Origin of the sequence: Halonatronum saccharophilum DSM 13868 (genome assembly GCF_000517025.1) — a bacterium.
Taxonomy (GTDB): Bacteria; Bacillota; Halanaerobiia; order Halobacteroidales; family Halobacteroidaceae; genus Halonatronum; species Halonatronum saccharophilum.
The window spans coordinates 290,888-348,558 of record NZ_KI912095.1; the positions used below are offsets into that span (position 1 = coordinate 290,888).

Here is a 57,671-nt window from a genome sequence, read left to right on the forward strand (position 1 = left end):
TTATCTCACTCATGCTCACTTATTCTTAGAAATTTATTTTCTTATAAAAAAGTAATATGGATTTAATTATTAAAACCAATTAATATTTGGAATTGCAAGGATAAAGTAATCTAAAAACTTAACTATTATTTTTAAAAAATATGGTCGCTTATTGGAACTCCACATTTCCATGGTAGTTTAACCTCCCATATCTCTCAGGATCTATGTCCCTACATTCCTTCGTTCTACCTATCCATGGGTGGAGGCTGGATATGCTCCTCGACAGGGTCTATGCCCATATTGAAATAATTAATTCCAGCTCTTCCAGTCTTCCTTTTTCAAAGTACTTAATCTAAGAAAAACAAACATAAATAATTGATCTATATTATAAAATTTACATTCCAATAATTCATTTTAAATATCTTTAAGCAGCTCCCTGTAAATTTGAACGTTTGATATTTCTAAATAATTTTTCACCATCATACTTTTCTTTTTTCTTCCATAAAGCAAACAATATTCTAATCAATTTGCAACATAGAGCTACTAGGGATTGTTTTTTCTTTAAGGGGTTTTTAGAGCGTGTTGTGTAGTATTGATGTAGCTCTTTAAATTCATTATTCTTTGCTACCAGAGGCAGCATCACCCTATACAATAAAGATCTCAATTTCGCTCTTCCCCTCTTAGTAATACAAGTTCTTCCCTTATGTTTCCCTGAACTATTTTCCATCAAATTTAGTCCTGCTAACTTCTGAATTTGCCGAGGATGTTCATAGTTATTTATATCTCCAACTTCTGATACAAATCCTGCTACTGTCTTTATTCCAACCCCTTTAATACTTAACATTGCTTCAGTACCCGGCACTTTCTTTAGTAAGTTTTCTAGCTTGATAGTTAATTGCTTTATCTGACTCGTTATGATTTCATATTGATTCAAGAAATAATTTAATTCAAACTTTGCTATTTCAATTCCTTCAGTCAGCCCTATTGAATTTTCAGCAGCTTTTATAAGCTTTTTGGCTCGTTTTATTCCAACTGCTCTTTTAACTTCTGTCTTCCAAGTTAAAACTATTTCTTCTGGTTTCATTTCTATTATTTCAGACGGTAAAGGAAATGTCTTTAGTGTAACTAAAGACGCCTTTCCATCCCAACCTTTAAACACTGTTAAATATTCAGGAAAATACTTATCTATAAACTGGTGTATCTTTCCTATTACTCGTTGTAAATCTTTATTTAATCTCTCCATATGAGTCATTGCTACACGAATATTAGCATAAACACCAACTGGTATATTAGGCTCTGAATAACGTCCATCTTTAACCAGTTGAGCTATTACTTTAGCGTCTTTCTTATCATTCTTGGTTGGGGAATTATCATCTAATTCTTTACTTTTTTTCGTGTGACTTGGATTTACTAATACTATTTTTATTTTCTTTTCTCTCAAAAGTTGAGCTAAGTTCAACCAATAATGTCCTGTTGGTTCCATTCCAACTATTATATCTTCTTTTTCATGCTTATCTTTAATTTTAACATCCATTTTAAAAATTCATTAAACCCTTCTTCTGAATTTTGAAAAAGCTAAAGCTTTTCCATATTCAATACCACGATAATCTTGAGCTCTTACAACATGTTTTTTCTTAGCAATATCAACTCCTATTACTAAAGTTGACTCTTTTGACTTGCATTATTTTACGATTTTCGATTTATAATTCATGTTATGAGTGCCTCCTTTTTATTTAGGGATCTTTATTAGATACCCCGTATTATATCAAGGAGGTGCTCTTTTTGTCTATCTAGATATTTATTTATTACAGGAATGCTCCTCGTTGAATTTTATAGTAATATAGTTGCACTTTGTGCAACTAGTAATCAGTGATGAGTGAAGAATAATCAGCAAGGTCAAAACCTAAGGATAAAGGGTTTCTAGACTTTTAAGGTTTTACTCATTACCCATTACTGATTACTCTTCACTAGTAATAAAGCTCCGCTTTATTACTATCCCCCCTCTAAAGAACACAAATAAGGTTATGTGCATAAAATGTAGTAAATTTAACCAAGAGGAGGGGGTATTATGTTAAAAGAGCTATTCTCTCAAAATGACTACTGCTCTTGTAGAGCAAAGTCAAACTTTAATGGAGACCCTTATATATTATTTTTAATCTTAATTTTACTAATATTATCTGATATAAGTATACATCTGCTCAGTTTAAAATTAAAAAAATAACTAAGACAAATTAAAAAGATAATTAGGCACCTATTAATAGGTGCCTTACTTTATTAAATAATCACTTTCTAAACACTAGCTAAGTCAATCCCCAATAAATAAAAACTTCTCTGAAACTAAACTCTTAATTTATTGAAAGAATAAAGCTACAGTTCCAGGGCCAGCATGACTTCCTATAGCAGCACCTAATTGAGTAATTAAGATATCCTCTAGACCAAATTCTTTCTTTATTCTCTCAGCAAGCTTTTGGGCCAATTGAAGGTTATTACCATGGCTTATACCTATTGCTTCTTCCTTTAATAGATCTCCTCTTTCTTTCATAACATCTATCATATATTTAATAAATCTCTTCTCCCCTCTAACCTTACTTAAAGGAACAATCTTTCCCTCTTGGGTAACCTCTAAGATAGGAGTTATATTCAAGAGAGAACCTACTAAAGCTTTAGTAGATGATATTCTGCCTCCCTTTTTAAGCATATCAAGAGAGCCCACAGCAAAGATATGTTCAATCCTTTCTATCATATCTTCTACCTCTTTGATTATAACATCCTTATCATTTCCTTCTTTAAGTAATTTAGCAGCCTTTAAGACTATTAATCCCAAGCCTAAAGTAGCAGCTTTAGAATCAATAACATATATTCTTTCTTGGTCAACAATCTTTGCAGCAATTCTAGCTGAATTACATATTCCACTCAACTGAGATGAAAAACTAATATATATAATCTGGTCATAATCCTCTAGTACCGACTTAAACTTCTCTTCAAAGGTGTAAGGCGTTATCATAGAAGTAACTGGTAAAGAATCACTTTCCTCTAGCTTTTGATAGAACTCCTCTGGTGTAATATCTTCTCCATCTTTATAATTAGATTCCCCTAACTTTACAGGAATAGGAAGAACAGATATATCATAATCCTCTATTAACTCTTTAGTTAAGTCAGAACCACTATCAGTTATGATCTTAATCGACCCCATACTATCTCCTCCTTTATATACTATATTATATAAAGAAATCTTAATATTAACAAATAGTATTTAAAATTTAATTATCCTAATAGCATTTAAGATAGCAATAAGAGCAACTCCAACATCTGCAAAAACTGCCTCCCACATACCAGCTAAACCAAAGGCTCCTAAGATCATTACTATCCCCTTTACTCCTAAAGATAGTATTATGTTTTGCCAAACAACCCTATTAGTCTTTTGAGCAATTTGAACTGCTTGGGCCAACTTCTCCAACTTATCATCCATTAAGACCATATCTGAAGCTTCGACTGCAGCATCTGATCCTAAGCCACCCATTGCTACCCCTATATCAGCTCTAGCTAGAACTGGAGCATCATTAATACCATCCCCAACAAAAACAACCTTCTCCTTACCCTTTGACCTCTTGTTTATAATTTCTTCTACCTTCATTACCTTATCCTTAGGTAATAGATCTCCATAATATTCATCTAGATCTAAACTTCTGCTAACCTCCCCACCTACATCTTCTTTATCTCCTGTTAGCATAATTAAATTATCAACGCCTAAAGATCTTAACCTATTAATTACTCTTTTTGATTCTTCTCTAATCTTATCTGCTATTAGAATCTGACCTAGATATTCTCCATCATAGCTAATATTCACAAGAGTTAAAGGTGAATTATTAGCCTGATAATCTATACCTTCTCTATCCATAAGTTTGGAATTTCCTATCAGCAACTCTTTTCCTTCTAACTTCATCTTTACTCCCATACCTCTTAGTTCTTTGTAATCTCTTATATCGATCTTCTCATCTAACTCTCTTCCAAATCTTCTTATAATAGATTTAGCAATTGGGTGATTAGAGTTATTCTCCCCGTAAGCAGCAAACCTTAGCAAATCTTCTTTAGACCATCCCTTTACAGGGCTAATCTCAATTACCTCAAAGACACCTTCTGTCAAGGTTCCTGTCTTATCAAAAACTACTGTCTTTACATTATTTAAGGCTTCTAAATAATTGCCGCCTTTAATTAAGATTCCATTACGAGAAGCTGAACCTATACCTCCAAAGAAACTAAGAGGGATGGAGACAACCAAAGCACAAGGACAGGAAATTACTAGAAATACCAAAGCCCTATAGACCCATTCTCCAAAGCTAGCACCTTCTAATAAAATTGGCGGAATTATAGCCAACAATAAAGCTATACCAACTACCAAGGGTGTATAATAACTAGCAAATTTAGTTATAAAATTCTCAGTCTTTGCCTTCTTATTAGCAGATTCTTCAACTAACTTTAATATCCTTGTCAAAGTAGACTCTGAATAAACCTTAATAACCTCTAATGTTAGTAATCCTTCTAAGTTAATTGTTCCACTTAGTACCTCTTCTCCTACCCTTATTCTTTTAGGTACAGATTCACCAGTGAGTGCAGATGTATCGAGCATAGAATCACCTTCGATAACCTCCGCATCTACAGGAATTCTTTCTCCTGCTTTAACTAAGATTATATCTCCCACCTCTAACTCTTTAGGATCTACCTCTATTATTTCATCTTCTTTCTTCAATCTAGCCTTATCTACCTTCATCTCTAAAAGGGACTTGATCGAACGGCGTGAATTATCGACAGCCTTATCTTGAAAGTATTCACCAACTCGATAAAATACCATTACCGCAACACCCTCTGCAAACTCACCAATAGCAAAGGCTCCTATTGTAGCAATCGACATTAAGAAGTTTTCATCAAACACCTGCCCTCTTAATATATTCTTAAAGGCTTTTTTTAGAACTTTAAAGCCAACTAATAGATATGCAGTAGCATTTAATATCAACTCAGTTCCAAAACTGAAATCAAAGAAGAAGGGAAGTGAAAACAAAAGAAGAGATATAAAGATTAGAACCAAAGTGTTGGCCCCAGTTAAATCTCCATCTTCAGCTTGTAACTCTTCTTCCTCCACCTCCTTTACGACCACTTCTGGTTCTATAATACTTATTATCTCTTTGGCCCTTGCTATTATTTTTTGACCTAAAGAGGGCTTAGATATTAATATCTCTAACTTTTCTGTCACAAAGTTTATCTGTGCTCTATCAACACCTTCTAATTTATTAATCTCTCTTTCCATCTTAGCCGCACAGTCAGCACAACCTAAACCATCTAAGACAAAGCCCTTTTTCATCAAATCAACCTCTTTTCTTCTAAATTGAGTTCTTTCCATAAAAACACCCCTTTCAACTAAAGACATATAACCAAAGCTTTCCTCCTTATATATGAGCATATAATCATATGTTGGGTATAATAAAAGTATGAACGTCTGCTCATACTTTTATTATATGTTTTAAAGTTATTTATGTCAATAAATTTAAACAAGTTTGCTATTGTTTTATTACTTACCTAACTTTAATTCTCCTTCACTCGAAAACAACACTCTCCCTAAGTAATTGTAGTCTAAGTATAAGACTAGACCAGTCAATAGTACTAAGAATATAGCTATACTCCCATAACCAAATTTAATACCTAATATATCATTAATAAAACCTATCCCTAGATTACCTAAGATTATAGTTCCAAGACTAGAAGCCGTTAAAGTAAGTCCTAAGATAGTTGGAATATTATCATCAAAGACCTCAAAAATTGTTGCTTGCATCGTAGGAAAGTTACTTGCAATAAATAAGCCAGTTAAAGGAAAAAATATAGCAAAAGATTCAGGGCCAACAACACCTAAAGTAATAGAAACTATTGCACCTAGAGAAGATATTATAACCATCCTTAGATAACCCACCTTCTCTACTATAATACTTGCTATTAGCCTCCCTGCTGTAAAGAATAAAAAGAATAAGAAGAAATAGAAGCTTACCTCTCCATCACTTCTACCCTGAACATTAATTAAATATACACCCAACCAAATTTTAGAGCTTATCTCAGCACCGCTATGAAATAAAAACATTAATGAAAAGATAAGGACTCTAGGATCCTTTAATACTTTTAGAAAAGATTCTTTGGCCCCTTTACCCTTCTTAGTACCCTTTGCTTTTGGAATCTTTGAGACTAAGACAAATATAGCTATACCTACTAAGAATATTGAAGAAAAAGAGTAAATAGCTTCCCATTTGAAATTTGCAGATAGTACATAACTAGCATAAACTGGAGAGATTATACCACCTAAACCAAAGAAGAGATGGAGAAGATTCATCATCCTACCCTTATTCTCCACAAAGACCTCTGAGGCTAAAGAATTAATCGATAAATTAAAGATACCAAGACCCGCTCCAATAATAAATATAACTATAATAAGTATATAATACTTACTAACATAACTTATCCAGATAACCCCAAAGATAGATATAAACATTGCCAATAAAGATACTTTCTTTAAACCTAAAGCATCAACCAAAGGCCCTCCAAAGAAGGAAGCAATAATTCCTCCTACTGAAAAGAAAGCCAATGCAAAGCCTAATTGAGAGTTGTTCAACCCATATCCTCTTTGAAGCAAAGGGCTAATTTGCCCCTGTAAGCTTCCTATAATACCCAATACCACCATCATTGTAAAAACTAATACAGTTAAAGATCTTCTATTACTTTTATTCATTTAATATTCACTCCCACTCAATTGTTTGTGGAAAGGCTTCCAAAGTTAACAAAAGAAGAACCTCTATTAGAAGTTTTCTTCTACATAATCCTTAAACTCTAACATACTACCTTTCCAGTCTGTATCAAATTCTTCTTTTTCTTCTCTATCAATTAAAAAATCTGTTACTAAGAATGTACTAATACCTAAATCTCCTGCTACCATATCCTCTTGTAGATCATTTCCTACCATAATTGCTTGATCTGCTGTAATACCTAAGTTATCTAAAACTTCCTGGTAATAATTTATGTTAGGTTTCGAATAATGCATTATTTCATAAGTAGTTATTAGATCGAAGTCTTCCTCTTTTAAGCCAGCCCATTTCATTCTCTCTAAAATGGCTTCCTTAGGAAATAAAGGGTTGGTTGTCAAAGCAAGATTATAACCTAACTCCTTTAAATAAGCTATTAATTCAACTACATTATCATCAGCTTCTATACCTTGGCCCAATTTCTTAAACCCTACCCTATAAAAATGATCGAATCTAGCCTTCATTCCTTCCTTATCTTCAACATCAACCATAGAAAAGAAGGTCTTCATAAATACTTCTTGATTTGTCACTTTGCCATTATTTTTAGCCATATCATCTGTACCTTTTAATAGAGCATTCATAAAAATTTGAGGATCTAGGATATCCTTAATCTCATTGGTCAGCCCCTTAAAATAATCTTTTAAAAAATGATCAAAATTAACCCTTAATAAAGTTCCATCCAAATCAAATAATATAGTATCCCTTTCTTCTAAATTAATTGTAATCACCCCTATTTAAAATATTCTCTATTTAAAATATTCTCCACTTAAAATACTTCTAGACCTATAGCCAATAACCTTGTTTTATCCATAAAATATTATTCTCATTTATCAGGTTCAAAAAGCGAATCCTTAGCTAATAAAACGATAATATCACTATATCAAAGGAATGATTATTCTCCCGATCTTCTCTTTAATTTTTACTAAAACCGAAGAGGATTTATACTCTTCTAATGTTAGTTTGCTACTCTTTTCCTTTAATTCTTCTAAAAATTCATCTATATGCTTAGATAAATCCTTATCAAAAACTATAACATTGACCTCATAATCTAAAAATTGACTCCTGCTATTAAAGTTTGTTGAACCTATTGAAGAGATACTATCATCAATAACCAGAGCTTTTGCATGTAAGAGACCATTTTCATATTTATAAATATCAACTCCTGCCTCTAGTAACGGGCCAAAGTTTGATCTATTAGACCAATCAAAGAGAAATAGATCTGTATTTTTAGATACAATAAGGTTAACCTCTATCCCCCTTAAAGATGCCAACCTTAAAGATTGTATTATCCCATCCTTTAAGATTAGATAGGGAGTTGTAATATATATTCTCTCTTGGGCTTCATTGATTAAGGAGAAGTAGGTTTCATTCATAATATTCCCATCTCTTTGATAACCACTAGGCACAATTTGAACCTTCGCCTCTCCTAGCTCTTCTCCACTATAAAAGTACTTCTTATCATCAAGCTTCTCTCCTGTAATAAAATACCAATCCATTAAGAATACCTTCTGCATCCAATTTACAGCCAAGCCTTCTATCTTTAATTGCAAACTCTTTTTAAAAGGAATATTTTCTAAGGACTCCACAAACTCATCACCAATATTAGCATCTCCAATAAAAGCTGTCTCTCCATCTACAATTACTAGCTTACGGTGATTTCTATAATTTAGGCTTCCTTTTAATAAGGCTTTTAAAGGGGGATTAAAGGCTTTAAGTTGTACACCAGCTGCTTTTAATTTCTTCTTATATTCACTCTTGAGGTTATGACTACCTAAGCTATCATAGATTACCCTAACTTCAACCCCCTCATTGACCTTATCTATTAATAATGACTTTAGCCTTTTTCCTATTCTATCATCTCTAATTATATAAAATTCTAAATGAATACTATCCTTTGCATTGGAGATTGCTTCAAAGATATCATCAAAAACATTTTCTTCTTCCTCAATTAAAGTCACTTTATTTCCATAGGTGGGATAGAAGTTGGCCCGTTTTTGAATTAACTTAGATACCCCTTTCTTTCCACCTTCAAATTCTTCTAAATCTATCCCACTAACCTTTATTAGTTGATCTAAATATTCTCTAGATTCTTGACTATTTCCCCATAGTCTATCCTTGTTTGTAATTATGTTATAAGTATTAAATATAAAGAATAAAATTAAAAACAATGCCAACCCTTTAAAGAGGTAGGCAACAAAAATACTCTTAGTCAAAGCAATTACCCCTAATAAAATTAAAAAAGCTAGTGCGAAGAAAATCAAATAAGGATAGATATCTAATAAAAGAATATTATTTGTCATTGAAAATATATTAAAGAATATTATCAAGGTGAGAAAAAAAATAAAAGAAATTTGAATTAGCATTAACATATTTAACACCACCAAGATTTAGAGTTATATTAATTTAACACAATTAGAATACTATTTTTAAGTAATGTCTATAACTATATGTTAACCAAAAAAAGAATCCATACTCTAAGTATGGATTCTTTTTTACCTGGCAAAAAGACCTTCTAATACTTTAATATTAACTTCATCTATGGAATCAACAATAATATCTGCTGGTGAAAGATCTTGCTTGCCTGAATTTAAATTCTGAAACCCTATACACTTCATCTTTGCAGTTTTGGCAGCCCTTACTCCATTTGCCGAATCTTCTATAATAATAGAATTAGTTGGCTTAACTCTTAATTTATCTGCTGTATATAAAAATATATCTGGACTTGGCTTTCCATGCATAACCTCTTCTCCACTTATAAGAAGGTCAAAAGATTTATCCAGTTTCAGTTTGTCTAAGATGATCTCTATCAACCTTTTAGGTGATGAGGAAGCTACTGCCATCTTTAAACCTTCCTTAGAGATCTCTTCTATTAACTTATTTATACCTACAACCAAAGGCAATTTTTCAGCATTTGACATATAGCTAAAGATTTCATCCTTGTGAATTTGAGATAGCTCTTTGATTGAATGATTTATAGGGTATTTCTTTTTGATTTCCTTCCATAACCCTTTTATTGTCATTCCAACAAAAGATTGATGCTCTTTTTGACTTAGATCAAGATTTAAAGCATTAAATAACCTTCTCTCTATTTCAAAGTATATCGGCTCACTATCAATTATTACACCATCCATATCAAAGATAACTGCCTCTAACTTTTCCATATAAAACCTCCTCTTTATTACTAGTAGCACAATAATAATATACCTCAAAATTAAAGTTAATTTCTTTAATCTATTACTCCTATTTATTTTAGATATCCCCTTTCACTACATCTATATTCTAAAGCTTTTACATTAATAGCAAGTTATAGTATAATTAAATTAAATTTAATTTAATTTAATTATCAAATATTGAAGTCATTATTTTAAATGGTTTAATAACTAAAAAGGAAGTAATATTTTATGAAAGTAAAAGCTAGTAGACTTATAAGTAGAGGTTTTACATCAACATTAATACCTGATACTCTATCAATTCAAGATAATAAAGTTATAGTCGAAAAGAAGACTTGGTTAGGTTTAAAAAATCAACAAAAAAGAGTAACTAAGGATCAATTAGCTTCTGTAAGAATTAATAATGGATTCTTCTACTCTACTATTTATTTAGAAACTACTGGAGGAGCTACTGAAGACATCTCTGTTGATGGGATCCCTAAAAGAAAAGCTAAAAAAGCAGTAATAGCAATTGAGGATATGTTGGAGAGTTAGGCTTACTAACTACACCTACTGTAGGATATGAAAAGCTCTACCCTATATAGTGTTGGCCTGGCTTGAGAATATTATAGATCAATTTGAAGTTTAAGACGATAGTGATACATTATTGCTACTACTGACCTGGAACTGGTTTTGAGATTCTTGTGAGATCTTAAAAAAGGGGAGCAAAAAGGTTAGTAAGATCATTGTTGATCTTACTAAGAATACGGTTTATAATGCTGCTAAAGAGAAACAGATTAGCAGTTGGCTGGAGATAACTGATGATTGTTCTGTGAATGATGTTGGGTATGATTGTGGGAGTTGATTATTTGTAGTTTGGCCCTTCTATCGCTCTGCTCTGTTTTAATCTAAAACGGGTATTAACGACATATGTCGTAAACCCCTGAAACGTTATACGAAAGTCACTTAGTCTTTATTGAAAAAGTTTAAAATAAGTTATTTATAGTTGTTAATTTTAAAATCAATAAAAATATAGAAAGGAGATAATAATGAACTATTTAATCCAATTAGTTATTTTTATGGGTGTTTTTGTAGTTACATTTATTTTTAGATCTAATTTACTTTTATTTTTTATAGGAGGTAGTATACTTATAATTTTATTTAGCCTTCAAGTTAATAAATCAAAAAAATCAACAGATTATTTTGATTTATTGATTCAATATTTAAAGTCTAGTAATAATGAGTATCAAATTTTAGAGAAAAGTTTAGAGATAAGTGAGGAGCTAAGAAAAAAAATAAAAAAGATAAAAGAAACAGAAAAAAGTAGAGAAGATGTTTTTACTTTTTTAAAAGAAAAAATGGATAAATTAAATTTAAATCATCCATTTGTTTTGGGGATTTGGACAATTTGGGAGCCCAATGCTTTTGATGGAAAAGATAAATTTTATAAAAATAAAGAAAAACATGATTATACAGGACGATTAAGTATTTATTATCATAATAGTGGTAAAACTGAGGCATCTGTTTTAGAGAATGTAGAAGAGGAACATTTTTATCATATGCCTCGTGATAATGGAAAAACAGCTATATTAGAACCATTTTATTTTAAGATTGATGGTGAGAATGTGTTGATGACTACAGTTGCTCTTCCAATTTTTGAAGGAAGTAAAGTTGTTGGGGTAACGGGTGTAGATATAAAAATGAATATGAAAAATATTGTATCAGATGTTGTTTTATATGAAACTGATTATAATTCTTATAATAAAGAAGAGTTATTAGCTAAGATTAATAAAAATTTTAGCAATAAAGATAATGTTAAATTTATTTTAAGTAAGGCTATTGAAGCTAATATTAAAAATAAAGAATTTATTTTAAACACGATGATTGATTATGTAGAAGATCTATCAGCTTATAGTGAACAATTAGCAGCATCAGCAGAAGAAGGTAATGCAAGTATAGAAACTTCTAGTGGATTAATTGAAAATATGTCGGCAGGTATTCAAGAAATTTCTGCTAGTGCTCAAGAAGTAGCAAGTTTTTCTCAAGAAGCTAACTCAAAAACTAATAAAGGTAGTCAAAACATTGAAAATACATTAAAAAGTATTAAAAAAATCAATAAAACAATAAATGAAACTGTAGAAGTAATTAATAAACTAGATAAAAATTCAGATGAAATAGGACATATTGTTGGATTGATTACTAATATAGCAGAACAAACTAATTTATTAGCTTTAAATGCAGCTATTGAAGCAGCTAGAGCGGGAGAAGCAGGTCAAGGTTTTGCAGTTGTAGCAGAAGAGATAAGACAGTTAGCAAATGAAACTGCTAAGGCAACAGATGAAATTTCTAATTTAATTAATCAAACTCAAAAACAATCTAAAAAAGCAATAGAAAAAGTTAAAGAGGTAGAGGAAAAAGCTAAAGATGGACAAGAAATAGCAAGAAAAACTGGAAGTATTTTTGAAGAAATTGAGGTTTCAGTTCAAGAAACTTCGGTTCAAATAGAGCAAACTGCTAGTGCAACTAATGATTTAGCACAAAATAGTGATGAAATAATAACTGCAACACAAGATATAAAAAGTATGTCTAATGAGGTTGCTACTTCATCAGAATCATTAGCAGAAATGACTCAAAAATTACAGAAATTAGTTGAACAATTTAAGGTATAAAACAATTTAATTAAATCATTTTAAAAACATTAATAATATTTTAAAGGAGAATAAAAGAACGACGCGACCTTCGTATAACCTGCGATTAGCGACACCCAATCTGATTGCATAAATGGAAGTCGAGCTGACTTATGAAATTTATATTGCATTGATGAGGTTGTATTACAGTAATGGGACGTCGCGAATCTGCGAGACGTTATAAAAACAAATCCAATTTAACAATAAAAAAGCTGCTAATAGCAGCTTTTTTATTCCACTCACAGACTCAACTTCCTATCTAAGGAACGATACTGTATCGCCTCACCGATCTCTTGACTCCCTATTATATCTTTACCTGCCAAATCTCCAATCGTTCTTGCCAACTTCAAAATCCTATCATAGGCTCTTGCACTTAAATTTAGAGTCGATATAGCCTTCTCCAAGAGCTCTCTGGCTTCCTTATCCAAGAGAATATACTTCTCAATCAAAGAAGGGGTCATTTGACTATTTTGACTGATACCCTCACCTTCAAACCTCTTCTTCTGTATCTCCCTTGCCCTTTCTACCCTCTTTCTTATCTGACTAGATTTCTCACCCTGCTTATAGTTATTCAACTCTTCAACCTCTAAACGGGGCACCTCTAGATGTATATCTATCCTATCCAATAAAGGCCCTGATATCTTATTTAGATACCTCTTTACCTCATAATCACTACAGCTACACTCTTTTTTACTATCTCCATAGTACCCACAAGGGCATCCATTCAAAACAATAATGCAAATACTATATCAATAAATACTGAAATGCCTAAACCTCTCCCTCCAGAAAGATTACCTGAGGATACTATTGGCCAGAGAATTAAAAAAGCAAGATTAATTAAAGAATGGGATATTAAAACTTTATCTATAGAATCAAAAGCAGCTGAAACTAGTATCAGCAGATATGAAAGAGATTTAATGAAACCTACCATATCTACTTTCAGAAAATTAACTTCTGCTCTTGGAGTTAATATAGGTTGGTTGGCGGGATATGAAAATCTTCCAGAGGATAATATGCCTCAAAAGATTAAAAAGTATAGGTTGTTAAATGGTTGGAGCAGATATGACTTAGCCGATCAAGCTAACCTTGATTATTCTACAATTAAGAAATATGAAAACGGAGAAGTAGTTTATCCAACTGAAGAAACCGTTAATAAACTTGAGAAAGCTTTAAATATTAAGATTAAATCTTTAAAATAATTAATTTCAAAAATCCTCCTGACAACTCCCAAAAGGGTTAATTGTTTAATTAGTAAAAGATAAAAAGACTTCCTGGGCTGTTGGCCTAGGAAGTCTTTTTATCTAAATATATTTTATTATCAATTTTTTTAATACTGTTAAACTAATTAAAAAAAGATTCATTTTTGATTAAAAATCTCCTCGTTATATCTACAGCATTCATACAATATTCAATATGTGAATCTACATTTGATGAATTCATATTTGCTAAACTAAACTTATTATTCTTATCTGGATATATCCTAATATCATAGCGATACCCATTCCAATAACACCTATATTCCTTCAACAACAAACGTAACTCGTCTCTAAATTGATCTTTTAATATTTTTAATAAATCAGGACTTAAATCAAAACTAAATTTTAAAATAATACCACATTCTAGTTTAACATTTTCAAAAGGAAAATCATAAACAATTAAATCTATTCCTTCGTTAGTATGCATTATATTGCTTACTGAATATTTTTCACAAAAATAACTCTTGAATTTTTCATTAAAAATTCTTATTTTATCATAATTACTTAAATCACTACCTGATTTTATACCTACTTCTTTCTTATTCCTGTTTATTTCTCTTATTATGTCTGAATTATTTTTTATGGATTCAATTTCATTTGAAATCTCTTTATATAATTTTCTTTCCTTAAATCTATTTATTAAAATGCTCATCTCTCTATTGTTCCTTTCAGAAAACTCATATAAATTCATAGAACTAATTATCGCTTTATTTTCATTGCAATAACATTTAGCATGAAGATTACTAATATAATGAAGATTTAAATTACAAATTTTTTTCAACTTTTCTTTTTCGCTATTGGATATTTCTTTCTTTCCGTATATAAGAGTTATAATAACACCTCTTTTATCAGCATCCAATAATCTTTCGTACAATGTGTTATTTATTTTTAAATAAGGACTAATTAATATCAAGCACTCCTCTGCATCTTTAATTATATTTTCTATTTGATATGATGTAGCAACAGTAGTTAAAAATTCAGCCATTTTCCTACCTCCCTATCAATAATTTCAAAAAGAAATGAATCAAATCTAGTAAAATAAAAGCTTTTAGAGATAAGGTTTCAGATGAAGAAATAATATTTCCATGAGCAATATAATGTCTGTTAATTTTAGAGTTGAAAATTGATTCATCAATAATTTTATGAGTTCCCTTAACAACAAATTGTAAATTTTCTTTAAAGGATTTAGTTAATACCTCAGCAATACCATTAACTTCATAATTAAATTCATTTATCACATAAGTTAAAAAGCTTGTACACAACGGACCAAAACCTTTCTTAGTGCGATTATGAAAAGAAATTTGTTTATTAGCTTCTTTTAAGACCCCCTCAATTTGCAAAGCTAATGTTGAGGAAGATAATATAAAAAACCCCTCTAAATGCCCACTTAAACATTCCTCCCAAATTTGATCTCGTAAATTATATAGTCCCAAATCCCAACTTTTTATAAGTTTTTTTAATCTCATGAAATCATCTTTCCTAAACATATAACAGATATAATCATCCACCCCTTTATTTAAACTCATTTCTTTCCCATTCTTATTTCTATATTCAACCCCTTCTCCACCCCCTAAAAACGCTAACCAAAAAGGGTCTAAATTAGGACTTATAGCCCATCCGTTTTTGTAAATTAAGTTAGCCCCTTTAATAACTTCTTTTTTTAATATTTTATTCAATTCTTCTGAACTTTGATGATCACTCACTACTGTATCCTCCTTTTTAACTAAAAAAATAATTAATCAAAAACAATTTATAATTTCAACTTTTCTTATTTCAATGATTATCTTTTTAACAAATAAAATGTCCTAGAGTGTTGGCTCTAGGACATTTTAATAAATATAATTTTGGTTATTTTTTCTTAAACCTCATAAATTTAGTCACTTTCATCCAATAAGTTTTGCACATTAATTAAAGGTAAAATCAAAGGAGTTACATTAGCTACCTTAGTTATGTCAGTTATAGCAGATCTCAAAAAAGGTAATAATATTGCACTTCCATTATATCTACACATTTCATGAAATTGATTTTCTTCCATAGCACAATCAGCAGAAAACTGTCCTATGATACTAATTTTTAACCTAAAAGGATAATTTTCTTTATTAGCATTATCCCAAATTAAAATAGTTATTTTAACTAACCCCTTATTTTCATCTTCCTTCTTTGATACTTCAACTTCAGTATCAGCCTTAACCTGTATTCCTTCATTTTCAAAATCATGATTTAAATTAAATTCTATATCATCTATAGAATAATCATCAAAATAAAAATTACTTAAAAATTCCTTATTCATTAATTATGCAACTCCTAATATTGATTTATCCAAAACTTTATTTCCACTTTTAAAATCTTTGTAATCAATCTTTTTATCATTAATTTTTCCTCTATCAAACATACTAGTTGTTTTAGAAGAACCTAAAAAAATAAATGATTCTTTTTTTAATTTCTTTTCAAATTTATAAAATTTATTTGTATTTCCTCCAGTTTTATTTTCTTCAAATTTATAAATTGTATGACTATTGTGCTTAAGAGAACAACCCTCTATCCCAGCCTCTTCTAATACAGATAAAAATTCTTCAGCAGACATATTATCAATTTTTTCTTTAGTTTCATCGAAATATTTATTAATATTCACCTTTATCAACCTCCTCAAAACAAATTATACAGTCATGATTCCTGACACAAAGTTGCACATGGACTCTCTTAATATGAGAAGCAACTTTTTTCCCTATACAGCCTCCCTTTGGAACTTTAAAGTAACTTCTTATTCCATCATATTGATTTATACTGTAAAGTATATCAAATAACTCTTTGCGAGTAAGTTTTTTAGATCTATTTATATCATTTTCAAATTTATCTTCTAAAATTTCAAAAAGTTTATCAACTTTGTCATAATGTTCTGTTAAAGTTAAATCAATTAAATTTTCAACATCAATTAATGCTTCTATTACAGACCAATTATTATACTGTCTTGCTCTAGCACACCAATTTATTGCTTGATAAATGTCTCTTTCAAAAAATAAACACCTTTTCCTAACCACTCATTATCATGGTCTGAAAGTCGAAATTTACCACACCTTAATATTTCTTTTATATTATTTTGTTTGCTTCCATGATAGCCAATTACTTGATGTTCAAAACAATTCATACTTTGCAATTCCATAATACTTTGCTTCATTGCTATCCTACCCTCTTAATTATAATTTTATTCATAATTATTCCAAAAATTACTTATAATTATAAAATATATAACTATATACCGATTGTTTTAATCTCTCACCACAAAAAACTTATATTAACAATTTATACTCTCTTAACTTGAGTACTTAAACAAAAAAAAGAAAACTCCTTCTTTATTTTTATTTTTTCTATAAATAAACAAAAAATCTCCCAGGGCCAACGCCCCAGGAGATCCCATTTTAATTTATAAAAGCAAACCTATCTGCTATATTGTTCTCTAAGGCCTCTACATAATCAACCCAGTTTTGGCCCATGGTCTCATTCAACTCATCGATTATTGCATCAACCACTCTGCTTATAAATAAACTGACCAGCCTTCTCTTAATCCAGTTTAACTCTGCTTTTTCCTCAACATACTCCATTACATGCTCAAGCACCCATTGCTTCTTCTTCTCTCCTCGACCACTTTCTTCCCATTTATCTTCAGCATAAGCTACAGCTAAAACTATCTGATCCCAGGTCTCATCCCATAAATTTTGTGCTATGCCTTCTAATATTCCTTTTACCAAACTAGCTAAAACTTCAATCACAAACTTCCTCATTAATAGTCACTCCATTCTTATTATTTTATTTTCACAATAATCTTATTGCAACCTTTGACCTTATCCATCAGCTCATCCATAGCTGCTTTACTCTGCCAAACAACATTATCCCCTTTGGTCTTTCCAATCAAGATACACCCTTTAGTATGAGAAATTTTGTTCCCTCTGTGAATTTGAATGGCATTGCGATTAGGTACATTTCTTAGTTGAATAACATTGTAATTCCACCTACTTGTAGATTTATCCCTGATAAAGGCTTTATATTGGCCCGCTAGAATACAGCTCTTTCTTCTTTTATTATCCTCCCAGGGCAGCTCTAAGGTATAACCTACTAAATCACCATCAACCTTCAACATACCCATAGTGCTTTCGTTAGTCATCTCTGTTCTGTCAATCTCTATTATTACTTCTTCAGAAGAAAACAAAGCTTTATAAGTTTGCGGGCCAACTATCCCATCTACTATCAATCCTTTTTTTCTTTGAAAACCCACTACTGCTTTATGAGTCTGTTTTCCAAACCAACCATCAACCTTTATCCCAAGAGCTTGCTGCACCTTCTTGACTTTATCGCTATATATCATCTGATCAGAATTATACTTTAACAAAATATCACCCCCTTCCAAAAAATAAAAAAGACACCTTTTAGGTGCTTTTGCTAGAATCTTTTTTCAATTGTATCAGTGCTTTTTTTAGAAATGGAGGAATATCTACACCAGCTTCAGCTAGGTTCTCTAACGCACTCAAACTCTCATTTGAAATATAAAACATTATTGTGACTGTTCTTAAGATAGGCTGATCTATATTAATTGCTCCATCAACTAAATGCGCGATCGATACAGCAGTAAATATTCCAACCTTTCTCAATATCCCAATCCATCCCACTTCGCTACTAACTTCTTGATTAATGAATGCAGCTATTAGCCCAGTAATATAATCAATAACTACAAAAGTTGCTAAAGCAATAACCGTCCCGTCCCATCCGCCTAAAAAATAAGCCAGAATTGTCCCTACTGCACTAACTAATCCTCTTAAATATCTTAACAATAACTCCTCATTCATAAGTCACCTCCCTCCAATTGCAATTCGGACAAATATCATTTTCTAATTTCCTTCCACAATTTTTGCACCTACTCGGATAACTCTTCATAAAGCTTACTCAACTCCTTTCTGATCTCAGTTATCTCTTCTTTAACCTCTGCCATTTCTTCTGCTTCATTATCTATCATTAAAGATACATAATTTTGCTTCCTTTGTTCTAGTAACTCCTCTAGATGATTTATTGAAGATTTAATCTCTTGTTTCTTTTTTTCCTTCTCTTCACTATCAATTAAAAACTGTGGTTTACTAGAATACCAGCCTTCTTCTATTTCCGTACCCAAATCTGTAATCGTTATTTTATTGCCATCTTTATCCCAAAAACGTTGGCCCCTATAATCGACCTTGATTTCCCATTGATTCTCCTCTTGATTAAAAATTACTACTTCTCCCTTCTCGCAGTCAGGAGGAGGAACATCAGTAGCATTAGCTGGGATTAGGAATTTAGAAGGGTTAGCAGGAGAAATGTTGGCTTCTCCTATACCTGTTAATTCCTTGGTTGCCTTGTCAAAATAATATACTTTCATAATATCACCTCTTTAATATTTGATTAACGGGATTATAGCAATATTTTGAGGTCTGGTTTCCGAATATCCATCCATAGAAGTGTAACCTTCTGAAACATCAGAATTGTCAGTAGAGTATCTCGCTCTGTTACTACGACCAACATGTGTTCTCCCTTGAGATGTATAAGCTTCTATATCCCTAGAGTACGACCTCGAGATCCTAACCCCTGTTAGATGTCTATGTTCTTGAAATCCATCTAGCTGCCTATCTCCAACATTTCTTGGTGAGAATGCACCAATCAATCCATCCTCAGGATCAATGCCTCTTCCCATATCCAAACCTCTAAAGAATTGGCCTCTTAGATCTGGAATAGGAAAATGAGTAGAAGAATTATAATTTCCTACGTGATTAGCATAAGTATGGTTATAAACATTATAAAGTTCTGGATAATCATTTTGTGGTAATGGCCCTCCATTTGCTACTAGCCACCCCTTAGGAATGTAATAAGTTAAATTATTTTTAGTGTGGTAAGGATAAAATTTATCTGAATCATTTGGATTATACATTCCTGCTGTGTATTGTATCATTCCTCCTACTGGAACCATTGCACTTGGGCCATCAACCTCAAAACTACCCGATTTAATAATTTTTTTAGAATTATTATAGGATAACTCATTTAAATATCCAAGGTTTCCGTAATGATTCAAAACTTCTGATTCATTATCAGAAACAATGTATCCCGTAAAGAACATCTGTGAAGATAGATTAGAATCTGTAGTTTGATACCACAATCCAATGTGAGGTTCTCCTCCTACATTAATTTCAACTAATCTCCAGTCAATACTCCTTCGAGTTCCTTGAGTAATCTCTAAACTAGCATTATAACCACTATTACCAGAAGATGAAGATGAATAGCAAATATCCACCTTGTGAAACACAAAATAACCACTACTTCTCTGTCCATAAATCGTACCAATAACTTCATTATTTCCTCCACCTGCCTTGCAGAGAATATAAACCCCACTTCCATTGCTTTCATTCATGTTGCTTATTCGTTTAGCAAAGAAATGTCTTTTATTACCTCTTTCAACACTAAATACCCCTGGAACCACAACCTTATGATTAGAATTACCTAACACAAATTCATCACGATTTTCTGCTTTTGCTCCCTTACCGATAACTACTGCATTTTGGTTGAAATCAGTATCTGCTCCAACTCCAATAGCAATACTGTTAATACTCGAAGCTTTAGAGTTAATTCCTAGAGCAATACTATCCAAGCCTCCTTCGCTCCAATTACCCACTGCGATAGACCTATGGGCCAACGCTCTCGCACCTTCACCCAGGGCAATGCTATCGGCTGCTGACATAGAGTCCCAGCCTATCGCTATAGCATCATCTCCTATACAATTTCCCATTAAAGCTATACCTGCTATATTGTTGGCCCTAGCTCCAGAACCTAAGCCAAGAGAAAAAATTCCTAAAGCTTGAGCATTATATCCAACAGCAACAGAACCAGCACCAGTTGTAGTCTCAATATAATCTCCATCTTCTGTAACGCTTCCCCCTATGGCTACTGAATCACTACCCTCTGCCTTGGAGTGTCTACCTAAAGCCAAAGAATTTCTTCCTGTAGCTTTAGCCTCTCTACCAATAGCCATTGAATCATCTGAATGGGCTTCTGCACCTTCGCCAATAGTATCTATTAATACTTCTCCTGATATTTTAGCATTCTTAAACTCTACCTCCATAGCTTCAATACTCTCTGCCCTTAATTTATCAGACGTAATACTTCCATCTGCAATTAGATCTGCAAGAAGATAAAGCTTATTACTTTGAGTATCAAGAGCAAAAACTGCTTGGCCTTCTCCATCATCCTCTGTGCCAAATATTCTAAATCTATCTGCTAATACTCCAAACTCACTAATTCCATCCTCTAGTGCTAGTCCAAAACCTGATGCTACTTTTTTACCATTTGACTGTTCTTGGATTTTAACAGTATATTCGTTGGCTAATTGCTTAATTTGAGTGGCTTGTAATTCTGACTGCTCTGAGTCATAAAATGGTGCTTGAGACTCATACCATTGTTTAATAGTATCTTCACCAACTGCGTAAGGCAAAATAAGGAGTTCATCAAATAAGGCATTCCCTATGTTTCCACTATCTCGACCTAATTGAAATCTATCAAATGATATTAAAGGATTGTCAATACCCCTCTCGTGATACTCCCCATCTATAAAAACACAAAATTTATCTTGACTGTAAGTGATAACTATGAAATTAAAATCATCCTTTTTGAATGTATCATATATATTTATACTTTCTGTAGAACTTCCATTAGGCGCTTCAAACCTCAACCTGTCATCTCGCTCTCTTCTATAACATCTAAAAGTTGCAGAGCCAGTGCTGAGGGTATTTGCTTGATAAACCCTATCCCAACTTCTACCTGAATAGGTATGAGGTTTATAATAAAAAGCAAAAGTCAATTCCCTAGGGTTAAATAATTGAGCAGGTAATATAAACCTACCATTATCCCTACTCCCATCTACAAAACTAGTTGCGAAAGGTTTCTTTTCTAGTTGAGGATTAAGTATAAATACTTTAGGTCTTAAATCACTCCCACTAGTATATAACCTCCCAGGTTCAAATCTAAAACTATTATAATATCCCTTAGTTCCTCCACTATCATTGTTTACTGTCAATTTAACTTTAGTCCATTTTCCCCTAGGATAATGTTCTCTTGCTATTATTGTCCCATTACTACCACCACCCCAAGCATAAATAGAAAGTCTGTTCTGAACACAGTCTTCTTCAAAATAAGCCCAACAACTTAAGGTGAAACTTTCACCATCTTTTAAAATCAAATCAGGTAAATTTAATAAATTGCCCCAATTAGATGTAGTGTAAATCGCATCTTTTATATCATCAACCATCAAAGGTAACCCGGCTGGTAATATATCATAGTCCTTTTCATCCACAATAGCACCATTAGTAGATAATCCCTCTGTGTAAATTAAATTTTCTGTACCTTCTTCTACTGCTACTGCTCCACCAAATCTACCTTCATTTGGTCTTATAGTTGCTACAGGAGCGCCTACGGGTTCAACACCATCAGTACTATTCAAATGCTTATCAAAATGAAATAAAGTACCCCCTTCTGGCTTTACTATACTTGATTGATTAGCCCTTTGATTAACCTTTTGAACAGTAGAGGTGATTTCATCTGCTCTTTGATTGATTTGACTGATATCGCTATCGTGACCATCTAATCTCTGTACAGTTGTGGATATATTATTAGCATTTTGATTTATATCAGAGGTATTAGTAGAAACGTTCCCACTTATTGTGTCCACTTCTGATTGCTCTGCTTTCGATTCAATACTAGTCTCAGTTTGAGCTATCCTAGTCCCTTGACTAGACACTGTACCTTCTAAGGTATCAAAGTCCTCTTGTTCTACTTTACTTTCTATAAGACTTGCTTGTTGAGTTATAGTAGTCTCAGCTTTGCTAACCCTACCTTCTACGGCATCTAATTCAGTTTGAGATACCTTAGATTTAATCTCTCCATCCAACTTCTCTATACTAGTAGAATTTTCAGATACGGTTTCTTCTACTCCTTCTAATCTCTCTTTGGCATCAGATAAATCATTCTCAGCACTTTCAATTCTTTGCTCTATATTCTCAGGAATTTCTCCTATACTTTCTAAGTCTGATTCAATACCTGGTATCTTAGCAATCTCACCTCTTAACGATTCAGTTAACTTTGATTCATTTATCGCCTCATCTGGTATATGAAGGCTGTCTACAGTAATTGATACAGGATCAGACTTCTCACCTTCTCCCAAGACATCATAAGCTGATACTCTTATTTGATATTCTTCCTCAGGAACAGCTGCAAACTCGTATTTATCTAACTTTTCTATATTATATCTTTTCTCTTCCTCGCCCTCTTTTTTAAGATAGAGATAGTAACCATTAATTGTTGGATCATTTAAGGGATTAACCTCTACTATTATTTTTTCAAAGAAGGTTGAGGCATCTGGGGCCAACGGTTGACCAGGTACAGGGTTCTCTAATGTAATTATTCCAGTCTCTTCTGAATAACCAACTGCACTAAAAGATTTAATATAAAAAGTATATTCCCTGTTCCTTATGTCATTAAAGGTGCAACTCTTGGAGCTGCCAAGATAAACTAAACCTTCTTCTTCTCCGAAATTATCATCTAATCTTACCTCATATACCTTATTGCCCTCCTCTTGCGGAGAACTCCACCTTAAAAAAATGTTATTTCTAAATCTACAGGCACTTTCTATGAAATCAGCCTTTTGAGGAAGTGGATAAATAACTGTAATAGAATCAGACTTTTGACTTTCTATATCATTAAAGGTTACAGCTGATACCTGTATTGAATACTCCAACCCACCCTTCACATTAAACTCTGCCAAGTTAGCTGGTACAAACTTCTTAGATCCACCAACCTCCGACTCTATATAAATATAATAACCTTTTATATCTTCACGCTTGACCTCATCCCAAGTAACTTCTACCTTACCCTCACTTAAATTATATTCTAAATTCTCTGGGGCCAACGGCGGAGTATTATACTTAGTAACTGCATTTCTGCGAATCTGGTCTAGCCTTACTATAGCATCTAAATCTGACCCATCAGCCTGCACCGTATCAACTAAAGAATTATCGAATTGATAAGGAAGGTACTTAATCAACTCCAAGGAAGTCTTCTTCCCCTTAAAATTATGGCTAAACCTGTTTACTACACCACTATCTTTTATATCTATAGTATCTAGCTCAACTATATTATTTAACTGAATAAAGGTGCTTAGATAGGTATCAAATTTATACTTAACCCTATCCCTACAATTAAAATGATATGAATATTGGGCATTTAATCCTGCTAATTGAAGAGTTTGAATATACTTATTGTCTATAGTCAATTCATTATCAACGTAATCCCTTTCCGTATAACTTACTTGATTGCCATCTATCTTAGCCAAAGGCTTCCCATACATCTTAAACCTTCTTATATAGATAAAATCATCTTTTGCAGGTTTAAATCTTATCTTTCCTCCAGTACGATCATACTCAAGCTGATATTCTACCTCTATCTGCTTACCATCCTTATCTTCAAATAACTTTTCTACCTCATCTATAATATCGATACAGATTGGTGTAACATAAGAAAACTTAAGCCAGTTAGTCCATTCTTCATCACTTGGTACTATTTCAAAGTTAGCTAAATCTAAATCCTCCTGGTAGTGTTGGCCCATTAGTTGCCAGATTACCTGCTCTTCTTCAATTCTAAACTGAGAATAATTAACTACCACCTTATCATATTGAGCTTCCATTGGCTCTGCTTGAATCTGCTTTTTAACATTCTGGTCAATCTTATATTCTATATCTTCCTCTATCTCATTATGAAAAGGGGTCATAAAAGTCAGCTTACCTTGATGATCTACAAACAACTTACCACAGACTGCATCCACCAACTCGGTAAACTCTGCTAATATCTTTTTATCTTTTTCCCAGTAGATATAATGAGTAATTAAATGATTTCCTTCTGCTCCTTTAACATCATCAAAGTTAAGTTCTTCATCACCAAAACCCATCTTGTAGGCTAAAATATGGGCCAACGAATTACTTTTATCATCACCATTACATACATACTTAGCCACCAATACTTCATCTTCATTAAACTTCCCTCTTATTCCATTAAAGAGCTTATCATAGACCTTAATATCAAAAGAATGCTCAATATTCTTGTGAGTAGCTTTCGCCCCTTTTACAAAGCCAGTAAAAAGAGTAATCTCTTCTCCAGCAAAAGAATCTATAAGTTGAATCAAATCTCCCTCTTCTATTACCTCCTCTATCTCCAAACTCTCATATCGATCTAGATCTACCTTAAACTCAAGGGTATTGGTTGAACTTTTTCCTTGTTTAGACTTCTCTTCATTGCTTTGATTAATGGTATCAGAACTAATATAATCAGTAATATCTTTATTCTTAGTAATGTTAATAATCGATACTCTATGGTCATTTATATATTTGAAATCCTTACTATTATCCTTAAACTTATTGCTAACCTCTATAAAAGGCATAATCCACAATCCACCTCCTCAATTAAAAAGAGAAGCAGACCTTAAGCCTGCTTCTCTTCCTGCTCTTCCTTCCACTCTAAAAATCTATCAAATAATTCTGTTTGATTCTCTCCATATAAATTATCGATATTTGGAGCAAAAATAAACTTTTGATTGATAATAGTAGCTTCTTCCCCACTTACACTGGCTCCGCTATAATAATCAGATCCACCATTGTTCGAAGACTCTTCCCCTTGTGGAACCCTATCTTGATCAATAGCATAGCCCCAAGATTTAATTTGTTCTCGTAAGTCTTTATCTCTCTCCATCATAAGTTCAAATACTTCTTGGTCATTCATACCTTCTATCTCTTTTTGGAACTCTTCTGAATCAAAGTCAAAATAATCACTAAACATTTCTTGATATACTTGAGAATCTGCAAAAGCATTAAACATACTATTGGTAATTTCATCATAAATTGATTGGCCCATTGACCTAGTAAAATCATAATAAGAACCTGATTCAAATCCCGTTCTCATAGCACTAGATAATGAATTAGATACAGTATCAGCTAACTCCCTTGCTTGTCTCTCTGCTTCAGTTAATGGAATCACTAAATCAATCTCATCAGATGTATATCCTATTTCCTCCATATCTTCTCTTATTGAATCCCAAAGAATATCCATTGTTTCAGTTTCTTCTCTCAGAGTCTCCATATCTTTCAATAGTGAGTCATATTCATTACTATCAGCAAAAAAGTCATCAATATGGGTTACTGGATTATCACCACCATATTTTGCTAAAGAATCAGCTGCTTCTCCAAATAAAACATTAAATCTATCATCTAGCCCATCCTCTTCCCCAATTACGTTGTCATACATAATTTGAGAAATATCCCTGGAGAGCGTAGTAAATGATTGACCTATGCCTATTGCGAAAGATTCAAATAAACTACTTCCATCTGCAAAAGAATCTACAAAACTGCTTCTTACATCTTGCATTGCAACAACTATTCTCTTTCCTCCATCTTCAAAATCTTCTGCATATTGTTCAATTTTACTTTCAATATCCTCAGCATAGTCATTAGGATCTCTGCCTGCTGTAACATATAACTGCTCTAACTGTTCTCGGTATTGCTCTAATGCTGCTGATTCTTCCACCCATTCAACACTTTCAAAGGACTCATATCTTACTGACTGTTGGAATGTTTGGCTTGCTTCTTCTAAATCTTTAACCATCTGCACGTATTCATCTAACTGCTCTTGAAACTCATCAAAATTATGGTCTGTATGTCTGTCTCTCAACCGACTACTCGTACCTGCCACATCAACTGCTACTTTTCTAATTTCTTCGTCTGTTACATCTTGGACTACTTTATTAAACTCTTTTAATTCGTCAAAAGACATAGAATCTACATCAGACCAACGGCTCATATCATATCCAGCGGTTTCTAAGAAATCATGTATTCCATAGTGACCAGTTTCAGATTTAGAAGACCAGTAGTCTCTGCTTCTGTTAGTATAAACAGATATTTCGTCTATAAAATCTGGTCTATTTTCTTTAACTAATTTAAGATGTCCTTCTAAAAAATCTTCACCTGTTCTAATGTTGGACATAGTTGAATGACTAGCTGTCATCTTTATTATATTGTTAGCAGTTTGAGCTGTATTTTGGCTAATTCTCTTCATTATCTCTACTTGCTCTCTAGCTAATTCATTAGCTTCATCAAACTTATCCCTTTCTGCTTGGTTTCTCCTATCACTCCAAGATGAAATAGCATTATAAGCCATAACTCCTGCTCCTGCTACACCTAAAGCACCACTTGCCATACCCAAAGCACTACTAGCGCCTTTTGCCGCTTGAAAACCTTGATATCCTTGTTGAGCTGAGCCTAATAAGTTATTAGCTAATCCCCAACTTTCATTACCTGTAGCTTGTTGCATTTGACTAGCAAAGCCAGAGAAGTTACTTGCCAAATTAGATAATTCTTGGGCCAACGTCTGGGTCTGATTATCCTGACCATTTTTTATTTCATCTAACAAATTAAGATGTTCTTCTTCAATTTCTTTAGCTTCAGATTGAATTTTGTTAATCTGCTCTTCAAATCCAACTTTAAGATCATTAACAGAAGCTATAACATTGACTATCTCTGCAAACTCTTCTGTATCATGGGCTATCTTGGCGAGATTTTCTAATATTCCATATAAAGCAGTATTATCAAGACCTGAATCTTGTAGTGTAGATAAGTTAGAACCTACATAACCACCATCTTTAAACCCTTGCCTCTTTCTTTCTAGTTCTTGAATTATAGAACCATATCCAGAATCTTGCACCATCCATGCAGGAGCAACCCATTCACCACCATGCACCACACCTGCAACTTCATTAATTGGAATATCATCACCTGTATATCCTCCAACTTCATATTCTCTATAGCGCCAAGGCATCACTTCTCTCATAGTATTATTATAATGTTGCATTTCCATTCTAAAACCTGATGTTTCTATATTTCTTGCCATATTATCTCTTATCTCATTTATCTTGTCATCTATTCTTTCACCAATCCTTAAATTAAGTACAACAGTAAATGCCAATGCACCTGCATGAGGACTTCCAGTAAACATACCTATTCCTAAACCTGCCGCTAATGCAACAGCCATATTAGCACCAAAGGCTCTAAAATCTTCTTCTCCTTGCGCTTCCCTTAAATGAACCGCCAAAGATACTGCAGCTAAAGTATAAGGAGATACAGCTTTTCCAAACAATGCACTCGCACCTATCAAAGCACTTTTAAACCCTGCTATTGCACCCGAAGTTAACTTTAATCCTATCGCCAATTTAGTTGCTTGTTGTAATATTGTGGTTAAATCGCCTTCTTGAATCGCTTCCCAGGTCTCTCCTACAAACTCTATTACTAACTGTGCTATATTGCTTTCTTTAAAAGACTCCCATATCGCTTTTATATCATCTATTACTTCCTGAGTTATTTCTCTCATTCCAAAGAGATTTAATCTCCAAGATGCATACAAAATAGCTATTCCTGTGCCAACTAACCCTAGGGGGGTTAACAACATCATTATAGCGCTAGCAACAGTAGCTATAACTGCAACAGTTCCAGCCAATCTAGCAGCAAACAAGATTACCGTCTTTATCGCTTCTTGATTCTCTTGTACCAATTGTCCTGTAGCGTTGGCCCATTCCTTTAATCTATCAATTATCATTAATACCTCTTCTTCAAAGGCTGAACCAAAAGCTCTAGCATTATTGATTACAATCTGCCTTAATTGATTAGCTTGATGATAAATATTATCTACTGCTCTTTGATGTGCTTCATCCATAGATCCTGTAGAGTCTGCAACATCATTAATTATCTCTTCAAATTGTTCATAGTTTTGGATAGCAGGTGTTATTGCTCTTGCTGCCTGTTCGCCAAAACCTATTGCTTGCAATCTTGCTTGTTGTTCTTCTGTAGAATAATCTCTTAGAGCTTCGCTCATCTCTTCCATAACTGCAGGAAGTCCCCTAAATTCTCCAACTTCATCAAAAACATTTATCCCTAACTCATCTGATATATCACTTGCTCTTGAAGATAATTCATCAAAAGCCCTAGCAAGTGATGTGCTAGCTTGATCAGCACTTTGGCCTTGTTGGGTCAAGAAAGCAAGAGATCCATATACGTTAGCCAACTCTTCATCTAACCTAGCAGCAGATGGAATCAACTTACCCATATTACTAGCCAACTGCTCATAAGTGATAATACCATTCTTAACAGTATTAAATTGAATATCATAAACATCATTTAACTCTGTTATAGACATTCCATAAGCATTAATAGTCGATATACCAGCTCTAACTGCAGTATTAACTTGGGTTTGGCCCGCTTGGGCTGCCTTGGTAGCCTGTTCTAATACACCTAAAGAATTACCAGCTGATACACCTGCACTTACTACATCATATAACCCTTGGCTTAACTCTACAGCTGATTTACCCGTTTGATTAGATAAGGACATTAAACCTTCTTCATATTGCTTTAGCTCTTCTCTAGATAGATTAAGTAGAGTATTAACATTAGATAATTCCCTCTCCAAATCAGCATAAAGCTTTATTGGGATTGAATTCTTAGCTACTATAATGCTAAATAGGGCCAATGCTGAATTACGAACAGTCTTTAAAGCATTATTAACCTTCATCCAAGACTTACGCATCTTCTCAATAGAAGCCATCATCTTACGGCTTTGGGCTTCGACAGATCTAGCTAAACCCCTCATTTCTCTATCAAGACCTCTTACAGATCTAACTGTAGCATCAAATCCCTTTAGATCCTCTCTAGCCCTGATAAGCATATCTAAAACAGCTGCTCTATTCATTATCTCCACCTCCTACTTATTATTTTTAGGTTTGTTCTCCTCTATAGCTTGGTTCATACACCCTATAATCAAATTAATCCTATCCATCATAAGGGCAGGGTGATTATCATAGCCAAGAGAATCCCCATAAGGCAAAAATTTAAGCTCCCACTTCCCATTGAAGGTAGTAGTACACTTATAACCAACCTCTTGGATCTCTTCAATTAACAGTTGGCCCTTTCTATCACGCCTCCCCTGCCCTTTTATAAATGCTCTGCAAACTTCAAGAACTTCTTTTCTCTCTAGTTTTTTTCTTCCTCGTCCTCTTTTTCAGGCTTAAGGTTATTAATCTCAATAACTTCCTCCACAAATTCCTCAATCAAATCAGCTAACTCATAATTCTCTTTAATAGTATGGAAGTTAATATCTTCTCCTGCTGACCAATCGGTGATTAACTTGTTGGCAAGCCATAGAACTTCATCCGTCTGCTCACTTTGATTCATCTTTAGCCTAGTCTCTTTATTCTTACCTAATACGATTTCATCATCTAATCGTAAGCTTTTAAACCTTCTTCTTTGGCCAAGATTAAGCCATCTTCTCCCTTCAACAAACCTTCCATCTTCTCTTTCTACTCTAATCTTTTCATCAATCCTTGCCATATAAATCATCTCCTCTATAATTTTTATAATTAAAAATAAAAAGACGACCATTTTAAAGCCGCCTTTATCACCACTAATATTTATCTTCCTTATCACTTATAATTTCCACCTTAACAGGTGTTCCTTCTACCCTGTCATATAAAACATTAGCATCTAAAGATACTGTGATGTCATCTGGTCCACTTATTGGAGCGTCAATATCATTTATCTTAATCTTTGGATAATAAAAAGTTATCTCATCAGTAAGATTAAGTTTTAAGTCTAAGTACTCCCCATCCTTTAATCTAGCTTTATTGACCAAGAACTCATCCTTATTAAAGTCTGTACTAGTCTGTAGGCTAGAGCTACTAGATTGAGCTCTTAAATTCCTTCTATACCTACTATTAATCGGGAAATCATCAGCTTTAATGTTATTATTGTGATCATAACTAAACTCATTAAGATCTCCTGTTATATCAATATCCTCTAACTTAACAGTAGTATCTAAAGCAATAAGCCTATCATCCATCACCTCACTTAAACCGCCCAACTCCAGCTCCCCATCCACTTCATTACCTTTAATTCCTAAAATAGAAGCTGTAGCAGTAATATAAGCCTTGCTAGTAACAGATAAAGACAACTGATTAATCCTACACCCACTGTAAACTTCATAATAATCTTCATCAGCTAGTTCTTTGATTATAGTTGCCCACCTTTTTAACTGCTTGGCAACTGTAAAGGTATGTCTATACCCTTCGCCTTCAACAACTGGCTCTTCCTTCTCTTCAAAACCTGCTAACAAAAGAAGATAAGGTAGTGTATCCTTAGTTAGCTCTAAACTAATATCTCCACCTACATCTTCACTTACTACTGCCTCATCCTCTGTGAATCTATTACCAGTCAACGCATCACTGGTTATAGAATCCACGTTGGTCTTTAAATTATTTGAAGTAGCAAGTAATTTGACCAGCTGAGCAGCTTCTGTATCTTTATCAGTCTGAAGACCGATATAAGTACTACTATTTTCACCTATAGCCATCTTATTTCAACCTCCCTTTTATAGTTATTTGTCCTATATGTTCTATATTATCTGATTGTGATCTATCAAGATACTTAACTCCTATCTCAAAAGAAAGAACAGAACGATTAAGGTTCCCGCTCTGCCTTAAAGTATCTATTAAGTTCTCAACCTTAATTATAAACTGAGTCATATCTCTGTTAACGTCAGCCTTTTCTAAATAATAAAGGGCCAACTCAAAATACTCATCCTTGGTAGTCTGCCTTAATTGTCTACTCTCTTCATGTTGGCCCTCAGGCTCTATACATAAAGCTGGATAATCTTCAGCTATAAAGTGAGTGTATCTAGTTTTTTTACTATATTTAATCTGGGTACTACCTTTTATAATAGACTCAGATTCCTTCATTACATTAACTAACCCCATCACTCCACCTCACTTCCAAAGTAACTACCCCTTGCCAAGCATTTAACTTTTCATTCCAACTAGCTTCTAGCATACTTCTTAACTCCACTAGATATGTCTTTATATTCCCATTAGATAGATCTGCTTCGTCAAGGAGCTTAACCACTCTCTCTTGAAGGTCTTTGGCCCTTAGATCCCCTTGTTTTTTATCAGATGAATATAAGTTGATGAAGATTAAATCTTTAAATTTACCTTTTCTACCCTTGTACTTGTTAATCTCATTAAACTGAATAGTAGCACCATAAAGCAACTTGCTTATTTCCTTCTCTCTACTATGCCTATCTACCTTCTGTAGTATATCTATAGTCGATAACTCTTTTTTTAACCTATTGAATATACTTAACACATAGAATCACCGCCTTTCTGACTTCCTAAAGCTTTTTATTAGCATGGAAGTAATGAAGTAAATCAGGCAATTTCAAGGCAAGTTTATGAGTTTCTTTAAAAGTCATATCTTCGTCTCTAAACAAATCGAATATCCTTTTTAGAAGCTCATCTTCTTGCCGAGTTAAAGAAAATTTTTCTCTATAACTTTTTTCTTTTCCTTCCTGTTCTTCTTTCCACTTTAAAAATCTATCAAATAATTCTGTTTGACTCTCTCCGTATAAATTGTTGATATTCGGTTCGAACGCTCTCATATCTTTCACCCCCTTTTTTTAGTGTTAGGGCGAATTAATAACCCCTTTTTCTTTCAAGAAACTTTCTTCCAATTCTAAAACTTTAGAAACTACTTGATAGTCAAGCCCATCTATACCTTTTTCGGCGGCTTTTCTTAGAATACAACCAACCATTTCATCACTTTCTATTGTTGGCACATCTTCATCTTCGATATGAAGAACGTACTCTTGTTCATCAACAATAATGTCTTTAGATTCTGAATCATAACTCAACACTACACTTTGGCCTTCGTAAAGTATCTCACCACTAGAATCACCTTTTTTAGTTAAAGTTAACTTCAATAAAACCACCTCCTACCCCATCCTATATTTCCTAATTCCCTTTGCAGAAATTTAATGATCTTAGGTTCAGCCCTATAGAAAGCTATCTCTGTAAATTTGTAGGCTTTGATTCTGTCTGTTCCTTCATCTAGATATTTAATATAATGGGTATTTGAATAGACTCGCCCTACAACTTCTCCTAAAAACATCTTCTCAACTGTGCTATGAATATTCATTTTCATATATCCAGTATCAATTAATCCCATATCAGTGATAACTACTTTTAGCTCGGCTTCCAGTATCATAGCGGCTCTTAGCATTATCCTATCTAGTTCATTTTCTATATCAGTCTTAACTTTTTCTAACTGTCTTATATTCCCCTTTAGATCTTCCCACTCCACCTCTATAAAACTCATATCAACTTATCCTGACCAAATTACAAATAGTCTCTCTTCGGGCCAACCTCGGCAGTCCTATAATCTTGAATTCCTTACCTATTAGATCACCTTCTCTTAACTTATCGGTAAGTTGGCCCTTCATAGTTGCCTTACCAGATAACTGTGGACCACCTTCCCCGCCAGAGTAATTGACCCTCTCCTCTATGCTGCAATGATATTCTTCAAAGACAACTTCTTGAATATCATCATTGGGATCTGGATAAGATGTTGGCCCGTCATTTTGTTCTATATCTTTGGCCCTTGTAACTTCAACCACTCTATCATACATAGTACCACTCCTAAATGGTTTGAACTACCATTTCGTCATCATCTTCTATCTCCTCTTCATCCAAATAAGACTCCATTACCTTAGCAAAATCAATCGGGATTCCATCTTCATTTAAAGCATAATCAATACTTATATCATTCTCCTTTTGCTTTCCTGCTCCAGGTATCTTTGACCATTGATACTCTACCCATTGGGCTGCTAAAAGTTTAAGTTCTGCATCAGGCTCTGAATTATCAGTTCCCTTGGCTATCTTTTGGTTAACCCCATCAATTATAATCTGGAGCTTACCTTCAAAGGAGTCCGTATTGATATAATTCAAGTAAGTTTTAGCAAACTCTAAGTCTATATATTTAGGCATATTATTCACCTTCTAACTCTGTCTTTTTATCCTTTAAAGAACTTAGAACCCCTTTCCTTTTACTACCTGCTTTCTCTTCTTCAAACCACTTCTTCAATTGCTCTAAATCATCACACTCATCAATCAAAGGTCTAATCTCCTCTATAGTTAAATCACTTAGCTTGAAAGAATCTCCTTTATCATCAGCCTCAGGAGTTGTTCCACCTTTCTTGCTAGTAGGAAGTTCTTCTCCTGGTTTATACCATTGTCCATTAACCTTAGTCCACACTTTAGCTTTCATATTCTCAACCTCCTTATAATATTTAAGGGCCAACTATCCGGTAATCCCGAACAGTTGCCACTAGCTTTAACTATATAACTGTAGCAGTAAAGATATTATCAAAGTCACTCAAAACTGGAAATTGAATAGCAGCACCTTTCCACCATACCATTTCGGGTTCCGATGTTTCCCATTGCTTAATTGCAATCTTATCTTCTAAGGTTACAATATTATTTCCTTTAAGCTGCTCTACAGATTCAGTCCTTTGAGTTTCCCCAGGAGGATTGGATCCTAGAATAACAAACTTATCCTCTGCTAAAAATCTCTTCTTAGTCAATATTCCTCCTTTGCCTTCAACCCACCCATATTTATCATAAGTTCCTATTCTAGGTAGTCCTAAGCCTTCAAGGTAATCATTTAACTGATCTAGAGTTAATCTCTTATGAGGGCTAATCTGGTCTCCATAATACTCTCTTCTTACATTCTTATTTCTAAGAATTAATCTTACAATTTTAGTAGAAGTTAAAGCCCAAGCACCCTCTAATCCTAACTCTTCAACCCATCTTAACATATCTTCGATAGGATCAGAGTTCTCTAAGTCATCCCACTTATCAACATCAGAAGTAATCTGAGCTTTATGGTCATCATCTAAAAGCAAATCTACAACCCTTTTATAGCCTGTAGCCTCATCTAAAACAACCTTACCAGTAGATAAAGCCTCCATTCTCATAAACTCAATTTTATCCTTAATCGCCTTATATACCTTGGCAACTTCGCCCAACATCTGATCGGTAAAGATATCATTAATTAACCCTTTAGCATATTTAAAGTACAACCTCTCACTCATACTCATCTTAATCTTGATTGGATCCATTCGCTCATAGATCTTCTCAGCAGATGCCTCTCTTCCCATTTTATGTGCCACTCCATCAAAAGCTTGAACATAAGCCATTGGCACTCTAGCTTGACCACCTTTAACAATCTCAATCTTATTGTCATCTTGGTCTACATTTGGGAATAAGTCATCACCCAAATACGGGCCAACTGGTTCAACCTTCATATAAGCATCTACATTTTCCTGAGTAAAGATTGGCTCTCTTAACCCTGAAAGAGCAAATCTTTGTAAATCCATCTTCAACTTAAATTCATTCTTCACATTTACCACCCCTTAACTATTTTTGCTATCTATTTATCTTTCTAAAGGTAATCCCTTTAAGATCTTCTTTAGCATTATCATCCAATAAATCAATCATATCTTCAGCTACCACTCCAACATCAACCACAGCTTCTTGCTGGTCTTCATCTGCAAAATTACCAACCAACTCTAAATTATTTCTAAGCAAACCAATAGCAGTCTCACTTCCATCTGTGCCTTTAATAGCATCACCTTCAGATACAGTTACTGCAGAATCAACTGTAATGGCTTTTCCTTTATAGTCGACACCAGTAATATTAACCTCACTTTCTCCAATGCTAACCTTATCACCAACTACAAATGGAACTACAGGTACATCTAGCTCTAACTCTGTGATATCAGCCCCTGCATTTTTGACGTTGGCCCTGGTATATAGCCTAGCCTTTCCAGTCTCTTTGACCTCTCCTACTACAACTCCACACTCAATGACACTTACCTTAGGTAATAAATCAATATCAAAGGTCTTAGTCATAGCTGAAAGAACTGAATCACTTAAAATAAAAGCTTTAATTCTTGAATGTGCTCTTACTCTCTTCATTAATTATCCCTCCTATTACCAACCTTTTACCTTAAAGCTGGTTTTATCTTTTTGTTTCTTCTTCTTCTCAATAATCTTCTTTACATTAGAACTAACTTTGTTTTCTTTCTTTTTCTTACAGCGAATAAGAACACTACCACCCTCCTCTAATTCTTTAATCAATTGATCTCTAATTGCTACTTCAAGATTTTTAAGTTTTTCAATTGAAGACTCTATATCTGATTCCTCAGTCTGATCTGTAATATGAATAAAATCTGCCAACTTACCCACTTTAGAATTATAATCCAAGCTGGACTTGGTATCGGCAATAGCCTTAGACTTAAAAGCTTCCAACTCTTTAAGGGCCAACGTCCTCTCCTTCTCCTCTAACTCCTCAGCCTTCTTTTTAAGCTTCTCTTCTTCACTTAACCCCTCTTCTTCTTTCTTCTTAAGCTCCAGCTTTAATTTTCCAACCTGATTTCTATACTTGTCTAATTCTTTCTTATTATCTTCCTCCATCTTTGCTAGTCGCTCTTGTAGTTTCTCCAATTCAGAGGGTTTACTATCGCCCTCAGGGTCATCATCGCCCTCTGGATCATCATCGCCACCTTCCCCTTCACCATCTCCACCAGCAAATAGCTGTAGATCCATAACTATCTTCTTTTGAATACTTTCAACATAATCTCTCATAACTTTCTCCTCCTATTCGTTTTAATAGCTAGTCCGATATACGTCCTAAACTATCAAGCCGTTAATTTTATTCTTTAAATAATAAAATCCCATCTTCAACTTCTCTTCCGTCCGTGTTGGCCCGTCTTCAAAGTATCGCTGGGAATTTAACTAGCATTTCTAAAAGCTCTGTTTAATACCTTTTCAAATCTATCTTTATCCTTTTTCTTGATTTGGCCCGCTTTATAAGCTTGTTGTATCTTGCTAGAGGTTTTATTTAATTGCTGCATACTTCTCCTGCCATCAAGAATCCAATCTTTATAATCATTAGGCTTAGATTGGCTAACCCCATCTATAATCGGTATCCCAGTTGATCTGCACCTGCAATGGGCAGGAAGGAGTTTTCTTATCTCTTCTACTGTGTATATCTGATTATGTCTAGTAATACAGATGGCAGATGTACGACCATCAAGAGTTGCTATATACCTAGACTGTTGGATCCCTGCTTGCTGATAGACATCAAAGGTAGATTCATTGATGATTTTATTGTACCAGCTTCTTGTGGTGTCCTCTGCCCTCTTAGCTCCCACCTTACCTGTACGGGCCAACCTCCTAGAAACTTCTCTGGGGTTCTCTCCAAGTGCTATCCCTTCAAATATCTCCTGCTCTACCCTAAAAGCAAAATCAACACTAAACTTATCTAAGTACTCACCTAACTTCTTACCTGCTATAGTCACATCATCAATTACTTGAGTCTTTATAGCTCTAGTAGGTAGCCTGCTAAAATCTTTATCTATCACAGTACTTAGGTTGTCTTGGATATAAAGGGCTTCTTGCTTATACTTAGCTTCTAGCTCATTTCTAAATTCCTTCTTAAAGTCATTCTTATACTGCTTGATGTTGGCCCTTATCTGATCTCTTAACTTAAGCTTTCTATTATATTTATTGAGCTCAGTTGAAGACCACTTACCTTTAATATTAGTCTTAACAAACATATCCTTAAGCTCATCTTCAACCCTTTCTAGAAGTTTATCCAGCATTGTAGTATATTTACCAGCAACCTCTTCCTCTTCTAACCTCTCCTCAATTCTGTGAATAAGCATTAGATATCATCCCCCTCCAATGCTCTTTCTATATCACTCTTATCCCAACCATCTTCCTCTAAGATCTGCTTAAGTTCAGCTGTAGAATCCTTAATAAATTCATGGAGTTTATCTAGACCCGTCTTTTTGCTTATCATCTTAATAGCCCTAAGTTCTTTAATAACGTCTACTAAGGACTTAATATTAGAAGGCAGTATTCCTCCAAAGGCTATATTATGATCTAGAGTGTTCTCCCCTAACATCCTAAGGGCCAAATTATTAACTTTAGTAAGCCCACTATCTAGATCACTCCTAAAACTCTCTACTCTATTTATAATCTCTATTGCCTTCTGCTCTATAGCATCACCTGAAGGATTGCCCTTGGAGAGAATACTTGCTAAGACATACTCAGGATACTCATTCTCTAACTCTAACTTCAACTCTTTGATATCCTCTAACATTACTTTAAGTACGTTGCCCTGCATCTCCAAATACTTAAGTTGATTCTCACCTATATTTAATATCTTAACCTGCTTCCCTCTAGCAGTTCTCATCTTATCCTTAGACTTTTGGCCCATCTTCTTATTCTCTTCACCAGACTGAATAATTGGAGGATCTCCGTGTAAATAGAATATATTATGAGCAAAAGCCCTCATCTCATTTATATTATCTATCTTATCCAAAGCTGGGCCAAGGTCATAGTCGGTGGTTAACTCTATAACTGGGATGAAGTCATAAGCTAAAGGTTGATTAATCACTTCTTCCCCACCTTCTACTTCAATAAGTCTCCTGTAAGATTCTACCCCTTCCTTGACATTATAGTATTCCTTGACTACCTCAACCTCTTTAAACTCTTTGTTTGTAAAATCAAAGCTTTCTTTAATACCTTCAATTTTACAGTATTGGCCCGCTTTATAATCCACATTATCAGGATCGTGAAGTACTAGTATGATAGAATCTTCTTTCTTAACTAATTCTATATAAGCCTTTTTATTAAGCAATAGATCTATAGCGATTTGATACTTCATATCTTGGATAGAGTTATCTTCCCAAATCTCTTCTATCTTAGCCTTTGAAATTTCTGATTTAATATCACTTTTCTCAGTTATTTCAATCCCTATCTCTTTTCTAAGGGCCAACGCTGCCATTATCGAAATTATCTTAGGAATAGGGTTAAACCTCTCTTCTATTTCATCAAAGAGGTCAAACTCATTAATATAATCGTTATCATAGACTTCATTGTTGTAAAATCTGTTGGCCCTTTCTGCATTGCTTATCGACATCTAATCACCCCCTTACCAATCCCATTCTAGGTACTGCTCTTCTACTACACCAGAACTATCCATCATTTCAGCAAGCATTGTAGTACCATCTGCTCCATCATCATGCTTTACCTTTCCTGTTCTGTTATACCTTGTTAGCTCCCTTAGATATTTATCGTACCCACTTCCTGCTTCTACATCTTCTCTAAAGTAAAAATATTCTTTAATATACCCTGATTTCATTAAGATTCGAGTATGCTTATTGCTAACAGTATGCTCCCACTTGATAGTAGTTTTAGCCTTAATTAACTCTTTTACTTTCATAGCAAAGCCTTTACCACCATTATTAGATTCAAATTTGGCCCTATCAGGATTATATTTATCGATAAAAGCAGCTGTTAAAGGTTGGGTTATCTCTATTGGGTCTTTAGTAAAGACTACATCAACTACAAAGACCTTGTTCCCATAGATATAACCCAAGGGACAACATAAACTATCGTCACCCTCATCTGCTATATCTCCAGCTAATAATATTCCATCTGGCTTTTGATTGAGATCTTCTAATCTGAAGTAGTTCAAATCTTTCTTAGGAAATACCAACCCTTTAGCTTCTACTGGAGACTGTTGCCATTCTGCCTCCCATATTGTTTCATCTAACAACTTCTTCTCTTTTAAGAGCTTTTCTGTAGTATGGATATCTTCACAATATGACTTCCCATTTATAAGAGCAGGAATTACTATCTTTTTAGCCTTCTTTCCTTCAAACTCTCCTTCTTCAATTAATCGACCTGGTATATCTTGATTGCTCCACCTTGTAGCAATATGAACCTCAGGGCAAGATCTTTCCATCCTTGACTTATGAGTAGATCCATACCAATTCCATTTCTTTTCTAAGGCGTGTTCACTCATTGCCTCTTCAGCATTTTTAATACTATCGTCAAGTATAGCTGCTTTGGTACACCCCAAACCTATTACTGTACCACCAACACCAGCTCCAAAGTAACTGACTCCGTGCTCAGAGGTAGTCAACTTCCAGCCTTCTAGCTTTTCAGTAGCAAATTTAATGTTAGAGAATACATCTAGATACCTTCTTTTATGGGTATCTCCTCTCATAATATCTCTTATATCATTTGAAAACTTATTATATAAAGTCCCAGTAACGGTATTTCTCATTATACTCTCTGTTGGGTTTCTACCTAGAACCCAAGCACACCAAAGACTAGTAATGTAACTCTTTCCTGTCCGTGGAGGCATACCAACGTACAATAAGGTTATTCTGCCCTCTTCTACCTCTTGGAAGGCTTTAGCGACATCCTTTAGGATTGGCTCTCTTATAGTAAAAAACTCATAGTCCATATATAAACAAAACTCCCAGAAGTCATCATAAGCTTCTAAGAGTTTTAATTCTCTATATTCATCATCCAATTCTAACAACTCATAAAACTCTTCTGCCTTTAGTTTCATTAATCATCACCTAATTTGGCCCTTAGTTCCTTTCTTCGTTTTTCTCGCTCTTCTGCTGTCATTGATGATATCTCTTTTCCTCCAGAGGTTACATCAATATCCTTCTTATCTTTCCACTTCTCTGGTTGGCGATTCTTTAACCAGAATATTTGGGCAGTAACATCAGGTTTAACTTCTTTAGTAACAACTTTAACTGGCTTTAATTCCACCTCTCCAGTCTTGGGGTTCTCAACTAACTCTTGAGTGACTTCATCATAGGTATAGCCGTTGGCCCTTTTAAACAAAGAGTCTTCCACTTTAAAATCAGCTTGAGCTTTGCTCTTTTTTAAGGACTTGGAAAACTTGGGGTACTTCTTCTTCCAGTCATATAAGGTCGAAGCATTTATCCCAAGTCTTTTTGATATCTCATAGTCAGTTAATCCTTCGTTGACCCATTCTTCTACCTTTGGAATTATAGAGGGATCATACTTACTTGGCCTTCCCCCTCGATTAACCTTTATTTGTTCTCCTGGTGGAGGATGCTGCCAACAACGCCATTGTTTTTTAAAGTTAATCGGCACTTCTTTTTCTCTAGTACACCTAGATCCATCATTTCTTTTTGCTGAACATCTAACTATTTTAGTTTCAATTGACAACACCTCCTTTCAAAAATAAAAAAACACCCTTTCGGGTGATCTAAAATAAAATATATGGTTTTTGAGCTAAATTATAAACTGTGCTATAATAATAATTAAGCCGACACGGACGAGGTGTCGGCTGTCTCCAGAAAGGAGGTGAATGCAATCGATATTTTAGAGCTGATTCTAAAATACCTCCTTTTGTTATTAGCAGAACTAATCTTAATCCTAATTAAAGAAACGCTATAACGATCGGAGACTAGCTGGCTAGGTGGTAGGACACTTAGTCAGCTTTTTATTTTTACCCTTTTGCAAGGGATACTACCATTATTATGCCCAGAAATCAACTTTATACTTATATACATGTCTATATACATATTATACTACTATGGTTTTATAGTGTCAACCCTAGCACTAATCTTCTATATCTATTCTCGCCACTTGCCTTAACCTATTCTAAACAAACAATTATCTTTCTTCAAAATATAAAGCATCCAGCTTCTGCCGAGTGCCAACGCTCTTAAAAATATTCAATTCTGAATCTAATCTCTATTATAAATATTATAACATAGATTTTTCAATTTTTACTTCACTTGTACTTCAATTTCACTTCAAAATCACTTCAAAATCACTTCACTTTTACTTCGCTCTATTAAATTAGATTGATTATCTCCTCATATAACAAGTGTAAACCACCATTTTCTAAAACTCTAAGCCCTTTAACTCTCCTTCTGTGCAAAGTTGAATCACTAATAATCAACTTTGCTTCTATCATCTGATTTCTATAATTCTTTAGATATTTTAATTTAATCACCTTCGCCATTTCTTCCCCGAACCTAGGATCTTCTTCTTTTAACCTCTCTACATCTTCCTCAATTATTCTCCTTAACTGGTCTGCCCTATTAGCCTTTCTAAGCAAGTCATCATTTCTAATTGCATTGTTCTCCTGTTGGCCCTCTCCATAAGCTACAGCAGATAATCGACCAGGGATGACATCAGCTGCTTTATACCCAGACCTTAGACCATCATCAATCATACATGCTTTTCTTCTCAGCCTTTTGCTTGCCCTCCTAAGACTTCTATATGAATACAATACCTTCTCTACCTGCTTCACTTTAGCCGCCCCCTATGTTATAATAATATTAGCCAAATATTTAATAACTTGAGGGACAGGCCAACAGGTCTGCCCTTTTTCTATTTACATACCCCTTTATTAGTTCTACTCTCCCAATAAGCCTTTGGACGTTTTCCCATATAATCCTCTCTAGCAAGTATTTCTAGCTCTTCTATTGTGCCTCCCTTACCACAACTGCACTCCCACCTTTGACCTTTGATTCTAGCCTTTTTCACCTCACAAAAGGGGCATAAGACGGGTATCTCTACTTTAATCTCAATTCCCTGTAGCTTGCAAATTCTCTGGGCTGTTGCTATATGATGTTTTCTCATCAACTATCACATCCTTAATTACACTCAGATAGTCAATAACTATCAAGCCATAACTTCCTATTTTATGCTCCTCTTTAGCTATCACATCATACTGGATGCTCTTTCTACCACCATCCAACATACTCTGCCAATATCTGTCTAATACTTCAAAAGGAAGATAATAAGTTTCATCAAGAGTAACAAAGTGAACTATTAAAAATCCTATCCCTCCCTGGGCCACCCAAGAACTTAAAAATAAGTACTGATGTTCTTTTAGATTGCTTAAATCAAAGCGAGTCTCCACCTTAGTCTCCTTAGCGTCAAAGGCAAGGGATCTCCCTTTCCAAATCCCTATATAATCCACAGTACTCTTTTTCTCATAAAAACCATTAGTAATTCTACCTGTCTCCTGATTGATATTTAAGACTTTGACGGGAGTAGCAATCTTCTGCACCAGAGCCTTACCCTGGTACAGATATTGTTTGTTGCTTACTTCTATAGCCTCTTCTAGCCAGTCACCACGATTACCGTAATTTATCATTATCTATCACCAACTGCTCTGATATTGGGTAGCCCTGGTTGTAAAACAGCGTGCTTCATTGTCTCTAACTCTGATCTCCAAGCTCCAAACTTCTCAAAGTTCTTTGAGTTAGCTTGAATATCATAGTCATAAAGCTTAATATCATAATCTGAAATATCTTGCTGGGCCTCCTTGGCTGCTTTCTCTCCTTTGATCTTCTTACCATTAGACAACTGATAGTAATCATCAGCTAACCTTCTTGGAAATCCATCTGCCCCTTCCTTCTCTATTAAATAAACACACCTTAGTGCATCATCAATTATCGCTTCTCTTATCTTAGGGTGTTTAGTAGCTGCCCATTTATCCTCTGCTACAGTCAAAATTAGATCATAGTCTATAAAGTTATCTATCTTACCAGGTATCTTATTAACCTCTGCATAGATTGTTCTACCCTTAGAGTTCCTTGCCTTATCGATAAATTGATATCCTATTTTGATATTTGCAAGTTTAGGGAATGATTCTTTAATCACCTTAGTTGCTACCGCTTTAATTCTTCCATCGTCTTTGATGTAATTAGCCATTTTTATTTCCTCCTTTTTGTTTTGTCTGCTCTAGCCTTTCGAATTCAATTACCCATACCCAAGGGTTTTTACCCCATCCATAACCTTTTGTTTTATACATTCCGTCCCATGTTACACAAAAATAATATTGTGCATTAAAGGTGTCATCACCCCAAAATCCTTCTGCTATCGCATCTTTATTCCACATATCCTGCAACCTCTCAATTCTTACATCAGTAACTTTTAAAAATATTCTAGCTGCTTCTTTTGGCATATGAATCGAAGGTTTCCATTTGATAGCACCTTTTGGAGTTTGTTTAATCATGTCGTCAGGAGTGGCTCTATAATGATACTCTTTCTTGCCAGAATCAAGTTCTATTTCTACTGTTTTAATAAATGTCTCGCGAACATATAATATATCTCCAGCTTCATATGGAGGATTAACATTCTCATCTAACATCATTTCATTTTCATCAACCTGCACAACCCACTTTTTATCAAATTTGTTTTTTTGACAACACACTTGGAAATGACCTGTAGGAGATTTGATAGGTCTCCTAGTCTGTGTTTTTGCACCTTCCAGAATAGCCCTAACCATATCGGTATTAAATAATATCGGTTTCATCACTTATCCCTCCTTTGAAAATTTAGACTCTATTTTTACAACTTCTCCATCCAATTTTGATAAATCATGCAAAAAATGATCTCCAACCATTATTACTTCTACACCTTCGCATATCGTTTGAAGCAATATGTTTTGTGCTGTTTTTATCTGATTTTCTATAACATCATTGCCTAAGCTAACTAGCCCTTTAACAACGACTTCTACTTCTACTAAATTGTTAAACTGTTGGCAATCTAAACAAAGATCTTTATTCTCACCTTCTACAAGATAACCCCCACAAATCTTGCAAGATCTAAAACCAGTCATTAATTTCACTCTCCTTTACTCTTCTTATATTCTCTCCACTATCACTTTTCTCTACCTCTACAAATCTATCTTTCTACTGGTTAAGATTAATAGTACCGTTCTCAGTCAAAGTCTCAACAACGAATTTATAGAATTTATCATCCATTATCACTACTCCTTCTTCACTCTTTCGTTATTCTGTAGTTTGGCCCGTCAAACTCAATAACGCCTCTCTCTCCACAACCATGCAATATCCTGCTCGCGATTCTATCAGTTGCTAAATCTAAATCCTCTTTAGTCATTGGATTGTACCTGTAATCTTTTAAATCACTTGGTTCAAGGCTAGTTAAATATTCAGCTGGGAATTTATTTGAAGTGATAATAGTTATCTTGTCCCTCTGATACCTATAATCTATAATCTCAAATATATCATCTAGATCTGAGCTTGATATTTTAGTTCTAGCAAAGAGATCATCAATTATCAATACTTTAGCCCTTTGCATCTTTTGAATTGACTCTATTGCTGAAAATTTTGTATTATTGTTTCTATAACTGGACCTGATCTTCTTTAGTTCACTCCTCCAATTAACATAAAATAAAAATATTTCTCCACTTGGCAACTCAGCAGGCATAAACTCACTTATTCCTTCATTTATTTCTTTGGCCTGTTTATAAGCTATCACTTTAGCTGCTGCAACTGCTAGATGGCTCTTGCCATTTCCCACATTACCAGCTAAATAGATTAAACTATCTTCTAGATTTGGATAAGCTTCAGTAAAATTTTTAATTAACCTTAGTTTTTTATCAAACCCCTCTTTTACAGATGTGTCATAACTCTCAAAGGTCTCTCTTTTTAATCTTTTAGGTATATCAGATCTCTGTATGATCTGCTTATAAAGTCTATTAACACGTTCCTTATTATTAACTTTAAACTCTCTTCGCCTTGTACTTTGGTTTTTTCTTTGAACTCTTGCCACCCTTGCTCCCCAGTTGATTGCTTCCACTCTTATTTCCTCCTTTGGCTTCATTGATAAAACATTGGATAAACTTATAGCTATTTATATCCACCCCATTTTTGGGGTCTCCTCGTCTGTAGTTACCCTTTTTCTCTTGTTTGGCAACGGCTAGATCACAAGCTTTTTTTATAACTTTTGAGCTATGTTTGTAAAGGTCACCATTAATATCACTCTCACGAGATATTGTGCTTTGTTGTACTTTATTTAAAATGTAATCTCTAACTTCACCGTATTTAGAATGAAGCTTTACATCTTTTTCTTCTGCCTTCTCCTCTTTAGAAACCTCTTCTTTTTTAACCACAGTCTCCTTATTACTGTTACTGTTATCTGTTTCTGTTACTGATACTGTTACTGGGTTGGGTAACCCTTCATCTAACCCTTTATCCAACCCTTTAACTAGTTCACTATAGTACTGCTCAGAGTGATTTTTACAGATTTTCATAAAGTCTAGTGCTAGAGAGTTTTTAGGTAGCTCGGCAACTCTATTATTAACCCCTATAGCTTGATTTTTGTTTTGGATTGGATTGTATTTGAAGAAGTTGATGATAAGGATTACAGAACTGCTCTCACAATACTTAATCAACCCTTTATTTAACAGTTCATCAAAAGCTTTCTCTATCCGTTCCATATCCCATTGCAAGTCGAACATTGCATAGGGTTTAGGCAAAAGATAATAACCTGCCATATTTGAATGGGGTGCTGTTAATACATATAAGTAAAATATTCTACCATCATCTGATAAACTGCGTATCTTTTCATCATTCCAAAACTTAGTTACTATCTTTGCATACCTACTCAAATTAAATCCTCCTTTCGCCTGCAATGAATACCATCTTTCCTGTAAGCTCTTGGATCTCCCTTTTAAACCTTCCTTCATCACTATTTCCATCTGATAGATGCAATAAATGAATCTCTTTTACTTTAGATAAATCATTAACTTTCAAGAATTTTTTAACATTATTAAGTTCAAAGTGAGACTCCAGCAATCTATTTCTATGTGCTGCAGGAACCTTACCTGCCCTAACATTCTCATCTAGAATATCTTTTGCATAGTTACATTCAACCATTATATAAGTTAACCCCTCAAACTTATATTTAATGTAATAAGTATCTGTAGCAAATAACAATTTTTCTCCCTCTTGATTAACTAACAAGTACCCCAAAGGTTCTAATGCGTCGTGTTGAACCTCCAGGGGAAGTATAGTCCAAGTGCCTAGTTTGAATTGTACTCTAGAAGATACTAACTTGATCCTATGACTTTCTAAACCTAAAGCTTCAGCGGTTCCCTGGCTCATATAACAGTCTATCCCTGCTCTAGCTACATCCTTAATAGCCTTCGAATGATCTCCGTGTTCGTGTGATATTAAGCAACCTGCTATCTCTGATGTTCTAAACCCAATCCCTCTCTTAATATCCTTGAAACTTATCCCACACTCCAAGAGGAGTGGGGTCTTGCCATCGCTAACCCAATAGCAATTCCCCTTACTTGAAGATGCCAAAGCCTTTATATCTATCATTAAAAATCAGGCCTCGCCATACTAGTTTGTTCTCTTTCTTGAATTACTTCTGAATTAGAATTATCAGGAGTGGGTTCAGGATCTGGCTCAGGAGAATCTTTAATATCAACATCTATAAATTCACCATTAGCATTCTCCTCAATCTCTTGTTGCACTTCCTGTTCTTTTTCAACTTCATTTGCACGGTTAAAGCTATCTGCTAAAAGTCCACTATCATTAGAAGAATTAATGTAACGCTTACACGCCCTGTTAATAATTGTCTTCCTACACATCTCTTCTTCAAACTTTTGATGGGTTCCATTCCCACCCTCTCTGTAGGTCTTGCCTTGGCTCCACGCTTGCTTTATCTGGTTTATAGTCATCAACTCAACATAATCTGGACGTTCATCTTTAAAGGATATTACTGCATAAGCACCAAGTATATTCCCTTTTACTCTACTGGTAAAACTTTGAGTATGATTTAAAATTTTAATACGCCCGTGATTTATTTCATATTTAAAGTCATCACCTTCAAAGATAACTTGAGCATCAACATCTTCAGCACCAGCTGACTGTTTAACTACTGCCATAGTTCCAAAATAAGACCTCATTAAAACCAAAGTTTTTCCATAAGCTACAAAGTAGCATTGATCTTTGGCTGGATTCAATCCCTGGACAACCATATCTAAAAGAGAGTTGGCTATACTATCTTGAGAACATGATTTTAAGACTGGTTTACCATTCTTATCTTTGGTGCTTTGTAATTTAAGCCAAGCACTCTTCATCGCATTTTCAGGGCTATAATTAGGTGGTAATTGCAACTCCCCATTTTGTTGAAAATCCCTTACCCTTTCAGTCACTACGTCCACAGTATCCTTCTTAATCATTGCTAAATTACTCATTATCTAATTCCTCCTTAGTTTGTTTGTTTATTCCATTGCAAATTGCATATTCTTAGCACACTCACCACTACAAAATTTCATTCTCTTTCCACCTCTGCCAAAATTCCTAATACTTCTGATTTTATAATTAATTTCTTCTCCCTTTTCAACTTTTTTACCACATTTAGCACATATGACATATTTCTTTTCTTCATCATTACTCATTATCTAATTCCTCCTTAGTTTTTATCAAATTTAGATGGAACACTACTAAGCATCACTTGCATAATACATAAATTGTGAATGAGTTGATTGGTGAATTCCATTGCTTCTTTATGTTCGTATCCCAACTTAACCATTGTTGAATAGTGTTGATGCTGTATAACGGCAAACTTAAATGGATTTATTTTTATATCTTTCATTTCACCCTCCTTTCAAAAGCAACTATTAGGCAATCTTGAATAGTTGCTTTTAATATAATTAACTTTATACCGCCTCCTTAATCTCACTTTGCTCCAACTCTACCCTTAAAGCCTTATCAGCTTCACTTACTACCAAACTAATAACTTGTGACTTAGATCCTATAAGATCAGTTACACTCTCCCTATTATCTATAAAGATAGGAGCCTGGAACTTGTAATGTTCTGCTAAAGTATTGATAATATCTAAACCTACATTAATCTGAGCTCCATTATTAAGTCCAGAGCTATAAGGCACACCTTCATATAGGGTCTCACAGGTCTCTTTGAGTCCTCCGTTTATCTGCTCATCGAATAACTTAAAGTGAGCATATTCAAATTTAGAGTTGATCTTCTCTTCTAGCAGATTAACTTTAGTCTTAATGAACTCTTCACATAAATACAACTGTTCTTCTAACTTATCATATTCAGCTGCTAGTTCTTTCTCTTGCTTAGCTAACTCTTCAATACGTGCTTGACTTTTTTCATATTGGTCAAATTTAGCTAATTGGCTATTGAACTTGCTTATTTCATTATTGATAGTTTTAATTTCTTTATCAACCTTTTCCAACTCTTCTGACTTATCACCTTTAAGGTTAGATATAATCTTTTCAAGGCTCTCTTTCTCTTTGAGTTTCACTCTATAATCAAAATCATCTTTAACCTGGTTGGCTTTCTCCTTAAGTTCTTCAATCTCGCCCTTTAACTTTTGGGCTTTTTCCTGGTAAGAATCTGCCTTTTTTTGAAGCTTATCAACCTCTTTTGAAATCTCTTTATTCTCTTCTTCTAATTTTTGCATTTCGGCCTTAGCAGCTTTGCCTGTAGCATTAATCTCTTCAAGTTCCTCGGCTTTCTGCCCATTAAACTTAGCTAGAGCCTTAGCTCTTGCTTCTTCTAATTGATGATGTGGGATTTCTTGGCTACAAGTCGGGCAGACTTCTTCCTGTTCAGTTTCAAACTCCCTTTGGTTAACTTTGTACCATTGATCTTTAAGCTTTTCAATCTCTTTCTCTAACCTCTCTACACCTAGCCCGTTAACCTTTATTTCATTATTCTTAATCCTGATATCAGTGCCAACGGTTCTAAACTTATCTCTAATCTCTTCCAACCTTTCTTGCTTCTTATCCAACTCTTTATCAATTCCAACTCTATACTTATTCTTAATATCTAAGAGTTCTGATTCTATCTCTCTAAGTTCTTTAGTCTTCTTAGCTACCTCTCCACCAGATTCAATCCTACTAATTGATTGTTGAAGCATCTTCTTTTCTTCTTCTTTATCGGATAATTTTAGCATCAATTTCCTCTTATCTAAATCGTCAACCTCAGGGAGAGATTGAGAAACCTCATCAACCCTAACTGGTATCTTGTCTAATTCTTTATTAATCTTTTTCCTACGACTAGCTATAACTTTCTGATGATCTTCAAGGCTTCTCTCCTCAAGAATATCTGCTAGCTTCTTCAGCTTATCGTTCTGATCGATAATATTTTCATCTGTAATCCCACCACAGACTTCAAGAAGAATCTCCCTCCTTTCTTGCCAATGCAGCTGCTCATTGAAATAAGCTGGACTGGTAAGCAGTTTAAAGATATTTTCATCTACAATCTCACTAATTCTAGCATCATACTCTTTTTTCTTAACTGGAACATCATTAATGAAATAATCAGTAGTATGACCTGAGAAGCTTTCTTTAGCAGATCCTCTCTTTTTAGTCCACTTCTCGTAATAAGACTTTCTTAAAGTTAGCTTCTTACCATTAACACTAAGAGTTCCTTCCACCTGGTGTTCCAAGTTATGAATAGCTTGTCCATCCTTATCTAATGTCTTGATATCAAAGGTACTTTGACCTTTACTATCCTTATCAAAGAGTAACCAATTGAAGGCATCAAAGATGGTTGTTTTCCCTGTTGCATTGTTACCAAAAACTTGGGCGTTGGCCCCTTGTAAATCTAAAGTAAAGTTTTTAACCCCTTTGAAATTTTTAAGCTCCAATTTTAAAAGATCTATCCTTTTCATAACTGATCGCCCCTTTCTCGGTAATTATCCAAGCTTGACTTGAGTTGCTCTCTTTAAAGCCAAACCTTAAATAATGTTTTCTAAACCCATTACAAGTTGTTGTCATATAATTTTCTAAATTCCCAAACTCAATTAATAACTTAAGATCTTCTATAAACTCTTCTTTATTTGAAACCTTTAAATATTTAGGTGTGGCATCATCATCACTGAAGGAAACATACTTTATTTCATAACCTGCCAAAGGCAGACTCTCTAAAACTCGCATTGCCTTTTTAGAACTGGCCTTTTTATCAAATTCTAGACCTTTTTCAACCTCCATACTAAAGTTCCTATTAATCCTCTTGGCTGTAGCTTCTAAATGATTCATTGCTTTTTCCCCCTTTTTTGTGATATAATATTTTTATAGGTTTTTATTATGTCTTTGACTTGGTGGTATAACAGTTGTGCTAGAACTGTTATAACCACACCAGTCATTAAATATTGGATTTTATGAACAATATCCAATTTTGATCAGCTCCTTAAATTTTATTATTTTCTACATGACACTTACTTTAGGGTAAGTGTCTTTTCTTATGTTGCAAGCTATAAACCCTTTAGCTTGGTAGTGCCTTTCTCGTCTTTGATTTCTAGCCTCAATATCATAGCCAATCTCACCCATTACAACATCTACAGTATCGCTAACTTGATTAGAGTCAAATTCTTTATCCATCATTTGATCTATCTTTTCTTTAGCTTCTTTTGGACAATCTTTAAAATTAGTCAAATTAACAATATGAGGCAAGGCTTCGTCTATAGCTTTAATAGCCTCCTTGTGCTTTTCTCTAGCTTTCATTAGTGTATTGCAAGGCTTCTGAATAACTGCATCGGAATCAAATAAATAGGTGGGAACTGTAGTCCCGTTAGCTATGATTTTTAATCGCTGACTATTTAAATAATTTGCTATTAAATTTAATACATCTCTTGGAATGTCTAAATGCCCATTGATATACCTAGATATGATTGTCCTATCTACTCCAACTACTCTCTCTAATGCTTTTTGAGTAATCCCTTTCTTGCTCATCTCCTCTTTTAATATTTTTCCTTCATAATTCTTCACATCTCTACCCCCCTTTTGTGATAAATACGAACTTTTTTACTATAGAATTGTGAATCACTCAACTGGTATAATATAATTAACCACAGTTGAAAAACCACTCTTAATATAAACTTGATTCTAGCCTCTCCACTAGGCCAATCTAAACTTTCCAAGAATCAAGTTATCTAACTAGCCTCTTTGCATTTTCTCCTCATTCCCTTTTTAATAGCTCTTTCTACTCCCTTAGCATATAACTCTTGAGCTCTCTCAATCTTTTCAGGATTATCTAGAAAAATCACTTCAGTAATTCTTATCTCTGTGTTAGCCAATTTTATCCTCCTCTCATTAATTACTAACTTGCTTTTTTCTTTCTACTTAAGACTTCATATACTAAAACAGTTCCTTCTAATATACTGGCAGAAAGCTCCTCCACTGTTTGACTCCTAGCCATTTCCTAATTGAACTCATCGATGTTCTTAATTCCAAAGTGGTTATAAGCTAAATGCATAAAACACTCTGCTTTATTCTCTGTAATGTCATTGCCATTATTATCAACCGATTCTCTGGGCTCAAATTTTCTAGCTTTTGAAAAATCAGAATAATCTTTAGCCAATAACTCCCCCTCTAACTGGACCTTAATTCTCCTTTACGATAACTTCTTATCTACTACCTTAATCAATTTATTCAAGTGCCTAACTCTGTCTAAATCTTCTTTAGATTTAGCTTCAGCCAATCTCTCTTTTAAAGTTTTCTTGTAACTTGTATACTTTTTTCTAACTGCCCCCACAACCATCACCTCCTTTCTAAGTAACTTTTTGTAAAGGTCTTTCCTCTCTTCCTATCGAATGATATCTTAGAAAGGAGGTGAATCATATGGATAGAACACCTGTATCTTCGAGCAACCTTGATTCTGTAGGATATGATCCAGCTACTGAAACTTTAGAAATTGCTTTTCATTCAGGAGGAGTCTACCAATATAGCGGAGTTCCTCAATCTGAATTCAACGGCTTAATGAGTGCTGGATCTCATGGTAGATACTTTCACCATCACATAAGAGGTAGCTACCCTTATTTTAAAGTTGGTTAATCAGTAATTATTAGGACTATAGCTGGCCCATTCACAGTGGGTTGGCTATCTTCATAAGGTGGAACAACAGACTTTTCTACACCTTCTCTTTTGCTCAATTCTTTTATTAGATCTTTTGTACTGAGTTCTTTAAGAAATTTATTTTTAAATCTCTTCCTCATTCCTATCACCACCTTTCAAACACTTGTCTAGCTTATCTTCTAAGAGATTAGCCTATTTAGGAACTAATTTCTTATCTACTACCTTAATTAACTTATTCAGGCGCTTAACTCTGTCCAGATCTCCTTCGGATTTAGCTTCAATCAATCTTTCTTTTAAAGTTTTCTTGTAACTTGTATACTTTTTTCTAACTGCCTCCATCATTCTCACCTCTTTTTTTTAATTCTGTCGCTTTGACGATTGGATTTCCTTTTTCGTAAGTATATTTCATGTTATTTTCATAATCATAAAAGATTGAAATTACACCATCTTTAAGAATCATTTGCTGAACTGGAACTCGCCCTTCCAGTTCAGCGACCTTCTTTTCTAACTCTGCAACTCTCTCCTCTAATTTTATGAAATCTCTATCATTTGGCATCACCTTCACCCCCTTTATCTAAATAACTTTAAAAAACTCTCCTATTGCTTAGGGTAAACTCATTGACTTTATTCAAAATAGTTTCTAAATCAGAAAACACCAAAGTATCTGCTCGATTTTTATGCTTTGTGACATACCTATCTATTTCTATATTCACAGCTGTTAGTAATCTTTTCAGTAGTCTTGCTTTAAATCTTCCTACTTCTTCTTCCCTTACGCAATTAGAGATAAAGCTTTCAACTCTAGGTGATGTTTCTTCCCAACGGAACTCTCCTCGGTGCAACTTTTTACTTAAAGCCGTAATTCTTTCCAATAACTCCTCCTTACATATCTCTAATTGCTTAATACTTTCCTCAGCTTTCAGCTCTTTAATTTCTTGTTGGTGAGATTCAACCTCGCTTACTTTATTTTCATCTGTTCTTCCTAGTAAGTAATCTGTAGTCACGCCAAAATAATTAGCTATTTTGACCAATGTCTCTAAGTCGGGATTTCTTCTACTCAATTCATAATTACTAATTGCCATACATGATATATCAAACACCTTTGCTAATTCTCCTTGTGAAAGATTTTCTCTTTCCCTCAATTCCCTAAGTCTATCTGGCAACTTAATCACAACTTGACCTCCTCTCAGCTGGTTCTTAGTAAAGGTCTTTACTCTCCTCCTGTCGAATGTAGCAACAGGAAGGAGGTGGAACTTATGGATAATAAAAATGAACTTGCTACTATTTCAAGTATCTTTGATAAAAAAGAGAAAAAGATAGACAAGTTAGTTAAGTAAATTTTAAACCATGCAGAATTATCTTCTAGTAGCCAAGATATCACTCAAATAGCTGACGACTATTTAAGTGCTTATATTGATATCTATAACCACTTAGTTGAAAAGTTTGAAATAGCAAAAGCTTCAGATGAGATTACTGTTGAAACAATTGATTTGCGATAATCACTTTTTTAATTGTTCTATAACAGCAATAGTAGTTGCTATTGCTGTTGCTCCTTAATAAGCTAACCCTATATACTTATCTCTTGTTTCAAACTCTTTTTTAAAATCTCTTCGAGCAATTTGTGTATAAATTGCTGTTTGCACGCTTGTTATTTTTTCTAGTTGCTTTTCTAAATACTTTTTATGGTCACCCGCTTCAATCGATTCTTCTTTGTCAAAAGCAACTGCTTCCCACTTAAAAATAGGTTCACTCACAATCCTCACCCCCTTTCATCAATCTCCTGCAACTGGGAATACTAACTCTAGATCTAGCTGACTTTTTGATTCGACTTGTTCCTTTTAGGCACGTTATGGATTAAAAAAATATCATCTTCTTTAGTACTTAGTTCTTTTTTTATTTTTGTGGCAACTGAAAACGATGGGTTTTTATTGCCTAACTCTATATTGCTATAAGTAGCACGATGAATACCAACTTTAGTTGCTAATTGTTTTTGTGTAAAGCCTTTTTCTAACCTTCTTTTTTTTAGTTTTAATCTCATAACACTCCCCCCCTTCCCGTGCCTAATCGGAACTAGTATATTTATATTATAGTGTCCAAAAGGAACTTTGTCAAGATATTTTTAAAAAAATGTGTCTTTTAGATACAAGTTGTTTACTATGGACACATTTGCAGGTATTATTATTATATAAGTTGAGGTGGTTGATTATGTTCAAAGAAAGAATAAGAAAATTGAGAAAAGAAAACAAATTAACCCAGCAACAATTAGCAGATAAAATTGGTGTCGGTCGTGCCACGATTGCTGGATATGAAACAAAAGGAAAAGAACCTGGATATGATACGTTAAGCAAGTTAGCAGAAATTTTCAATGTATCCGTAGACTACCTCCTTGGTAGAACAGATAACAAACAGAACCCAGGATCTAACACTAAAATTCCAGATGGGGTCAAGGAACTCTTGAGTGATGAAGAAAGCAAATTTATAGTTGATTTACTAAACAAAGAATCGGTTCAGTTATACCTTCGAGAAGCAAGGGGGGCTAGTGATGAAGATCTAGCTACTGCTGTAAGAGTTTTAAAGGCTGTAAGGGAAGGTAAAGAGAAAGGGACAACTTTATAGGGGTGGTTTAATGAAAAAGAATATTATCGAGCTAAAAGCAAGGCAATACTTAAAACTTCACAATTTAAGCTACCCCACTGATTTAAATTACATACTAAAAAAGAGAAATATTAAATTGGTAAACAGAAAGCTTACCAAGGATGAAGCGATGTTTGTAAGAACAGGTGAAGAAAAGATAATAATAATCGATAAAAGACAATCTATAGGTCAATTAAGGTTTAATACAGCACATGAACTTGGTCATGATATTCTAGGTGTAGGTAATAGTATCTTTGACAACCACCCTCCACCATTGGCTAAAAGATCTTTGACAGATAGACAAGCTGATATATTTGCTAGTGAACTGCTTATTCCTACACCTTCACTAAAAAAAGAAGCCCTTAAATATAATTATAATCTAGAGATACTAGCTTCTATCTTCAAAGTAACATTACAAGCAATGAAGACCAAAATGATTATTAAGGGACTACCCTATGAAAGTCTCTATGAGAGGCAAAATTTTTTTATTGTTTAGATGGGTTAAAATTACTTCGATGTGATTTGTTGTATTTTGTCGATTAAATTATATAAAGGGGTGGTTTAATGAGCGATAACGTGATTATAGATTTAGAAAATAAAATGATACTTCTAAAAAGTGAAATCACTCAGGAGTACCCTTGGTTCTATGATTTTTTAGAAAAGAACATAACAAATGATATAACACTAAGTACATTAAAAAGGCTAAATAATAAACAGAAAAATTTCATACATAATATGCGCGATACAATAATAGAAAAAGCCAAACAGGAGTGGACACAAGGAGTAAAAGGTGTTTATGATATGGGAAAAGAAGACCGCAAACCATGTTCAATATGCCACAGACCTACTAGATATGTATGCTATATATCTAATATAAGAAATGGTAATGAATTAAATGTTGGTAAAGATTGTTTAAAGAAGTTTGGAATAAAAACTACTAAATCATTTGATTTATTAATAAAAGAAGCTAAAAAAGTCAAAAGATTAGAAACATTAAACAATGAAATACCTGGTATTAAGAAAATTATTTACAATTGGGATAAACAATTAAATTATTCTATATTAATTCCTGAAAGGCTGTCTAAACCTTATAAGTTAACTGGTAAAGAAATAAAACAATTATTTGATGGGTATATTAATACAGAATGCGAAGAGGAAGTTTTTTCTAAAATAAAAACTCTGCTTGATGTAAGAAAAATAAGAATAAAAAAGATGAAAAAATATGTAGATGATAATAAAAACAAAAAGTATATCCCGACTAAAAGAATTATCGATTGGCTAAAAAGAAAACAACAAATAAGCATTATTAAACAACTTGAAAAAGATGAAGTAATAACCTGTAATACAGCTCAAAAAATAACAGAGCCCAGCTTTATGGAGATTGTTGGAAATGATTTGAAAATAGAACTCAAAAGTATTGGTATTAAAATTACAAATGTAAATTTAGAAAAGAGAGGATATAGTTTTAACCTTTTTAAAGAAAATAATATAAAACTTTTTTGTAAGCACAACACTTTGATTAGTTATTGTGGCTATTTAATTTTTGATACCTCAATCAAAGAACATCCCAAATTACCTAGCCTTGAAAATATAATCAAGATAAGCACAGTTAGTGATGAAGACTCAATTTACCCACTGCTAAGCAAGCTAAAGCCACTATTTAATAATTTGAATTTAAATATTTATGGATATAACCTTGAACGCAACAATCTTACTATTCAAGAAAAGAATTCTCGAAAATACATAGAATTAAACTTGAACAAATCTATAAATCAATTAAAAAATTTAGCATTATCCATTACTGATGATACTGAATTTTTAATAAAAAAAATCAATTCTTCTAATAATAAAAAATATTCTAAAAACGATATAAATCATTTTAATGAAGTTGGAGAATTAATAAAATTATAGTATCAATAATGTTCTAATATTTCATTAAACAGATCTTGTAGATGTTCTTTAATGTCAAAACCTGTTAGTTTACTATTGCTTCTATCTTTTATTATCTCTACATCAACAGAGATAAATTCATGAATTTCAACATCAGGCATAAAAATATTATCGCTGTCTTCTATTTTGGTTTCTATAGTTTTATCCACTCGTAGCATTGTAGGAAATGAATTTTTACTCATTTACATTCAACCCCTTTATCTTTAATTTGATTTTAATTATAACATTTTATACCTGAAATTGATACCGAGAAAAGTATATATTTTTAATTTTTTTACGCGCGTAGTAGTAGTAATACTGTTACTGTTATCTGTTACTGTTTACTGTTACCTGGGTTGGGTAACCGTTAGGTAAACCCTTTAGCTAACCCTTACCCAAAGGGTTATGAAAGCAATATTTATAAGGGGTGGTGGCTATTTTTTTGGTTACTTTAGTCTTGGATTGGCTGGGTTATTGGCGTTGGAACAATATCGGTTTTTAGGCTGCTTAAGAGGTTGATTTTCAAGAAAAGCGGGTCTGTTTAGGGGTTATTTTAACCTGAAATGGAGGTTCAAAAATGGGTCATTTAAGGGTTAGGTAAACCCTTTAGGTAACCCTTAGACTAACCTTTTTTTATTATCTACCAAAGATGTTTTTAACATTTATGGTTAATGTCGGATTGTGTCGAAGTGTGTTGTTTAAATTATAAACTAAATT

The 57,671-nt window shown here is 33.8% G+C and carries 68 protein-coding genes and 1 pseudogene; 7 read left to right on the plus strand and 62 right to left on the minus strand.

Annotated features, from left to right (window positions below; all coding sequences use genetic code 11):
* Positions 1–403: 403 nt before the first annotated feature.
* The 7 genes and pseudogenes from HALSAC_RS15455 to HALSAC_RS0108595 all read right to left on the minus strand — a co-directional run bounded on the left by HALSAC_RS15455 (position 404) and on the right by HALSAC_RS0108595 (position 9,976).
* Positions 404–1,661: pseudogene (locus HALSAC_RS15455) on the minus strand (IS110 family RNA-guided transposase).
* A gap of 668 nt (positions 1,662–2,329) precedes the next feature.
* On the minus strand, positions 2,330–3,172 hold the full coding sequence (locus tag HALSAC_RS0108570) for a DegV family protein (RefSeq protein ID WP_027339918.1): 843 nt from the start codon (positions 3,170–3,172) through the stop codon (positions 2,330–2,332).
* A gap of 60 nt (positions 3,173–3,232) precedes the next feature.
* Positions 3,233–5,374: a heavy metal translocating P-type ATPase gene (locus HALSAC_RS0108575; protein WP_051412177.1), complete on the minus strand. Its 2,142-nt coding sequence runs from the start codon at positions 5,372–5,374 to the stop codon at positions 3,233–3,235.
* A 168-nt stretch (positions 5,375–5,542) separates the two neighbouring features.
* A complete protein-coding gene (locus HALSAC_RS15460) occupies positions 5,543–6,745 on the minus strand; it encodes an MFS transporter (protein WP_084804400.1) in 1,203 nt (400 codons plus the stop codon).
* Between the two features lie 66 nt (positions 6,746–6,811).
* Positions 6,812–7,543: an HAD family hydrolase gene (locus HALSAC_RS0108585; protein ID WP_027339920.1), complete on the minus strand. Its 732-nt coding sequence runs from the start codon at positions 7,541–7,543 to the stop codon at positions 6,812–6,814.
* Between the two features lie 147 nt (positions 7,544–7,690).
* A complete protein-coding gene (cls, locus tag HALSAC_RS15465; RefSeq protein WP_169730090.1) occupies positions 7,691–9,028 on the minus strand; it encodes a cardiolipin synthase in 1,338 nt (445 codons plus the stop codon).
* A 279-nt stretch (positions 9,029–9,307) separates the two neighbouring features.
* Positions 9,308–9,976 (minus strand): HAD family hydrolase, encoded by a 669-nt coding sequence (locus tag HALSAC_RS0108595; RefSeq protein WP_035571553.1) that lies wholly within the window; start codon positions 9,974–9,976, stop codon positions 9,308–9,310.
* Between the two features lie 240 nt (positions 9,977–10,216).
* Between HALSAC_RS0108595 and HALSAC_RS0108600 the strand changes: the two genes are divergently transcribed.
* Both HALSAC_RS0108600 and HALSAC_RS16485 read left to right on the plus strand, forming a co-directional pair.
* Entirely contained in the window at positions 10,217–10,519 is a 303-nt protein-coding gene (locus HALSAC_RS0108600) for a hypothetical protein (RefSeq protein WP_027339922.1), read from the plus strand.
* A 494-nt stretch (positions 10,520–11,013) separates the two neighbouring features.
* A complete protein-coding gene (locus tag HALSAC_RS16485) occupies positions 11,014–12,633 on the plus strand; it encodes a methyl-accepting chemotaxis protein (RefSeq protein WP_051412152.1) in 1,620 nt (539 codons plus the stop codon).
* A gap of 257 nt (positions 12,634–12,890) precedes the next feature.
* Here the strand turns inward: HALSAC_RS16485 and HALSAC_RS0108610 are convergent, their stop codons facing one another.
* The gene (locus tag HALSAC_RS0108610) at positions 12,891–13,379 is read right to left on the minus strand and encodes a magnesium chelatase subunit ChlI family protein (RefSeq protein ID WP_027339923.1); all 489 of its coding nucleotides are present in this window, start codon (positions 13,377–13,379) and stop codon (positions 12,891–12,893) included.
* A 36-nt stretch (positions 13,380–13,415) separates the two neighbouring features.
* On the opposite strand from HALSAC_RS0108610, the gene HALSAC_RS15475 reads away from it, so the two are divergent.
* Positions 13,416–13,850 carry a helix-turn-helix domain-containing protein gene (locus HALSAC_RS15475; RefSeq protein ID WP_035571555.1) on the plus strand — a complete coding sequence of 145 codons (435 nt, stop codon included), beginning with the start codon at positions 13,416–13,418 and terminating at the stop codon, positions 13,848–13,850.
* Positions 13,851–13,992: 142 nt separating this feature from the next.
* On the opposite strand, the gene HALSAC_RS16490 is transcribed toward HALSAC_RS15475, so the two are convergent.
* The 47 genes from HALSAC_RS16490 to HALSAC_RS17075 all read right to left on the minus strand — a co-directional run bounded on the left by HALSAC_RS16490 (position 13,993) and on the right by HALSAC_RS17075 (position 52,074).
* On the minus strand, positions 13,993–14,892 hold the full coding sequence (locus HALSAC_RS16490; RefSeq protein WP_051412153.1) for a phospholipase D family protein: 900 nt from the start codon (positions 14,890–14,892) through the stop codon (positions 13,993–13,995).
* Positions 14,893–14,896: 4 nt separating this feature from the next.
* Positions 14,897–15,610, minus strand: a complete 714-nt coding sequence (locus HALSAC_RS0108625) for a hypothetical protein (protein ID WP_027339924.1) — start codon at positions 15,608–15,610, stop codon at positions 14,897–14,899.
* 170 nt (positions 15,611–15,780) lie between these two features.
* Positions 15,781–16,197 (minus strand): protein-export chaperone SecB, encoded by a 417-nt coding sequence (locus HALSAC_RS15485; protein WP_035571558.1) that lies wholly within the window; start codon positions 16,195–16,197, stop codon positions 15,781–15,783.
* Positions 16,198–16,200: 3 nt separating this feature from the next.
* Entirely contained in the window at positions 16,201–16,539 is a 339-nt protein-coding gene (locus HALSAC_RS0108635; protein ID WP_027339925.1) for a hypothetical protein, read from the minus strand.
* Positions 16,529–16,945: a hypothetical protein gene (locus tag HALSAC_RS0108640; protein WP_027339926.1), complete on the minus strand. Its 417-nt coding sequence runs from the start codon at positions 16,943–16,945 to the stop codon at positions 16,529–16,531. Before HALSAC_RS0108640 ends, HALSAC_RS0108635 begins: the two co-directional genes overlap by 11 nt.
* A 378-nt stretch (positions 16,946–17,323) precedes the next feature.
* On the minus strand, positions 17,324–17,686 hold the full coding sequence (locus tag HALSAC_RS0108645; RefSeq protein ID WP_027339927.1) for a hypothetical protein: 363 nt from the start codon (positions 17,684–17,686) through the stop codon (positions 17,324–17,326).
* A gap of 20 nt (positions 17,687–17,706) precedes the next feature.
* A complete protein-coding gene (locus HALSAC_RS16495; RefSeq protein ID WP_051412154.1) occupies positions 17,707–18,291 on the minus strand; it encodes a DUF5675 family protein in 585 nt (194 codons plus the stop codon).
* 37 nt (positions 18,292–18,328) lie between these two features.
* Positions 18,329–18,745 carry a phage holin family protein gene (locus tag HALSAC_RS0108655; protein ID WP_027339928.1) on the minus strand — a complete coding sequence of 139 codons (417 nt, stop codon included), beginning with the start codon at positions 18,743–18,745 and terminating at the stop codon, positions 18,329–18,331.
* A gap of 68 nt (positions 18,746–18,813) precedes the next feature.
* A complete protein-coding gene (locus tag HALSAC_RS0108660; protein ID WP_027339929.1) occupies positions 18,814–19,308 on the minus strand; it encodes a hypothetical protein in 495 nt (164 codons plus the stop codon).
* A 12-nt stretch (positions 19,309–19,320) separates the two neighbouring features.
* Positions 19,321–25,401: a LamG-like jellyroll fold domain-containing protein gene (locus tag HALSAC_RS0108665; RefSeq protein ID WP_027339930.1), complete on the minus strand. Its 6,081-nt coding sequence runs from the start codon at positions 25,399–25,401 to the stop codon at positions 19,321–19,323.
* A gap of 41 nt (positions 25,402–25,442) precedes the next feature.
* Positions 25,443–29,747 (minus strand): phage tail tape measure protein, encoded by a 4,305-nt coding sequence (locus tag HALSAC_RS0108670; RefSeq protein ID WP_027339931.1) that lies wholly within the window; start codon positions 29,745–29,747, stop codon positions 25,443–25,445.
* A gap of 12 nt (positions 29,748–29,759) precedes the next feature.
* The gene (locus HALSAC_RS17660; RefSeq protein ID WP_281172339.1) at positions 29,760–29,882 is read right to left on the minus strand and encodes a hypothetical protein; all 123 of its coding nucleotides are present in this window, start codon (positions 29,880–29,882) and stop codon (positions 29,760–29,762) included.
* A 146-nt stretch (positions 29,883–30,028) separates the two neighbouring features.
* Entirely contained in the window at positions 30,029–30,481 is a 453-nt protein-coding gene (locus HALSAC_RS0108680) for a hypothetical protein (protein WP_027339932.1), read from the minus strand.
* Entirely contained in the window at positions 30,459–31,403 is a 945-nt protein-coding gene (locus HALSAC_RS0108685; RefSeq protein WP_027339933.1) for a phage tail tube protein, read from the minus strand. Before HALSAC_RS0108685 ends, HALSAC_RS0108680 begins: the two co-directional genes overlap by 23 nt.
* Before the next feature lies 1 nt (position 31,404).
* Positions 31,405–31,806, minus strand: a complete 402-nt coding sequence (locus HALSAC_RS0108690) for a hypothetical protein (protein ID WP_027339934.1) — start codon at positions 31,804–31,806, stop codon at positions 31,405–31,407.
* Entirely contained in the window at positions 31,793–32,191 is a 399-nt protein-coding gene (locus tag HALSAC_RS0108695; RefSeq protein ID WP_027339935.1) for a hypothetical protein, read from the minus strand. Before HALSAC_RS0108695 ends, HALSAC_RS0108690 begins: the two co-directional genes overlap by 14 nt.
* A gap of 25 nt (positions 32,192–32,216) precedes the next feature.
* Positions 32,217–32,483, minus strand: a complete 267-nt coding sequence (locus HALSAC_RS0108700) for a hypothetical protein (RefSeq protein ID WP_027339936.1) — start codon at positions 32,481–32,483, stop codon at positions 32,217–32,219.
* A gap of 24 nt (positions 32,484–32,507) precedes the next feature.
* Complete coding sequence (locus HALSAC_RS0108705; protein ID WP_027339937.1) at positions 32,508–32,804, minus strand: hypothetical protein; 297 nt, start codon at positions 32,802–32,804, stop codon at positions 32,508–32,510.
* Positions 32,801–33,199, minus strand: coding sequence for an HK97-gp10 family putative phage morphogenesis protein (locus HALSAC_RS0108710; RefSeq protein ID WP_027339938.1), 399 nt, complete (start codon positions 33,197–33,199; stop codon positions 32,801–32,803). Before HALSAC_RS0108710 ends, HALSAC_RS0108705 begins: the two co-directional genes overlap by 4 nt.
* Position 33,200: 1 nt before the next feature.
* Positions 33,201–33,509, minus strand: a complete 309-nt coding sequence (locus HALSAC_RS0108715; protein ID WP_027339939.1) for a hypothetical protein — start codon at positions 33,507–33,509, stop codon at positions 33,201–33,203.
* 10 nt (positions 33,510–33,519) lie between these two features.
* Positions 33,520–33,867, minus strand: coding sequence for a hypothetical protein (locus HALSAC_RS0108720; RefSeq protein ID WP_027339940.1), 348 nt, complete (start codon positions 33,865–33,867; stop codon positions 33,520–33,522).
* Between the two features lies 1 nt (position 33,868).
* The gene (locus HALSAC_RS0108725) at positions 33,869–34,147 is read right to left on the minus strand and encodes a hypothetical protein (RefSeq protein ID WP_027339941.1); all 279 of its coding nucleotides are present in this window, start codon (positions 34,145–34,147) and stop codon (positions 33,869–33,871) included.
* A 70-nt stretch (positions 34,148–34,217) separates the two neighbouring features.
* Entirely contained in the window at positions 34,218–35,282 is a 1,065-nt protein-coding gene (locus HALSAC_RS0108730; RefSeq protein ID WP_027339942.1) for a major capsid protein, read from the minus strand.
* Positions 35,283–35,307: 25 nt separating this feature from the next.
* Positions 35,308–35,859, minus strand: a complete 552-nt coding sequence (locus tag HALSAC_RS0108735) for a hypothetical protein (RefSeq protein ID WP_027339943.1) — start codon at positions 35,857–35,859, stop codon at positions 35,308–35,310.
* A 15-nt stretch (positions 35,860–35,874) separates the two neighbouring features.
* On the minus strand, positions 35,875–36,528 hold the full coding sequence (locus HALSAC_RS0108740) for a hypothetical protein (protein ID WP_027339944.1): 654 nt from the start codon (positions 36,526–36,528) through the stop codon (positions 35,875–35,877).
* Positions 36,529–36,674: 146 nt separating this feature from the next.
* The gene (locus tag HALSAC_RS0108745; protein WP_027339945.1) at positions 36,675–37,610 is read right to left on the minus strand and encodes a minor capsid protein; all 936 of its coding nucleotides are present in this window, start codon (positions 37,608–37,610) and stop codon (positions 36,675–36,677) included.
* Positions 37,610–38,872 carry a phage portal protein gene (locus HALSAC_RS0108750; RefSeq protein WP_027339946.1) on the minus strand — a complete coding sequence of 421 codons (1,263 nt, stop codon included), beginning with the start codon at positions 38,870–38,872 and terminating at the stop codon, positions 37,610–37,612. The genes HALSAC_RS0108745 and HALSAC_RS0108750 overlap by 1 nt, the downstream gene beginning before the upstream one ends.
* A 12-nt stretch (positions 38,873–38,884) precedes the next feature.
* Positions 38,885–40,315, minus strand: coding sequence for a hypothetical protein (locus HALSAC_RS0108755; protein WP_027339947.1), 1,431 nt, complete (start codon positions 40,313–40,315; stop codon positions 38,885–38,887).
* On the minus strand, positions 40,315–40,950 hold the full coding sequence (locus tag HALSAC_RS15495) for a transposase (RefSeq protein WP_211231329.1): 636 nt from the start codon (positions 40,948–40,950) through the stop codon (positions 40,315–40,317). Before HALSAC_RS15495 ends, HALSAC_RS0108755 begins: the two co-directional genes overlap by 1 nt.
* A 634-nt stretch (positions 40,951–41,584) precedes the next feature.
* Complete coding sequence (locus HALSAC_RS0108765) at positions 41,585–42,046, minus strand: hypothetical protein (protein WP_027339948.1); 462 nt, start codon at positions 42,044–42,046, stop codon at positions 41,585–41,587.
* Positions 42,047–42,126: 80 nt separating this feature from the next.
* The gene (locus HALSAC_RS0108770) at positions 42,127–42,378 is read right to left on the minus strand and encodes a hypothetical protein (RefSeq protein ID WP_027339949.1); all 252 of its coding nucleotides are present in this window, start codon (positions 42,376–42,378) and stop codon (positions 42,127–42,129) included.
* Positions 42,323–42,898: a Holliday junction resolvase RecU gene (gene recU / locus HALSAC_RS0108775; RefSeq protein WP_027339950.1), complete on the minus strand. Its 576-nt coding sequence runs from the start codon at positions 42,896–42,898 to the stop codon at positions 42,323–42,325. The genes HALSAC_RS0108770 and recU overlap by 56 nt, the downstream gene beginning before the upstream one ends.
* The gene (locus tag HALSAC_RS0108780; RefSeq protein WP_027339951.1) at positions 42,898–43,458 is read right to left on the minus strand and encodes a putative metallopeptidase; all 561 of its coding nucleotides are present in this window, start codon (positions 43,456–43,458) and stop codon (positions 42,898–42,900) included. The genes recU and HALSAC_RS0108780 overlap by 1 nt, the downstream gene beginning before the upstream one ends.
* The gene (locus tag HALSAC_RS0108785) at positions 43,451–44,062 is read right to left on the minus strand and encodes a hypothetical protein (RefSeq protein ID WP_035571685.1); all 612 of its coding nucleotides are present in this window, start codon (positions 44,060–44,062) and stop codon (positions 43,451–43,453) included. The genes HALSAC_RS0108780 and HALSAC_RS0108785 overlap by 8 nt, the downstream gene beginning before the upstream one ends.
* A 3-nt stretch (positions 44,063–44,065) precedes the next feature.
* Positions 44,066–44,368: a hypothetical protein gene (locus HALSAC_RS0108790; RefSeq protein ID WP_027339953.1), complete on the minus strand. Its 303-nt coding sequence runs from the start codon at positions 44,366–44,368 to the stop codon at positions 44,066–44,068.
* A gap of 161 nt (positions 44,369–44,529) precedes the next feature.
* A complete protein-coding gene (locus HALSAC_RS0108795) occupies positions 44,530–45,351 on the minus strand; it encodes a P-loop NTPase family protein (RefSeq protein ID WP_027339954.1) in 822 nt (273 codons plus the stop codon).
* Entirely contained in the window at positions 45,275–46,162 is an 888-nt protein-coding gene (locus tag HALSAC_RS16500; protein WP_027339955.1) for a hypothetical protein, read from the minus strand. Before HALSAC_RS16500 ends, HALSAC_RS0108795 begins: the two co-directional genes overlap by 77 nt.
* A gap of 1 nt (position 46,163) precedes the next feature.
* The gene (locus HALSAC_RS0108805) at positions 46,164–46,880 is read right to left on the minus strand and encodes an MBL fold metallo-hydrolase (protein WP_027339956.1); all 717 of its coding nucleotides are present in this window, start codon (positions 46,878–46,880) and stop codon (positions 46,164–46,166) included.
* Positions 46,880–47,761, minus strand: a complete 882-nt coding sequence (locus HALSAC_RS0108810; RefSeq protein WP_027339957.1) for a recombinase RecT — start codon at positions 47,759–47,761, stop codon at positions 46,880–46,882. Before HALSAC_RS0108810 ends, HALSAC_RS0108805 begins: the two co-directional genes overlap by 1 nt.
* A gap of 27 nt (positions 47,762–47,788) precedes the next feature.
* Entirely contained in the window at positions 47,789–47,965 is a 177-nt protein-coding gene (locus HALSAC_RS17060) for a hypothetical protein (protein WP_156924164.1), read from the minus strand.
* Between the two features lie 14 nt (positions 47,966–47,979).
* Positions 47,980–48,162, minus strand: a complete 183-nt coding sequence (locus HALSAC_RS0108820; RefSeq protein ID WP_027339958.1) for a hypothetical protein — start codon at positions 48,160–48,162, stop codon at positions 47,980–47,982.
* A 64-nt stretch (positions 48,163–48,226) separates the two neighbouring features.
* Positions 48,227–50,212 (minus strand): AAA family ATPase, encoded by a 1,986-nt coding sequence (locus tag HALSAC_RS0108825; protein WP_027339959.1) that lies wholly within the window; start codon positions 50,210–50,212, stop codon positions 48,227–48,229.
* Positions 50,178–50,579, minus strand: a complete 402-nt coding sequence (locus tag HALSAC_RS0108830) for a hypothetical protein (RefSeq protein ID WP_027339960.1) — start codon at positions 50,577–50,579, stop codon at positions 50,178–50,180. Before HALSAC_RS0108830 ends, HALSAC_RS0108825 begins: the two co-directional genes overlap by 35 nt.
* Before the next feature lie 168 nt (positions 50,580–50,747).
* The gene (locus HALSAC_RS0108840; RefSeq protein WP_027339961.1) at positions 50,748–51,308 is read right to left on the minus strand and encodes a helix-turn-helix domain-containing protein; all 561 of its coding nucleotides are present in this window, start codon (positions 51,306–51,308) and stop codon (positions 50,748–50,750) included.
* Between the two features lie 164 nt (positions 51,309–51,472).
* Positions 51,473–51,616 carry a hypothetical protein gene (locus tag HALSAC_RS17065; protein ID WP_156924165.1) on the minus strand — a complete coding sequence of 48 codons (144 nt, stop codon included), beginning with the start codon at positions 51,614–51,616 and terminating at the stop codon, positions 51,473–51,475.
* A 125-nt stretch (positions 51,617–51,741) separates the two neighbouring features.
* Positions 51,742–51,900: a hypothetical protein gene (locus HALSAC_RS17070; protein ID WP_156924166.1), complete on the minus strand. Its 159-nt coding sequence runs from the start codon at positions 51,898–51,900 to the stop codon at positions 51,742–51,744.
* 33 nt (positions 51,901–51,933) lie between these two features.
* Positions 51,934–52,074 carry a hypothetical protein gene (locus tag HALSAC_RS17075; protein WP_156924167.1) on the minus strand — a complete coding sequence of 47 codons (141 nt, stop codon included), beginning with the start codon at positions 52,072–52,074 and terminating at the stop codon, positions 51,934–51,936.
* Between the two features lie 86 nt (positions 52,075–52,160).
* Here HALSAC_RS17075 and HALSAC_RS0108870 point away from each other — a divergent pair, with 86 nt between their 5' ends.
* A complete protein-coding gene (locus HALSAC_RS0108870) occupies positions 52,161–52,373 on the plus strand; it encodes a KTSC domain-containing protein (RefSeq protein WP_027339962.1) in 213 nt (70 codons plus the stop codon).
* Here HALSAC_RS0108870 and HALSAC_RS17080 read toward each other — a convergent pair.
* The 6 genes from HALSAC_RS17080 to HALSAC_RS0108905 form a co-directional block, all read right to left on the minus strand.
* Positions 52,370–52,534 carry a BC1881 family protein gene (locus HALSAC_RS17080; RefSeq protein ID WP_156924168.1) on the minus strand — a complete coding sequence of 55 codons (165 nt, stop codon included), beginning with the start codon at positions 52,532–52,534 and terminating at the stop codon, positions 52,370–52,372. The genes HALSAC_RS0108870 and HALSAC_RS17080 overlap by 4 nt on opposite strands.
* A gap of 52 nt (positions 52,535–52,586) precedes the next feature.
* Positions 52,587–52,733, minus strand: coding sequence for a hypothetical protein (locus HALSAC_RS17085; protein WP_156924169.1), 147 nt, complete (start codon positions 52,731–52,733; stop codon positions 52,587–52,589).
* Positions 52,720–52,950, minus strand: coding sequence for a hypothetical protein (locus tag HALSAC_RS0108885; RefSeq protein ID WP_027339963.1), 231 nt, complete (start codon positions 52,948–52,950; stop codon positions 52,720–52,722). The genes HALSAC_RS17085 and HALSAC_RS0108885 overlap by 14 nt, the downstream gene beginning before the upstream one ends.
* Positions 52,951–52,978: 28 nt before the next feature.
* Positions 52,979–53,563: a helix-turn-helix domain-containing protein gene (locus HALSAC_RS16505; RefSeq protein ID WP_051412155.1), complete on the minus strand. Its 585-nt coding sequence runs from the start codon at positions 53,561–53,563 to the stop codon at positions 52,979–52,981.
* Between the two features lie 381 nt (positions 53,564–53,944).
* Positions 53,945–54,145, minus strand: a complete 201-nt coding sequence (locus tag HALSAC_RS0108900; RefSeq protein ID WP_027339964.1) for a hypothetical protein — start codon at positions 54,143–54,145, stop codon at positions 53,945–53,947.
* Between the two features lie 53 nt (positions 54,146–54,198).
* Positions 54,199–54,429, minus strand: coding sequence for a helix-turn-helix transcriptional regulator (locus HALSAC_RS0108905; protein ID WP_027339965.1), 231 nt, complete (start codon positions 54,427–54,429; stop codon positions 54,199–54,201).
* Between the two features lie 167 nt (positions 54,430–54,596).
* On the opposite strand from HALSAC_RS0108905, the gene HALSAC_RS15510 reads away from it, so the two are divergent.
* The 3 genes from HALSAC_RS15510 (at position 54,597) to HALSAC_RS0108920 (ending at position 56,936) form a co-directional block, all read left to right on the plus strand.
* Entirely contained in the window at positions 54,597–55,007 is a 411-nt protein-coding gene (locus tag HALSAC_RS15510) for a helix-turn-helix domain-containing protein (RefSeq protein WP_035571563.1), read from the plus strand.
* A 10-nt stretch (positions 55,008–55,017) separates the two neighbouring features.
* Positions 55,018–55,521 carry an ImmA/IrrE family metallo-endopeptidase gene (locus tag HALSAC_RS0108915; RefSeq protein ID WP_027339966.1) on the plus strand — a complete coding sequence of 168 codons (504 nt, stop codon included), beginning with the start codon at positions 55,018–55,020 and terminating at the stop codon, positions 55,519–55,521.
* 68 nt (positions 55,522–55,589) lie between these two features.
* Positions 55,590–56,936, plus strand: a complete 1,347-nt coding sequence (locus HALSAC_RS0108920) for a hypothetical protein (protein WP_027339967.1) — start codon at positions 55,590–55,592, stop codon at positions 56,934–56,936.
* 2 nt (positions 56,937–56,938) lie between these two features.
* On the opposite strand, the gene HALSAC_RS0108925 is transcribed toward HALSAC_RS0108920, so the two are convergent.
* Entirely contained in the window at positions 56,939–57,157 is a 219-nt protein-coding gene (locus HALSAC_RS0108925) for a hypothetical protein (protein ID WP_027339968.1), read from the minus strand.
* Between the last annotated feature and the right edge of the window lie 514 nt (positions 57,158–57,671).

Excerpts from the sequence above, each read along its gene's own strand:
- HALSAC_RS0108570 (WP_027339918.1), bottom strand. The coding sequence starts at position 3,172 with ATGGGGTCGATTAAGATCATAACTGATAGTGGTTCTGACTTAACTAAA.
- HALSAC_RS0108575 (WP_051412177.1), bottom strand. The coding sequence starts at position 5,374 with ATGGAAAGAACTCAATTTAGAAGAAAAGAGGTTGATTTGATGAAAAAG.
- HALSAC_RS15460 (WP_084804400.1), bottom strand. The coding sequence starts at position 6,745 with ATGAATAAAAGTAATAGAAGATCTTTAACTGTATTAGTTTTTACAATG.
- HALSAC_RS0108595 (WP_035571553.1), bottom strand. The coding sequence starts at position 9,976 with ATGGAAAAGTTAGAGGCAGTTATCTTTGATATGGATGGTGTAATAATT.
- HALSAC_RS0108600 (WP_027339922.1), top strand. The coding sequence starts at position 10,217 with ATGAAAGTAAAAGCTAGTAGACTTATAAGTAGAGGTTTTACATCAACA.
- HALSAC_RS16485 (WP_051412152.1), top strand. The coding sequence starts at position 11,014 with ATGAACTATTTAATCCAATTAGTTATTTTTATGGGTGTTTTTGTAGTT.
- HALSAC_RS15475 (WP_035571555.1), top strand. The coding sequence starts at position 13,416 with ATGCCTAAACCTCTCCCTCCAGAAAGATTACCTGAGGATACTATTGGC.
- HALSAC_RS16490 (WP_051412153.1), bottom strand. The coding sequence starts at position 14,892 with ATGGCTGAATTTTTAACTACTGTTGCTACATCATATCAAATAGAAAAT.
- HALSAC_RS15485 (WP_035571558.1), bottom strand. The coding sequence starts at position 16,197 with ATGAATAAGGAATTTTTAAGTAATTTTTATTTTGATGATTATTCTATA.
- HALSAC_RS0108645 (WP_027339927.1), bottom strand. The coding sequence starts at position 17,686 with ATGAGGAAGTTTGTGATTGAAGTTTTAGCTAGTTTGGTAAAAGGAATA.
- HALSAC_RS0108655 (WP_027339928.1), bottom strand. The coding sequence starts at position 18,745 with ATGAATGAGGAGTTATTGTTAAGATATTTAAGAGGATTAGTTAGTGCA.
- HALSAC_RS0108660 (WP_027339929.1), bottom strand. The coding sequence starts at position 19,308 with ATGAAAGTATATTATTTTGACAAGGCAACCAAGGAATTAACAGGTATA.
- HALSAC_RS0108665 (WP_027339930.1), bottom strand. The coding sequence starts at position 25,401 with ATGCCTTTTATAGAGGTTAGCAATAAGTTTAAGGATAATAGTAAGGAT.
- HALSAC_RS0108670 (WP_027339931.1), bottom strand. The coding sequence starts at position 29,747 with ATGAATAGAGCAGCTGTTTTAGATATGCTTATCAGGGCTAGAGAGGAT.
- HALSAC_RS0108685 (WP_027339933.1), bottom strand. The coding sequence starts at position 31,403 with ATGGCTATAGGTGAAAATAGTAGTACTTATATCGGTCTTCAGACTGAT.
- HALSAC_RS0108690 (WP_027339934.1), bottom strand. The coding sequence starts at position 31,806 with ATGGGGTTAGTTAATGTAATGAAGGAATCTGAGTCTATTATAAAAGGT.
- HALSAC_RS0108700 (WP_027339936.1), bottom strand. The coding sequence starts at position 32,483 with ATGAGAGCGTTCGAACCGAATATCAACAATTTATACGGAGAGAGTCAA.
- HALSAC_RS0108710 (WP_027339938.1), bottom strand. The coding sequence starts at position 33,199 with ATGAGTTTTATAGAGGTGGAGTGGGAAGATCTAAAGGGGAATATAAGA.
- HALSAC_RS0108715 (WP_027339939.1), bottom strand. The coding sequence starts at position 33,509 with ATGTATGATAGAGTGGTTGAAGTTACAAGGGCCAAAGATATAGAACAA.
- HALSAC_RS0108720 (WP_027339940.1), bottom strand. The coding sequence starts at position 33,867 with ATGCCTAAATATATAGACTTAGAGTTTGCTAAAACTTACTTGAATTAT.
- HALSAC_RS0108725 (WP_027339941.1), bottom strand. The coding sequence starts at position 34,147 with ATGAAAGCTAAAGTGTGGACTAAGGTTAATGGACAATGGTATAAACCA.
- HALSAC_RS0108735 (WP_027339943.1), bottom strand. The coding sequence starts at position 35,859 with ATGAAGAGAGTAAGAGCACATTCAAGAATTAAAGCTTTTATTTTAAGT.
- HALSAC_RS0108740 (WP_027339944.1), bottom strand. The coding sequence starts at position 36,528 with ATGAGAGATTATGTTGAAAGTATTCAAAAGAAGATAGTTATGGATCTA.
- HALSAC_RS0108745 (WP_027339945.1), bottom strand. The coding sequence starts at position 37,610 with ATGCTTATTCACAGAATTGAGGAGAGGTTAGAAGAGGAAGAGGTTGCT.
- HALSAC_RS0108750 (WP_027339946.1), bottom strand. The coding sequence starts at position 38,872 with ATGTCGATAAGCAATGCAGAAAGGGCCAACAGATTTTACAACAATGAA.
- HALSAC_RS0108755 (WP_027339947.1), bottom strand. The coding sequence starts at position 40,315 with ATGAAACTAAAGGCAGAAGAGTTTTATGAGTTGTTAGAATTGGATGAT.
- HALSAC_RS0108770 (WP_027339949.1), bottom strand. The coding sequence starts at position 42,378 with ATGAGAAAACATCATATAGCAACAGCCCAGAGAATTTGCAAGCTACAG.
- recU (WP_027339950.1), bottom strand. The coding sequence starts at position 42,898 with ATGATAAATTACGGTAATCGTGGTGACTGGCTAGAAGAGGCTATAGAA.
- HALSAC_RS0108780 (WP_027339951.1), bottom strand. The coding sequence starts at position 43,458 with ATGGCTAATTACATCAAAGACGATGGAAGAATTAAAGCGGTAGCAACT.
- HALSAC_RS0108785 (WP_035571685.1), bottom strand. The coding sequence starts at position 44,062 with ATGAAACCGATATTATTTAATACCGATATGGTTAGGGCTATTCTGGAA.
- HALSAC_RS0108790 (WP_027339953.1), bottom strand. The coding sequence starts at position 44,368 with ATGACTGGTTTTAGATCTTGCAAGATTTGTGGGGGTTATCTTGTAGAA.
- HALSAC_RS0108805 (WP_027339956.1), bottom strand. The coding sequence starts at position 46,880 with ATGATAGATATAAAGGCTTTGGCATCTTCAAGTAAGGGGAATTGCTAT.
- HALSAC_RS0108810 (WP_027339957.1), bottom strand. The coding sequence starts at position 47,761 with ATGAGTAATTTAGCAATGATTAAGAAGGATACTGTGGACGTAGTGACT.
- HALSAC_RS17060 (WP_156924164.1), bottom strand. The coding sequence starts at position 47,965 with ATGAGTAATGATGAAGAAAAGAAATATGTCATATGTGCTAAATGTGGT.
- HALSAC_RS0108820 (WP_027339958.1), bottom strand. The coding sequence starts at position 48,162 with ATGAAAGATATAAAAATAAATCCATTTAAGTTTGCCGTTATACAGCAT.
- HALSAC_RS0108825 (WP_027339959.1), bottom strand. The coding sequence starts at position 50,212 with ATGAAAAGGATAGATCTTTTAAAATTGGAGCTTAAAAATTTCAAAGGG.
- HALSAC_RS0108830 (WP_027339960.1), bottom strand. The coding sequence starts at position 50,579 with ATGAATCATTTAGAAGCTACAGCCAAGAGGATTAATAGGAACTTTAGT.
- HALSAC_RS0108870 (WP_027339962.1), top strand. The coding sequence starts at position 52,161 with ATGGATAGAACACCTGTATCTTCGAGCAACCTTGATTCTGTAGGATAT.
- HALSAC_RS17080 (WP_156924168.1), bottom strand. The coding sequence starts at position 52,534 with ATGAGGAAGAGATTTAAAAATAAATTTCTTAAAGAACTCAGTACAAAA.
- HALSAC_RS17085 (WP_156924169.1), bottom strand. The coding sequence starts at position 52,733 with ATGGAGGCAGTTAGAAAAAAGTATACAAGTTACAAGAAAACTTTAAAA.
- HALSAC_RS0108885 (WP_027339963.1), bottom strand. The coding sequence starts at position 52,950 with ATGCCAAATGATAGAGATTTCATAAAATTAGAGGAGAGAGTTGCAGAG.
- HALSAC_RS0108905 (WP_027339965.1), bottom strand. The coding sequence starts at position 54,429 with ATGAGATTAAAACTAAAAAAAAGAAGGTTAGAAAAAGGCTTTACACAA.
- HALSAC_RS15510 (WP_035571563.1), top strand. The coding sequence starts at position 54,597 with ATGTTCAAAGAAAGAATAAGAAAATTGAGAAAAGAAAACAAATTAACC.
- HALSAC_RS0108915 (WP_027339966.1), top strand. The coding sequence starts at position 55,018 with ATGAAAAAGAATATTATCGAGCTAAAAGCAAGGCAATACTTAAAACTT.
- HALSAC_RS0108920 (WP_027339967.1), top strand. The coding sequence starts at position 55,590 with ATGAGCGATAACGTGATTATAGATTTAGAAAATAAAATGATACTTCTA.
- HALSAC_RS0108925 (WP_027339968.1), bottom strand. The coding sequence starts at position 57,157 with ATGAGTAAAAATTCATTTCCTACAATGCTACGAGTGGATAAAACTATA.